Raw genomic sequence first — 57,671 nt, forward strand, 5'->3', positions numbered from 1 at the left:
CTTAGTAATTTCGTTAAAAACCACTCGTTTGTATCGCGTTTCATCGCCACCGATGATCTCACGAAGGTGCCATGCGATAGCTTCTCCTTCGCGATCCAAATCGGTTGCGAGATAAACATGGTCTGCGTTCTCAGCCAGTTTTTGCAATTCAGCAACGACTTTTTCTTTACCAGGTAGAATTTGGTAGTTCGCTTCCCACTCATTGTATGGGTTGATACCCATCTTTTTAATAAGAGCTTTGCGATCTTTTTCTTTCTTGATACGAGCTTTATCTTCTGGGCTCATACCCTTGGTTGAAACTGCAGTAGCCTTTTTACCGGTGCTTTGACCTGCCGTTGGTAAATCACGTACGTGACCTACACTCGACTTAACGACAAAGTCTTTGCCAAGATATTTATTGATGGTTTTAGCCTTGGCCGGCGACTCCACTATAACTAGCGATTTACCCATATTGACTCTAACGTCCTTAATCACGATGCTTCAGCACCAACAATTCAACTTGTGGGCTTTTACGCATGATATTCTAAATTCATTGCTTCTTTTTTTACTATTGTGCGAGATTACTAGAAGATCAACCGCTTTTTTCAAAATTGGATCTGATCGGTCGACAAATCGACGACTCAGCGGATAAAAGGGTCACAATGTAAAAAAGCGATAAAGTACTCACGAAGAATACTTGCAAGAGCCTATTCATCAGGCATTACGTATAAACGCGGTCATACTAAGCTTGTCCGCGAATCTAACGCGAGCCCCATTCAATTATTTTTGTCATAAATCACAAAATAAATGATGGAGATTCGAAAAGACTCTCTTATTCGGTTGTGAAATCATTGAATTTCTAGTGCTACACAATAAACTCAACGATATATTCAGTTATCAGAGATAAACTCATGACAAAGAAAGTAATAGCAGAATTTGATTTACTGCTTATCGCAAACCAAATTATCCAATCACATGATGACTACATTGAAGGCATGCGCACAAACAGCGTAGTAGAAAAAGACGACGTACTCGTCTTTAAAGGTGAATACTTCTTAGACAGCAACGGATTGCCAACAGAGAATACAACCGCTGTATTTAACATGTTTAAATACTTAGCGCACCATCTTTCAAAAGAATTTACGCTTCAGCAATAACGAAAAAGCTTGCCATTTAGGCAAGCTTTTTTACTTCCTGAATCTCTACTGGCTGAGCATTTTCAGCTTGTCGAAGTAATCAGGGAAAGTCTTTGAAGTACAACCTGGATCATTAATTGTCACAGGTGTATCACTCAACGCCACCAGCGAGAAACACATCGCCATACGGTGATCATCATAGGTATCGATCGCCGCATGTGTCAGTTCAGCAACAGGGTTAACGATGATGTAGTCTTCACCCTCTTCGACCTCAGCGCCAACTTTACGAAGCTCTGTCGCCATCGCCGCTAAGCGATCGGTCTCTTTCACACGCCAGTTATAAACATTACGAATGGCCGTTGTACCTTTAGCAAACAAGGCTGTCGTTGCGATAGTCATCGCTGCGTCTGGGATATGGTTGTAATCCATATCAATGCCTTTCAGCTCACCACAACGAGAGATAACGTAATCATCACCCCATTCAATTTCAGCACCCATTTTTTCAAGCGCATCAGCGAATTGGATATCACCTTGGATACTATTTTTACCGATACCCGTCACTTTAATCTCGCCGCCTTTAATCGCCGCAGCTGCAAGGAAGTAAGATGCTGATGATGCGTCGCCCTCGACCAAGAAGTCTCCCGGTGCAGAGTACGATTGACCCGTAGGAATAATGAACTCTTGGTAATCGTTATTGATCACATCCACACCAAATTGTTTCATAATGTGTAGCGTGATATCGATGTAAGGCTTCGAAACTAATTCGCCATCAATTTTAATGGTCACTTCGCCTTCGGCTAAAGGTGCAGCCATCAAAAATGCAGTCAAAAACTGACTAGAAATAGAACCATCGATTGAAACAGTACCGCTTTTAAGGCCAGTACCCGTGATCTTCAATGGTGGGTAGTTTTCGTTTTCTAGGTATTCAACGTCGGCGCCAGCTTCTTGCAGTGCAGTCACTAAGTGACCTATTGGTCGCTCTTTCATGCGAGGCTCGCCAGTCAGAACATATTCACCACGACCCAAACAAAGTGCAGCAGCCAGCGGGCGCATCGCCGTACCCGCATTGCCTAAGAAAAGCTCTAGGGCTTTGTCACTTGAGAAAGCACCACCCACACCCGTCACTTCACAGACGGTTTTATCTGCAGACAACTGATAATCAACACCTAATTGCGTCAAAGCATTCAGCATATGGCGAATATCATCACTGTCTAGTAAATTTGTTAGGCGCGTGGTTCCAGTTGAAAGTGCAGCCAAAAGAAGCGCACGGTTGGAAACACTTTTTGAGCCAGGTAAGTTAACTTCCCCGCTCACTTTTTGAATTGGTTGTAACGTAAGGCTTTCCATTAAATCTTATAGTCCTTGTACCACCCGAAGTCACTGGCGCGTATTTATTTTCGGGTGATGAATAATTCTTCGTACTTGCAGACTAACGAACTTTTCCAATGAACTCCAGAGCTAATCCCCTCGATAAAGGCGATTAATTAGCCAACCAAACATATTTACATACTAGTACGCGAGATCAACTCGAACACCATCTGAAAAATAGAGAATTCGCACATCATCACCTCGGTTAAACAACATCGAGTTATCGACGTCTTGAATGATGTTAACCAATTTGTCATCTTTAGTTTTGACCAATAGTTCGACGAGCTTATATTCCACTTTGTATTGTGTGTTACCTCGATTGCGAGCAATCCCGGCACCCGCCACAGCACCGACGGCCGTTGCGACTTCTTTGCCGGTACCACCACCAAATTGGTTACCGATCAAGCCACCAATCGCTGCACCTAATAAGGTTTCCCAACCATTAGCTTTCGATTCAACGATTTCTTGTTGCGTGATATATCTGACCGTATCAATTTCACCATAAACGACCTCGTTAACAGGACGAGCTTCGTTCCGGTTGTAAGCTGCATTTGCCAACATGGGCAAAACAAGTAAAATCCAAAGCAACTTTTTCATGGTAAAACTCCTGAAGACCTCTTGGTCATTGATTAATCTGTAATGCGGTACTTATGACTATATACCTAACCGAGCTTGATACTACTAGTATAGAGTTTCCTTCGCCTTTCGACGCGCTTGATGAACCTAACGGTCTGCTCGCCTTCGGTGGTGATTTGTCACCGATGCGAATTTTAAACGCTTATAGCCAAGGTATATTTCCATGGTATGGCCCAGGGGAGCCTATACTTTGGTGGAGTCCAGCACCACGAGCGGTATTTAATCCTAAGACATTCGAACCGTCAAAAAGTCTTAAAAAATTTCAAAGAAAGCATAATTACCGTGTCAGCATCAACCAAGCGACAGACAAAGTGATTGGCTACTGCTCATCGCTAAGACCCGAAGAAGAAACTTGGCTAAACGATGACATGCAGTCAGCGTACCTCGAACTTGCTTCATTAGGCTTCTGCCACTCCGTTGAGGTTTGGCAAGGCGACGAGCTTATCGGCGGACTTTACGGTTTACAAAGAGGCCAGGTCTTTTGTGGTGAATCGATGTTTAGCCTGAAGACCAATGCCTCTAAAATTGCACTGTGGTATTTTTGTAAACACTTTAAACAATTTGGCGGAAAGCTCATCGATTGCCAAGTCATGAACCCTCATTTGGAATCCTTGGGCGCGATCGAAGTAGAAAGAGATGAGTTCCTTAGCGCTTTGAAAATACTTAAAGAAAATCAACTTGGCGATGGATGTTTTAAATCACAATGGCTAGAGGGAATGCCTTCATGAGTTCAGATTTACAACAAATCAGAATTGGATTGACCGATAACCATGCTTGCAGCTATCTGCCACACCTCCAAGAACGTGTAGCAGTGACGCTCGATGAATTTATGCACACTGCAGAGAACTACGAAGTACTGCTTGCGAATGGGTTTCGTCGCAGTGGCAGCACTATCTACAAACCACACTGTGACAATTGTTCAGCTTGTCAGGCTATTCGCCTTTCCATCCCTGAAATAAAGTTTTCAAAAAGCCAACGACGAATCCTTAACAAAGCCAAGTCATTCCACTGGGAATTTAAAGACACAATGGATGATAACTGGTTTGATTTATACAGCCGATACATTACAGCTCGTCATCAATCAGGAACCATGTATCCTCCAAAGAAGGAAGAGTTCCTACAGTTCTCTAAAAACGAGTGGCTTACTACACAATACATGCACATCTACAATGAGAACCAGTTAGTTGGCATCGCCGTTACCGATGTTATGTCTCACTGCACCAGTGCGTTTTATACCTTCTTCGACCCTGATATCGATATATCAATGGGAACACTAGGTGTTCTTTTTCAAATCCAACACGCCCAAAAAGAACAAAAACAATGGCTCTATTTGGGGTATCAAATCGATGAATGTCCTGCAATGAACTATAAAGTACGATTTCAACGTCATCAAAGGCTAGTAAATCAGCGGTGGCAAGGGTAGAATACGCGACAACTTTACATATTTTGATTTTAACGGCACAATCAAGCCGTTGAAAACCGCCAAGTTTCGAAAGAGGATTAGATGGCTAAAGAAGACGTAATCGAGATGCAAGGCACTGTCCTTGATACTCTACCAAACACGATGTTCCGTGTTGAGCTTGAAAATGGTCACGTAGTGACAGCACACATCTCTGGTAAAATGCGTAAGAACTACATCCGTATTCTTACTGGTGATAAAGTAACTGTTGAGATGACTCCATACGACCTTTCTAAAGGCCGCATCGTCTTCCGTGCTCGTTAATTTTTAATTATCGAATACGATAAGAAACGGAGCTATATGCTCCGTTTTTTACCGCCTATACAAAAGCAAACTGATTAGCTAAACGCTTTAATAAGACGCTCTATTGCTTACTGTAGCGCTCCTAACCCACGTCATACTCAGCTAAAACCTCACCCTTCAATATTATCCCCCCACTCTATACCACCAAGTAACTACTCACGACTACGCCTTAATTGCATCTACACGCATTCCTAGTTGTCTTTTCGAGCACCAGATACAAAAAAACGCACAACCGAAGTCATGCGTTTTTATCAAAGTATTGCGTTTAAGTGCGTCTACTCATCGTTGGTTACTAATAGTAATTAGCTGCTAGTCTCTAACTCTTAGTGCATCACTTCTTCTTTGGCACCTAGGTAAACGAAGTCCAGTTCATCTTTCTTCAGTGACACTTTCACAGTACCGCCGTCGACCAAACTACCGAACAACAATTCATTCGCAAGCGGTTTCTTAAGCTTCTCTTGAATAACACGGCCCATAGGACGTGCGCCCATAGTCTTGTCATAGCCTAGATGTGCTAACCAGTGACGAGCATCTTCAGATACTTCCAAAGATACACCACGCGCGTCCAGTTGAACCTGAAGCTCTACAATAAACTTATCGACAACTTGGCTGATCACACTTGGGTCTAAACTGTTGAACCAAATGATATTATCAAGACGGTTACGGAACTCCGGAGTGAAGACTTTCTTAATCTCACCCATTGCATCTGGCGCATGATCTTGTTGGATCAGACCGATCGATTTCTTCTCGGTTTCCGCGACACCTGCATTGGTTGTCATAACTAAAATCACATTACGGAAATCCGCTTTGCGACCGTTGTTGTCCGTCAAAGTACCGTTATCCATCACTTGTAATAACAAGTTAAAGATATCTGGGTGAGCCTTCTCGATCTCATCAAGTAACACAACAGAGTGTGGATTCTTGATTACTGCATCAGTGAGTAGACCACCTTGATCGTATCCTACATAACCTGGAGGAGCACCGATCAAACGGCTCACTGAGTGACGTTCACCGTACTCAGACATATCAAAACGCAGCAGCTCAATACCCATCAGTTTAGAAAGCTGAACCGTAACCTCGGTTTTACCCACACCAGTAGGACCAGCAAATAGGAATGAACCAACAGGTTTATTGTCTGCACCCAAACCTGCACGAGTCAGCTTGATCGCTTCGCTCAATACATCGATCGCTGGGTCTTGTCCGAATACCAACATTTTCATGCGGTCATCCAGTTTCTGCAGCGTATCTTTGTCTGAAGATGAAACTGACTTCTCAGGAATACGAGCCATTTTCGCAACCATCGACTCGATATCAGCCACGCTCACTGTCTTCTTACGACGACTTGCTGGAGCCAAACGACTACGAGCACCCGCTTCATCAATAACGTCAATCGCCTTATCTGGAAGGTGACGTTCATTGATATACTTAGCAGACAGCTCCACGGCGGCACGTAACGCTTTGTTTGTGTAACGCACTTCGTGGTGAGCTTCGTATTTTGGCTTCAAGCCAATCAGTATCTTAGTCGTATCATCAAGTGATGGTTCAACAATATCGATTTTTTGGAAGCGACGAGATAACGCACGTTCCTTCTCAAAAATACTGCTGTACTCTTGGTAAGTGGTTGAACCGATGCAACGTAATTTACCACTGCTTAGTAGCGGTTTGATTAAGTTTGCAGCATCAACTTGTCCACCCGATGCGGCACCCGCACCTATGATGGTGTGAATTTCGTCGATGAACAAGATAGCGTCTTCTTCTTTTTCCAGTTGCTTAAGAATGGCTTTAAAGCGCTTCTCAAAGTCACCACGATATTTAGTACCTGCAAGCAGTGAACCAATATCTAAAGAGTAAATCACGCTGCTCTGAATGATTTCAGGCACTTGCCCTTCAACGATACGCCATGCAAGACCTTCTGCAATGGCCGTTTTACCTACACCCGCTTCACCGACTAACAGAGGATTATTTTTACGACGACGACACAATACTTGAACTGTTCGCTCAAGCTCTTTATCACGGCCGATCAGTGGGTCGATATTACCTTGCTTAGCCACTTCATTAAGATTGGTTGCAAAGTTTTCTAAACGGTCTTCAGAATTTGCTTCTTCAGCATTTTCTGCACCACCGAATGAGTCAGAGGATGAAGCGCTGTCGCCTTCATTGCTTGCTTTAGTAATACCGTGTGAGATGAAGTTAACGATGTCTAAGCGACTGATGTCGTTTTTCTTGAGTAGGTATGCCGCGTGAGATTCTTGCTCACTAAAAATAGCCACAAGCACGTTTGCACCTGTTACTTCACTGCGACCTGAAGATTGGACATGAAAAACCGCGCGCTGAAGTACTCGTTGGAAGCTCAGTGTTGGCTGGGTTTCTCGAGTTTCATCGTTTTCTGGGATAAGCGGGGTTGTTTGATCAATAAAAATATCGAGCTCATTACGAAGAGCATCGAGATCAGCCTGACAAGCTTGGAGCGCTTCCTTGGCCGCATCATTTTCTAATAATGCTAGTAGGAGGTGTTCGACAGTCATAAATTCATGTCGCTTGTCTCGCGCACGAGCAAATGCGCCATTTAAACTCGACTCTAATTCTTTATTTAGCATAAGTACCTCCTAAGGGAACAACAGTGTTGTTCGAGCAATTTATACTTGCTCCATTGTACATAGTAGCGGATGCTCATTTTCCTTTGAGTACATCCTTACCTGCGCTACCTTTGTTTCCGCTATTTCAGCACTGTATGTGCCGCAAATAGCTTTACCTTCATAATGAACCTTGAGCATCACTTCCGTTGCTTGTTCGATATCTAGTGAGAAAAACCGCTCAAGGATCTCGATTACGAAATCCATTGGCGTGTAATCATCGTTGTTCAATACAACGTTATACATAGCCGGTGGCTTTACTTTTGTTGCTTCTTTCTCCAGTAAATCTGAGCCTGGAGCTGCCCATTCGAAGTTTCTGCTCATATCAGCTTTGCTAGGGTTATTTTTCGGAATTCGTGAGTGCTTACTTAACTCAAATCTACCACATTCACGCTTTACGGTGTACTAAGAAACTGCACCAAGAAACAGTACCAAAAAATATTCCTCTATACTGAGCCTAATCCACCATTTCCATCGCTGCAAATAAAAGATGTCTATTAACAGGATTAACATATGTGATTGATTAAAAAGACACCATTACTATTAGCACTGACCATAAGATCACCACTAAGTTACTATTTAGTTAATAGTTTGTAGTTAATCTCGAATGTGATTTGTTATTAAAATTGATCATTTTTATACCAATTTACTATTGACTGGACTCAATCATTAGCTACATTGGTGCTAAAAGGTTTTTCTTAAGCAACCTTAACAATAAGCAAAAAGATGCAACAACAAGGAATTATTACGCAAGGTAGCGTTAATTTCCGTAAGCAATGTACGAGATTCAAGTTATCAGCTGAAATCCGTTAGCTGGTAAGAATGATATCAATCGCACTTACGACAATTGATATAACAACGTTAGTAACAAAATGCATGAGGGATGTATAGCATGGCTACAGGTACAGTAAAATGGTTTAACAACGCCAAAGGGTTTGGCTTTATTTGTCCAGAAGGTGAAGACGGCGATATTTTTGCGCACTATTCCACAATACAGATGGATGGTTATCGAACCTTAAAAGCGGGTCAGCAAGTCGACTATGAAGTAGAAAGTGGACCTAAAGGCTCCCATGCTAGTTCCGTTGTTCCTGTCGAAGGCAGCGCCGCTAAATAGGCGATTGCCAAATCATGTTGACCTCCACCAGCGTTAATTAACGGCTGACAGGTAAGCAGAATACTGAAACCGCTCATTTGGTCCCCTTAATACAGGATTAAATGAGCGGTTTTTCGATCTGTGAGGCGATAAAGTAGCTCACAGTACAATTCATCCAAGGATGTTCGACTTCAAGCTAGGTCTAGGAAAGCATCATGAAAAAAAGACGCTTTAACATTATCGTTAAAGCGTCTTTCGTTTTGACTTAATCTATGACTTAACTGTCAGATCTAGCGACTCGTTAGCAAGCCACTCCATGACTTGCTAACGGTGCGTCTAATCACTATGCGTCAATAAATGCGTTCAATGTAGCACTCGGGCGCATTAGCTTTGAAACTAGTGCATCATCTAGTAAGTAATAACCGCCTAAATCGCCAACGACACCTTGAGCATTGTTCAGCTCAGCAACAATCACTTCTTCGCTTTCAGCCAGTTGACTTGCAACACCTGCAAACTCAGCAGCTAGGTCAGCATCAGCTGTTTGCTCAGCAAGCGCTTTAGCCCAGTATGATGCTAGGTAGTAATGGCTACCACGGTTATCAAGCTCGCCTACTCGACGTGAAGGAGATTTGTTTTTGTCTAGGAACTCACCTGTCGCTTTATCAAGTGCATCAGCGAGAACTTGTGCTTTAGCGTTGCCTGTCACTACGCTTAAGTGCTCTAGTGATGCCGCTAATGCCAAGAATTCACCTAAAGAATCCCAACGTAGATGGTTTTCTTTCTCTACTTGTTGCACGTGCTTAGGAGCAGAACCGCCAGCACCTGTTTCGAACAGGCCGCCGCCATTCATTAGTGGAACAATCGACAGCATTTTAGCCGACGTACCAAGCTCTAGAATTGGGAACAAATCTGTTAGGTAATCACGTAATACGTTACCTGTAACAGAAATGGTATCTAGACCTTCTTTAATACGAACTAGCGAGTACTGAGTGGCTTCTAATGGCGCCAGAATCTTGATTTCAAGACCATCTGTATCGTACTCAGGAAGATAAGCTTCTACTTTCTTAATCAATTGCGCATCGTGCGCTCGATCCGCATCTAACCAGAATACGGCTGGAACACCCGCAGCACGCGCGCGAGTTACAGCAAGTTTAACCCAATCTTGAATTGGCGCATCTTTAACCTGACACATACGGAAGATATCACCTTCCTCTACGTCTTGCTCAAGAAGAACAGAACCAGAATCGTCAACCACTTGAACCTGACCAGCAGCTTCTAGGATGAAAGTCTTATCGTGAGAACCGTATTCTTCCGCTTTTTGAGCCATCAGGCCAACGTTTGGTACGCTACCCATAGTCGTAGGATCAAAAGCACCATTTTCTTTACAGAAATCAATAACAGCTTGGTAGATGCTTGCGTAGCTGCGATCTGGGATCATAGCTTTGGTATCTTTTTGCTTACCTTCTGGATCCCACATTTGACCTGAAGAACGCAGCATCGCAGGCATAGATGCATCTACAATAATATCGCTTGGTACGTGCAGGTTGGTAATACCGCGGTCTGAATCGACCATCGCTAGTGGTGGTTGAGTCTCGTATACCGCTTGTAGGTCAGCTTCGATTGCCGCTTTTTGATCTTGAGGAAGCGCAGCAATTTTCGCGTAGACATCGCCGATACCGTTGTTAACATCAACACCTAGCTCTTCAAATAGCTGACCGTGTTTAGCGAATACGTCTTTGTAGTAAACCTTGACCGCATGACCAAAAATCACTGGGTCAGATACTTTCATCATGGTAGCTTTCATGTGAAGTGAAAGCAGAACGCCTTGCTCTTTAGCTGATGCGATCTCTTTTTCAAAGAATGCAACCAATGCAGCTTTGTTCATTACAGACGCATCGATGATCTCTTGATCTTGTAGAGCAAAAGCTGGTTTCAATGTTTTCTTCGCGCCATCTTTACCTACGAATTCGATGCTGACTTTAGTAGCACCTTCAATTGTCACTGACTTTTCGCTACCGAAGAAGTCTTTATCTTCCATGCTTGAAACGTGCGACTTAGAGTCTGCAGACCAAGCACCCATCGAATGTGGGTTTTTCTTCGCGTAGTTCTTCACTGAAAGCGGAGCACGACGATCTGAGTTACCTTCACGCAGTACTGGGTTTACCGCACTGCCTTTGATTTTATCGTAAGTCGCTTTAACAGCTTTCTCTTCGTCAGTGTTTGCTTCTTCTGGGTAGTTAGGAAGTGCGTAACCTTTTGACTGAAGTTCTTTAATCGTTGCTTGAAGTTGAGGTACAGATGCCGAGATATTTGGAAGCTTGATAATGTTTGCTTCTGGTGTCTTAGCCAATTCACCTAGTTCTGCTAATGCATCACCGATACGTTGCTCTTCGTTCAAATAGTCAGGGAAGTTGGCAATAATGCGCCCTGCAAGTGAAATGTCGCGAGTATCAACGTTAATACCAGAAGAAGCTGTAAAAGATTGAATGATTGGCAGCAGAGAGTAAGTTGCTAGCGCCGGAGCTTCGTCTGTAATGGTATAGATGATCGTTGGTTTTTCAGTAGGCATGAAATTTCCCTATAGTTCTTACAAGCTCATTTAAAGTAGTGAGCATGTTATAAATTGACCAGTAAGCCACTCTAAGAGTGAAAACTGCTTACTCGATAGTCGTACTCTATCTTATTTTTCATGCAATCTTGATGACAGCATGAACCAAATCCGTGAGTGCGTTGTTATAATAAAACACGTAGGTATAATTAAACAAATCAGGCTTAAGAGTCCATCAACTTGTTCTATTTTGTGTCTTTTAGGCGCGCAAATGATAGCTCAATTCCGTTTCAGTGAAAACTTTTCGGCACACTTCGTTTACATTTTTGCAAGGTAGTTAACATGTCTACTCGCTCTCGAGGCGCATCTAGCTCAGACAAACCAGCTCGTTCTGGTACAACATTAAAACAAAACGGTAATAGACCGGGCCGCAACAGTGATAAAAATAACACTGGCAATTCACACAAGAAACCGCACTCAAGTAAACACCGATACAAGGGCAAGCCTACTAGCGCAAAACCCAAAGTATCACTTGAAGATCGTAAAGTGATTTTGTTCAATAAACCATTCGACACCCTAAGCCAATTCACTGATGGCGAAGGCAGGAAAACACTCGCTGACTTTATTCCGGTTAAAGATGTTTATGCCGCCGGACGACTTGACCGCGACAGCGAAGGTTTAATGGTATTGACCAACGATGGCATCTTTCAAGCAAAGTTAACTCAACCAAATTCAAAATCACCAAAGACTTACTGGGTGCAGGTTGAAGGAGCACCTTCTGAGGAAGATTTAGATAAATTGAGAACAGGTGTTGAGCTAAAAGACGGTATGACTCTGCCTGCAACCGTGGAAGTGATGCAAGAACCTGAAGTGTGGGAAAGAACCCCTCCAGTGCGTTTCAGAGCTGCGATACCAACAACATGGTTAGCCATTACTATCATTGAAGGGCGTAACCGGCAGGTAAGACGAATGACAGCAAATATCGGCTTCCCTACCCTACGTCTTATTCGCTATTCGATGGGGAATATGAACGTGGGTCAGCTTCAGCCTGGTGAGTGGAAAGAGATCTAGAGTAATAATTCGATAAGTAGAGAAATGGTCGCTATATAAGCGGCCATTTTTATATGCGTTGATAAATTTCAGGCACAAAAAAGCCAGTCCTAAGACTGGCTTTTACAGCTTTACTTAACTAAGAGTTAGACTATTAGAAGTAGTAGTAAGCAGCTGCGAATACGTGAGTTTCTTCATCAACGTTATCGAAACCAGAGTCTAGCTCTTGTTTGATATCGATACCCATGTCAATTTTGTCGCTAAGAGTGTACATAGCAGCAACGTTCATGTAAGACTGGTCGATATCTGAAGCAACGTTAGACTCAGTAGTGTTAGTTGCGTAACCAGCAGCTAGAGTAAGTTGCTCTGTTAGTGCGTAACCAGCAGAAGCGTAGAAGCCTGTTAGTTTTAGGTCAGTTGTGTTGTTTTCAACACCAACTTTACCATCATCAATCCAAGCGTTAAGACCTAGTTTTAGTTTGTCTAGAGTTACGTTACCAGAAACAGAAGTTACTGTGTAATCAGAGTCTTCACGAGCTTCGTAGCCAGCGTAGATGTTAAACATTTCTTGCTCTACACCGATGTAACCATTGTAGCCCATTTCGCCTTTATCGCGGTTATCATCAGTATCGAAAACAGAGATACCGTAAGCGATACCAGAAGTAGCACCTTGGAATTTAGCTACATTGAAGCCATCAGAAGCATCACCAGCAGAAGCACCGAATTCATAAGTCATGTCGCCAGCGCCATCAACTTTATCTAGTGCTGTATCATTTTCCCAACCAAGAGAGATAACACCAGCATCAGTAGTAAAACCTAACCATGCTTTATCTACGTCAGTAGAAGGGCCTGATTGGATATCAACTTTTTGCTCATCAGAGCTGTAGTTTAGCTCTAGGTCAGTTTCGAAGTAACCAACCCAACGGTTGTTTTTGTAGCTAATAGCAAGAGTTAGACCAGTAGCCCAATCATCGTAGAATGCTTTAGTACCTGTATCGTAGTAACCACCAACACCCCATGCACCAGACACAGAGAATTGGTCTTTATGCATGTCGTCGAATTCAAAAACTGGCTTAGAGTTTTGAGAGCTTGTTTCAACTGCAAACGCAGAAGTTGATACCGCTGCGATAGCTAGCGCTAATAGAGTCTTTTTCATAATAAATCCACTGCCTTTTCTAAGAATGGGAGATCCTTGCCCGGTTCCCTTTTATTTATTGCGACTGGTCATTACCACTCTTTGTTGGTTAATCACCGTCACTAAATTTCGAGGTCTAGATTGCAAAAGATTATCCTGCGTGTCAAATAAACTAAAAATAGACCTAAAAAAAACACAAATACATAAAAATCAAATGCTTACATTTTTTTTCATCATTTTACGAGCAACTTATCCTTAGTTTTATCAGGAAATATAATAATCCTAAAAATGAACAATACAGAACTTAACACCACAAAAGACATAAATAACAACCTAAATTCAGAATTTAACACCTGCAGCTAAGTCTTTTTTAATATTTATATTTCGCAAGATAAATAAAATCGTTAAGTTCCTGATGGTTCAGTTTTTTTTTGTGAACAAGATCTACCTTTGATTCAAAAGCAAGCTATTTCACGGTAAATGTACCGACTAGTGATATGTGCTACTATCCTCGCTCCGTTACGTAGGTCACAGTATGCTAACTACTAAAATTCAAAAATCCATTCGCACCAGTTATCAAAACCTCCAAGATCAGTTGGACAACTTTGTACCTAGACGTGCTCAAAATTACCTTGTAGCCGAAATTGCGAAGACACTTTGTGGTCAATACCATAAAAGTAATCGCATGATCGTGGCTGAAGCAGGGACTGGAATCGGAAAATCACTTGCTTATTTAATGGCGGCGATTCCTGTTGCGGTACTTAACAATCGAAAAATCGTCATTTCAACAGCGACGGTTGCACTTCAAGAACAGCTCGTAAATAAAGATCTCCCTCTATATAGAAGACTTACTGATAGAGAGTTCTCTTTTATACTCGCCAAAGGTAGACAGCGTTACTGTTGTTCTGAAAAATTAGCTGCTGCATGTGGGGTTGATGGTGGACAAATGGCGATGTTCGAATCTAAGCCAATGAAGAAAGACATCGAACAGCTTCAAACCATGTATCGTAGTTTGGCTCAAGGTAAATGGGACGGGGATCGTGACTCATGGCCTAAACCAATCGACAATATGATTTGGCAAATGATCGTGAGTGATAAGCACAGCTGTAACAACAGTATGCCGACTCATCGAGATTGTCCCTTCCAGAAAGCACGTTCGGAGCTGGATAAAGTCGATGTGATTATTGCCAATCACAGTTTAGTTATGGCTGATGCAGACCTTGGTGGCGGAGTTATACTCCCTGAACCAGAAAATAGCATCTATATATTCGATGAAGCTCACCACTTACCACACGTCGCAAGAGACCATTCCTCTGCAGCAGCTAGCTTAAAAGGGGCCGCATCATGGTTAGAGCGTTTGAATCAATCAATCACCAAACTTTCGGGCTTGGCTGATGAAAAGCGAGTGGGTCGATTCAGAAATGAATTGCAGGATTCTGTACAACAGCTGATTCCTACTTTGAGTCAAATGAGCAAACAATTTGACGCTAGCCACTTTGAAGACGGTCTGTATCGTTTCGAGCACGGCGACTTACCAGAATGGTTGGAAAACGAATCCAAAGATCTGAAACAGTTGACTCAAAAGACAAGCCAAGCCGTAGCCAAAATCGCCGACCTTATCGCAGAGCGTGTAAAAGATGGAGAACTTTCGGCAAAGTTAGCAGAGCCAGCTCTGGCTGAAATAGGCTTCTATATACAAAGAACAGAAAATCTTGCTCAAGTTTGGCGTTTAATGGCTGAGCCTAAACGCGAAAAAGGTGCTCCTTTGGCGCGTTGGCTTGAACTAAGCAAAGAAAACGAAGGGGACTTCGTTGTCAATGTCTCTCCGTTAGAAGTTGGTTGGCAGCTAGACCAACAGATTTGGAGCCGCTGCGTCGGTGCTGTGTTAGTTTCAGCGACAATGAGAGCACTTAACTCCTTCAGCTTTTTCTGTCATCAAGCTGGTATCAGCCAGAAAGAAGAGGATGGAGTACAGTTTTTAGCATTGGCATCACCATTCGATTACCAAAACCAAGCAGAGCTGATCGTTCCAGCGATGAAGTACGAGCCACAGGCGCCTCAGTTTACTGAATATCTTATTGAAATTTTGCCTAAGGTAATAGAAGACAACAAAGCCAATCTCGTTCTATTCTCTTCTTACTGGCAAATGAACAAAGTTGCCGAAGCTTTGGCAACAGATTTCGTTAAAAAGTCATGGGCTTTACAGGTTCAAGGTGACACCTCACGTACTGAAATCCTAAAAAAACATAAAAAGCTAATAGACCAAGGTAAAACAAGCGTTCTATTTGGAACTGGCAGCTTTTCTGAAGGTCTTGATTTACCAGGAGAGCTTCTTGAAAACCTGGTCATCACCAAGATTCCATTTGGAGTGCCTACCTCACCGGTTGAACAAGCACACTCTGAATATATCGAATCAAGAGGCGGTAATCCCTTCATGCAGATTACCGTTCCAGAAGCGAGTAAAAAGCTTATTCAATCTGTCGGACGGTTACTGCGTAAAGAAAGAGATTCTGGTAAAGTCACGATCCTTGATCGGCGCATAGTGACGAAGCGTTACGGGAAATCCTTACTCGACTCGTTACCGCCTTTTAAAAGAACAATAAAATACTAATTTAGCCATCGTATCGGTGGCTCTGGGTCTACCATCGCTTGACCTTTGCATTCACAACTGTGCATGGCTAACCCTCAAGTTACCCATGCTGCTGCCCTACCAGCACATAACGAGAACAATAGCTATTTATGGAAATGATTGAACCAACCATGTTGGTTGTACTTGCTTTGGTTGCATTTGCAGCTGGCTTTATTGATGCTGTGGCTGGCGGAGGCGGAATGCTAACCGTCCCTGCTTTGTTATCATTAGGTCTGCCGCCACACATTGCGCTTGGTACCAATAAACTTGCCGCGACCTTTGCCTCATCAACGGCCGCTGTCACTTATTATCGTAAAAAGCTATTTAAACCTGAATGTTGGATAAACGCGTTCATTGCGACATTAATTGGCGCAACCATAGGTACCCTAGCGGTCGATGCTATTAGCACAGAGTGGCTAGAGAAAGTTCTACCATTGGTCATTCTGGCTGCCGCAGTCTATACCATTTTTCATAAGACACCGAACGCTAATCACAACGTGTCACCTAAGCCTTGCCCTGTTCTTAAGAAAAAACAAAAGTACCAAGGGTTCATACTGGGGTTTTATGATGGAGTTGCAGGCCCAGGTACTGGTGCTTTTTGGACGGTTAGCTCTATGGCCCTTTATCGTCTAAATATATTGCTTGCTTCAGGCCTATCAAAAGCAATGAACTTCACCAGTAACTTCACCTCTCTAGTTACTTTTGCGATCCTTGGGCATATCGATTGGGTGCTTGGTTTAACCATGGGTGTATGCTTAATGGCAGGTGCATTCGTAGGGGCACACTCCGCCATTCGTTTTGGCGCCACTTTTATAAGACCTGTGTTTGTTACTGTTGTTAGCGTTCTTGCGATTAAACTGGCTTACGAAGCGTGGTTTGTAAACTTATAGCCACCAGCGTTCGGGAAGAGACATGAATCATTTTTCAAAGCTTAAAAGTGTCCTTGATACCTTGATTGGCCATTGCTCTCAAGTTGATAAATCGAGGGGCGCTTACCATCAAGCATTATTCGACAGAACCTTATTTAAATGTAGTGCGTCTATTTTACTTCCCTACGCAATGGAAGCTCAGACCACCTACCGCACCATATTACGAGAGCAGGCCAATAACCAACTCACTGCATCTCGAGCGACTTACCTGACCGATAAGTTAACCAATCAGATAGCAGCTGTCCAAAGAGAGTTAGCCAATCATGATTTAAGGTTAGATCGAAAAAGTAAGTTGGGGAAAAGTCTCAATGACTTGTATAACGAACTCGCTCAGCACCAAGATTGGCAAAAGCGATTGGTCGATTTAGTACGAATACGAAAATTAGCGTTTGAATCCGCACCTCGTCACAGCAAGAAAAAAGCGGAAGAGGCCTGGCAGTTAGCAAAAGAACGATTAGAACGCTGCGAAGACTCAATGAAAAATATTGAAAGATTGATCAACTTAGAGAACCCTAAGCGAAATGAGCACTGATAACACATCGTCACCACTGGATAACGCCTCAGAAGAAGTTAAGTTAGCTGTCGACCTGATCTATCTACTCGAAAGCAACGAAATCGACCCAAAAGTAGCGTTAGAGGCAATTAAAATTGTCCAACAAGATTTACAAGCCAAACTAGCATCTAGCATCTAGCATCTAGCATCTAGCATAAATATAGACAGGATTCACATGTACCAACTTAGCTTTTCTATGCCCGAGTTTCTTGAAAACTACTGGCATAAAAAACCAACCATCTTGAAAGGTGGATTCCAAAACTTCGTCGACCCTATTTCACCAGAAGAACTTGCTGGTTTATCGATGGAAGAAGAAGTGGATTCTCGCTTTGTATCTAACCTTGATAATAAATGGGAAGCAGAACACGGCCCCTTCTCTGAGGATAAGTTCGGTGAACTCACCGAAACTCATTGGCAACTAGTGGTGCAAGCAGCAAACCATTGGCACCAAGGCGCTAACCAGTTGACTGAAGCTTTTCAACAATTGCCAAATTGGTTATTCGACGATCTGATGATCTGCTACTCAGCACCTGAAGGTGGTGTAGGTCCACATATCGATCAATACGATGTGTTCATCATCCAAGGTCAAGGTAAGCGACAATGGAAGGTTGGAGCAAAAGATATAGGTCAGTACCAAGAAACCATTCAAGCTTCTGCTCTTCGTCAAATTGAAGGTTTTGATCCAATCATTGATGAAACTTTAGAGCCTGGCGATATTCTTTACATCCCACCAGGCTTCCCTCATGAAGGAACAACCTTAGAACCTTCAATGAGCTACTCTATTGGTTACCGTTCACCAAAAGAACAGGAGCTAATCAGCAACTTTGCAGATTTTGTACTGGCGCATGATATGGGTGACGTTCACCTGCATGATCCTGAATTCAAATCTCAAGATAACTATGGCAAGATTCGCGCGTCTGATTTGAATAACCTAACGGAGATGTTGATGTCAGCGCTTGAAGAGCCAGAAACTATCAATGACTTCATGGGCTGTCTGCTAAGCCAATCACGCCACCAACTTGATATCGTTGCGCCTGAGCCGCTATGGACAGCAGAAGAGATCGCTCAACACCTAGAGTCAGAAGGTGAGATCCACCGTGTATCTGGCTTAAAAGCGCTCTACCACGAGAATGAAAGCAACACGGCTTACATCAATGGTGAAGTGGTCAAGATTGAAGAAGCGGATTCATCACTACTAAACGTACTTTGTGACGACGAGGTGATTAATTCAGCAACCATGTTGTCTCCTTCCGGTGTAACTGTCGTGACTGAATTAGTGAACAAAGGCTACTGGTTCATCGAGGACTAATATCTCGATAACGAGTTACCCTATCCAATAGTAAAACAGTCCAACAGCCGCTGTTTCTGAAAGACACAACTAAAAAGGGCCAAATGAAATCTTCATTTGGCCCTTTTCTAATTCAATAGTTTACCTAGCCTTCACCAGCTAAGTCTTAAACAGCTAAACCTTGAACTGATTAACCAATTTCTGTTGCTGTTGAGACAGTTGGTCAATTTCAGTACCAACTTGCTCAGAAGCCGCGGCTTGCTCTAAGATCTTCGCACTTAAGTCACGAATGTTAACAACGCTTTGATTCACTTCACCGGAAACCGATTGTTGCTCTTCGGCTGCTCGAACGATCTGACTGTTCATGTCACTGATCGCCTCAATAGAAGTAAAGATCGAACCCAGATCTTCAACCGCTTTCTGAACGTGCAGTGCTGTATCATTCGCAAGTATGTTGCCTTCTTGTATTGCCTCAACAACGTCTTGCGTTCCAGCGTGAACCTTATCGATCACAGCTCTAATTTCACCAACCGAGGACTGTGTGCGACTCGCTAGGTTTCGAACTTCATCAGCAACCACAGCAAAGCCTCGACCTTGCTCACCAGCCCTCGCCGCTTCAATAGCAGCATTCAAGGCTAGCAAGTTGGTTTGCTCAGAGATCCCCTCAATAACACTTAAGATCTCAGTAATATTGCCGTTATTCTTCGCCAGCTCTTCAACAATCGGAACAGCACTCGACATACGATCCACCAGCTTTCTCATTTCACCCGCGGAAAGTTCGATAACCTCTTGTCCTTGCTGAGCAGAACGATTCGCTTCACAAGCTGCGTCTACCGCGATTTCTGCATTTTGTACCACTAAGCCCGAAGTCTGAGTCATCTCTTCGGCAGCGGTAGCCACTAGATCCACTTCTTTGAATTGAGATTCACTGCTTTCACGCGTACTCGACGCAGACGATTTAGCCTGACTGGTTGTATTCGCGACTTGCTCTGTGGTTTGAATGACTTCTTTGATCGTGTGTTGAAGTTTATCTAAGAATTGGTTGAAGCCTTTCGATAGTTGGCCGATCTCATCTTGCGATTTAACTTCTAATCGCTGAGTAAGGTCACCTTCACCAGAAGCAATGTCATTGAGTCTCTCAACAACTTGTCGAATAGGCCTAACGATAGACAGTGACGCAAAAGCGATGATTGCTAGTCCGAAAACAATGAAAATGATGCCAGCGATCACTTCCGTCTTAATGCCTTCGCTCAACTTAGCGCTGATAATAGAATCGAGTCGACTTGCATCTGCAACCACACTCTCTCTTGGGATCTCAAACAGCACGCCCCAAGTTTGGTTAGCGGCCACAACAGGAGCAAATGCGAGTAACCACTCACCGTTCTCACTCCACTGAGTCGTCACTTCACCACCAAAGATAAAGTCAGTCATCAAATCACTGTTTGTGTTGTCACTTTGAAAACTTGAACCAACCGCAATACTCGAGTCATCAGAAGCGATCACCGATCCATCTAGGCTAACTACATAGACCGCACCTGCACCATCAAACAAGCTTTGATCGGATTGAGTGACCACATTGGTTAAACCATCTAATCTTAGGTCAATCCCTAAGAAACCGATCGCCATATCATCGACTAAAATGGGCACAGAGATTGAAGAGGTAAGTAATGCTTTACCACCACTATTGACGACTCTAGGCGTACTGATACAAGTTTGCCCAGAAGACAGAGGACAGTAAAAACGTTCGCTATTACTGCCATCGCTTAAGCTCGATTCTGAAAGCACATTCGACAGAACATTCTCACCGTTATCGGCAACCTTCCAGTAAGGCGCAAAGCGGCCTTTTTCGTTAGACCCAACATAATCGGCATCGACATAGTTCGTGTCTTCGCCGTCAAGTAAATCTGGTTTAAAGACTAAATACGCACCTTGGATAGAATCAAAGTTCAAAACAGAGCGACGAACCATTTCATCTAACGCAGTACGAAGTTCTTCACTTGGCGTAAAGTTCTCATCCGCATTGTTCTTCAAAAACTGAGCACTGGCTGCAAGCATTTCGGCTCGGTAGATGGCTTCATCGACATAGCGTTGAGTTTCTTGAGCATTGAGCTGGGAAACAGACGCGAGCAATTGCTGAGTTTTATTGATAACTGATTCTGAACTTTGAGATTTTATGACTTGTTGATTACTCGTCGCGTTGTAGATCGAGAAACCAATAAGAGACAGTGAAGTAATGATTAGGCAACAACCTGCTAAGAGGGTGATTTTCCACTGTACCGATAGAGAGCGCATTTAATATCCTTATTTAAGCCAAAAGACTTCCATGACCGTCACTATCACATTGATGCTCAATTGCAGTGCACAATGTAAATAAATGAGATGAATAGCTTAGCCGATGATTACATCACAAATTTCACACATATAAAACGAAAGTTTATAGAAATGTTAATAAGTCGTGTCATTTATCTTTTGTTTCTATGATTTCAAGAGCTTTCGCCTTGTCACTCTAAGTAAATTATTGAAGCAAGAACGCCCAACTAGCTATGCTCACGACCTAGAGAGACGTTTTAAACTATCACCATTAAAGGGAATGTTGTTTTCGAAAGGCAACCTTTATTCGCGACATTTCAAGTAAGACTAATCACCCTTTATCTCTTTAAATCCATCAATTTCGGATTATTTTTTCTAATCCAAACTATAGATTTTTATCTTGATCAACTTCACACTTTTTGATTGCTAAGTCGCCATTCAAGCTCTAATATCTCGCGCCTAGATTCCCTGAATACTTTATTCATTTGGCTCTCCTCAATGGAGCGCTAAGGCTTTTTACGTCTTTAATTTTTGGAGAGATACGCAAATGTCTGCCTCGTTTCCATTAGCGAAACTTACCTTTTTAATCGCAATTCTGACTGCCGTAGGTCAAATGACTCAAACGATGTACGTGCCTTCTATCGGTCATATGTCGGGTGAGTTCTTGGTTTCTGCGTCTTCACTTCAAGCGGTGATGGCGTGTTACCTGATCCCTTACGGTCTGTCACAATTTGTCTACGGCCCGCTTTCTGATCGCCTAGGTCGTAAACCCATCATCGTTGCTGGTTTGATCATCTATATCATCGGTACGTTGGTTGCATTATTCGCTCATGAATATGAATGGTTCTTAGCTGGTAGCTTTATCCAAGGTTTGGGCATCGGTTGTGGTGGTGCGATGTCTCGTACATTGACTCGCGACTGTTTTGAAGGTGCAGAACTTCACCGCGCAAATAGCTTAATCAGCATGTGTGTAATTTTCTCACCATTGATGGCTCCTGTACTGGGTGGCTATCTAACAGAAGCTTTCGGCTGGCGTTCTAGCTACTTGTTCCTTGCGCTGTTTGGTATCGCTGTAGTGATCACCATGATGACGAGTATGATGGAAACTCTGCCAAAAGAACGACGCAAACAAGAATCGGTTGTAAACAGCTACAAATTCGTTCTGTCTGATAAACGTTTTCAAGGCTTCTTACTAATACTGGTCGCAACCTTTGCTGGCGTAGCTGTATTTGAAGCAGCGGCAGGTGTGCTACTTGGCGGCGTACTTGGTTTACCTGCAACCACAGTAAGCTTATTGTTTGTTTTGCCCATTCCGGGTTACTTAGTCGGTGCAGGCCTATCTAGCTACATCGCACAACGTCGCTCTGAGCGCCGCGCACTGAATGTTGGCCTAGTGTCGATCTTAGTCGGCTCTGCCGTGGTGCTGATACCGGGTCTGTTTGGTCAAACAACAGCATTAACTTTGATTGGCGGTGCAACCATTTACTTCTTGGGTGCTGGTATCCTATTTCCAGCAGCAACAACAGGGGCACTGTCGCCATTCCCATACCATGCAGGTACAGGAGGAGCGATCTTAGGTGGCATGCAGAACCTAGGTGCTGGCATCGCAACACTATTGGCATCGTTCTTCCCTGCTCAAGACCAGTTGCCACTCGGTTGCTTGATGATCGTAATGTCATTTATCGTTATGCTTGGTTTACGTTGGGTCAATCGTAAACATGACCACTCAAACGAAATGCCATTGGCAATCTAAAATAAGAATCTATTTCTGCCCAAACAGAGAATAGGGACATACTGAAAAGTGTGTCCCTTTTTTGTTGCACGTTTTTCCCTTCACCTATCACTCGCCAACCATTTCATTTAACATTAATTTGATTTTTTAAGAACAATAACAGACACTTACAAAAAAGTGCATACCCAGAATCCAATTATAAATAATATCACTGGAAGAACATCAACGTACCTAAGCTCCGATTACAAAGGATGCTGGCATTAAAACGAGTAAGGTACACAATAGGATATAAAGATGCGTTTCGCTTTAACCACATTAGCCGTATCGGTCGCGCTTGTCGCCGGATGCAGCAATCAAGGAATACCAACCATGAACCACTACTCTCAATCGCAACTCGTCGCTCAGCAAACCAAAGCTCCCGTTGCTAAGAAAGTCCCTCATGCAATGACGATTCATGGTGACACTAGAATCGATGATTACTACTGGATGCGCGATGACGAACGCCAAGACCCAGAGATCTTACAACACCTTGAGCAAGAGAATCAGTACGCAGAGACCGTGTTGAAACACACTGATGCATTACAAGAACAGTTATTTGAAGAGATCAAAGGCCGAATCGCGAAAGATGACAATTCAGTACCAGTTCGCAAAGGCAGCTACTTCTACTCGAATGAAGTCACGGGTGACAACGAATACGAAGTTCACTTACGTGCAAAAGACTTTGCAGGCACAGACAAGCAAGTCATCTTAGACGTTAACGCACTGGCAAAAGAACACGAATTCTTCAGTATTGGCGGCTTAACAATCAGCCCAAACGAAAACCTGTTAGCCTATGGCGAAGATACCCTGAGCCGCCGTGTTTACACCATCAAAATTAAAGACCTCGCGACCGGTGAATATCTAAATGATGAAATTGAAGGTGCCTCGAGTTCAATTGCATGGCAAAACGACAACCAAGCCTTCTATTACATCAAGAAAGATCCGAAAACGCTGCTGGGTTACCAAGTTTTCCGCCATGCCTTAGGCACACCTCAGACAAGCGATGAGTTGATTTACGAAGAAACCGACACTGCTTACTACACTGGCTTAAGTAAGAGTAAGGATGGCCAGCAGGTGTACATTTGGCACTCGAGCACAGAAACCAGCGGTGTTTCAGTCATAGATGCCAACGACCCAAACGCGAAAGCAGAACCTTTTTACCCAAAGGAAACGGGCATTGAGTACAGCATCGCTAAATTGGGTGACTGGTACTACATCTACACCAACTACCAAGCCGTCAACTTCCGTTTAATGAAAGTCACAACCGAAGACATTCACGACCGTTCAAAATGGGTCGATGTCATCCCAGCCGATGATAATACTCAACTTGTTGATTTCGAGTTGTTTGATGACCATCTTGTTTACGAGCAACGTGCAAATGGCTTGTCTACAGTGAAAGTACGCCAACTCTCAACAGGCAAAGAGTTCCCACTTGAGTTCAATGACACCGCTTTTGCCGCTTACCTGACAGGTAACAATGAATTAGATAACTCAAAAGTTCGAGTCTACTACAGCAGCTTAACCACGCCAGGTACTTACTATGATTTCGACCTGAATACAGGTGAACCCGAGCTCATGAAGCAAACTCCAGTGTTGGGGGATTTCGAAGCAGATAACTATCAATCAGAGCGAATCATGGTAACGGCTCGCGATGGTAAGCAAGTACCTGTCTCTTTGGTTTATCGTAAAGACTTATTCAAGAAAGACGGCACTAACCCAATCTACCAATACGGCTATGGCTCTTATGGCTCGACCATTGAACCGACCTTCCGCTCAGCTCGTCTAAGCTTACTTGATCGAGGCTTCGTTTATGCGATCGCACATATTCGAGGTTCAGAAATGCTTGGTCGCCCTTGGTATGAGGACGGCAAAAAGCTAACCAAACAAAACACATTTAATGACTTTATCGATGTAACCAAAGGCCTAGTTGAAGAAGGTTATGGCGCTAAAGATAAAGTATTTGCGGTGGGTGGCTCTGCTGGCGGTCTCTTAATGGGCGCAATCATCAACCAAGCACCAGAACTGTACCGTGGTATTGGTGCACACGTTCCGTTTGTAGACGTTGTAACAACCATGCTTGATGAATCGATCCCTCTAACCACAAACGAATATGACGAATGGGGCAACCCGAACGATAAAACCTACTACGATTACATGCTGAGTTACTCGCCATACGACAACATTAAGGTACAGAACTATCCGAATATGTTGGTAACAACAGGCCTGCATGATTCACAGGTACAGTACTTTGAGCCAATGAAGTGGGTGGCGAAACTGCGTGAAATGAAGACAGACAACAATGTGCTGCTGTTCAAAACCGATATGGAAGCCGGTCATGGTGGTGCTTCTGGTCGATTTAAACGATTGAAAGAAGACGCACTTGAATACGCCTTCTTTTTAGACTTGGTAAAGACTCAATAGATTCTGAGTAAATATAAGTATTCACACAATTTAATGCCGCCATTTAGTCTCGACAAAATGGCGACAGAAATTATTAAGCATGGTTAAATACGATTAACCATGAAATCCACCAAATCAAAAGCCTTTACAAACAAGCAGTGACAAAGGTTTACGAGAGGTATAAAAATAAATGAAAGTAATTAGCTTTAATATCAACGGCCTTAGAGCCCGCCTTCATCAACTACAAGCGATTATCGACAAACACCAACCCGACGTGATTGGTCTTCAAGAGATAAAAGTGCACGATGAAGCCTTCCCGCTCGCTGATGTTGAAGCGATGGGTTACAAGGTTTACTTCCATGGCCAAAAAGCGCACTACGGTGTAGCTATGTTGTGTAAGCAAGAACCGGTCTCTGTGCAGAAGGGTTTTCCTACAGACAATGAAGACCATCAAAAGCGCATGATCATGGCGACGTTTGAAGACGAAAACGGTGAAAAAGTTACCGTGCTTAATGGCTACTTCCCTCAAGGGGACAACATCAAACACGAGACTAAATACCCATACAAACGCCAGTTCTACAAAGACTTGATGACTTACCTAAATGACTACCACAACAAAGATGAACAAGTGATCGTAATGGGCGACATTAACATCAGCCCTATCGATGCAGACATCGGCATCGGTGAACCTAATGCGAAACGTTGGTTGAAAACAGGCAAGTGTTCTTTCCAACCAGAAGAGCGCGAATGGTTGAAAACATTGATGGACTGGGGTTTTGTGGACAGTTTCCGTTTGCTGCACCCTGAAGTGAACGACCAATACTCGTGGTTTGATTACCGCTCGAAAGGTTTCGTTGACAACCGCGGCTTACGCATTGACGTGGTACTGGCGACTCAGAAACTTGCTGATAAGTGTACTGAAGCAGGCATCGACTACGAACTGCGTGGCATCGAAAAGCCGTCTGATCACGCCCCAATTTGGTCGACGTTCAAATAATATTGCTTGTTTAACTAGTTTTTCTTGTTTAACTAATTAAAAAAGAAAGGAGAGTTGGGATTGCCCACCTCTCCTTTTTTATATCCGCCTTTATCGCTTAATCAAATTTGTTACTACCGATTAATCAAAGTGGCCAAACGGCGCTTCCATCAACATCCAACGGATACTTCGCAAAATCGTCCAAACAGTAACCCGTGTTCTCGGAAGCAAAATACTTAAGAGGCATAGCGGTTAAGCTCAAGCTTCCGACTTGCTGTTTCGCCTTATTCTCAAAGCTAAAGCCCCACATGTCCAAGTACGCTCGCATATCTCGTTGAGTAACATAGCTAATCGCGATCAATTGCCAACCATCACTAGAGATAGCTTTTGCTTGTTCAAGTGTGTAATCAGAAAAGCCTATCGAGCCTTTACTCGCGTTCCATAGTTCTTCCGATTTTGCCAATCGATTAAACTCTCGCTCAATCGTGTGCAAACGTCCCAGTAAGTGCCAGCCCGTTGTCAAAATCCCCTGCTCTTGCGCCAACATCATCATCTGGATATAGATTCGTGCGCCCCAGCTCCAACTCGCTTGGTTCTGAGCTGCCATATAGGCATTTGGATCGGTTTCTAAACGACTCTGTTTAAGCACTTCGAATTGGCCTTTGAAGTCTAAACCTTGGCAAGCGGATATTTTTCCTGTCTCTTGGTAATAACGAGACTTACTGTAATAGGAGTAATAGTTCGTCGTTGAGTGGCCTTCCCAACCAGAGAAACGAAAGCGACTCTTTTCAAGCCCATGCCCTAATTCATGCAAATCACCATGCCCTAGAGGATCAAAAGACCAATAAGCATCGTAAGGGTTTCCTGAGCAACCATAACCACAGTTCGCTTGGTCGGCGTTCATGTGCTTCACAATATCAATGGTTTCAACCTGCCAACCCTGATTTTTTGCATATTGCTGAATTTCATCAATCACATCGACTCCTGGACCTTCAAAACCAGCAAGTGCATGAGGTAAGTTATGAACGTAACGCTCTGTCGCTAATGCCATATCCTGTGGCTTATCCCAACGTGCTGGGCTCACCGACTCCTGCATCTTTTCCAGCTTTGAATGAACCTCAAACCCCGGAGTAATGAGTTCAGCCCAATCAAAGTTTCCTTCCTCAAGCTGTGTAACAAAGTTGTCGTTGTCTGCTTCACTTCTCCAGACAGGGTGCTGTGCGACATTTTCAAAACGCAGCTCCACATCAATATCATTGGTATCAAAGTGAACCTGTAATGTTCCACCATAAGCAGAAGTGAGATAAATCGTCTCTCCCGGTTTCACTGGATAGGTTACCGAGGTTAAAAATTTTGGCCGAGCGTAACCGTCATTACCCGAAAACTCGTGTGTCGCGCCGCTACGTAATGTATTAAATGCTATAGACGTAGCCACTTCGTTACTGTCTAAGCGAGTCACCTTAATCGTCTTACCCGGTAGAGCATACACTCCGGCCGCGCGGAAGTGTCTCTTGGACTCCAAGGTAATTGTTTTCGTGACGAGCGATACGTTCTCAAAACTCTTGGTACTGAAATTACCTAGACTTGGTTGCGCCGCGTTATACAGTCGACTGTTGTATGCCGCGTAATCACTGTAATAAGAGCGAAGAAAATCAATTCTCTCAGTTACACCTTTACCCATTGGGTACTGAACATCTTGACGGTAACGATCAGCAAGTAGCAGTAACAGCTTTTCATATTCGTAATCATCTGATGCAAACAGATCAACTTTCTTACTATCAAGCGATGTTAGGTGTGAACGAATACTATTCGCCGCAATATAGAATTCTTCATCCATATTGGAATCATCAGGGCAAGATTTGTCATCACACGTATTCAAGTCAACGGTAAAGCTGTCGTCTTTCAACCGCTGTAAGAGCGCTTGCTGCTGGACAATATTATCCGGAACCTGATTAACGAGCTGTGTTGAATCCCAATTGGACAGTCCAAGCTTGCGCCAATAGTTGTCGCCAACGTAGGTCATGTGCATTTCGGCAAACAATGCCTTACCTAAGTCCGTCACACCGCCATCAAGATGGAGGTACAACACGGGGATGCTCTTACTGAACGCTAAACGTAAGCCTGTAATAACATCGTCAATGTCATCGCCATCATTTAGCTTTTGAGACAAAATCAATAAATCAGGGTTATTGCTTTCAAGACACTGGCTTAATTTACTGCCATCACAAGCGTCGTCAGCATTGATTGCTAAAGAAGAGTTCACATTGTCGGTTAGCCAGTTTCGCGTCGCTTGGTCATCAGGAAAATAATGAGACTGATCAAGCTGAGCTAAAACAACATTCTTAGGTAAATTTGTACCTGAAGCCCACCCAACTAAGTTCTTCAACCAAGTATCCATATCTTCATTAACCGAGTCAGGAAAATGCTGCTTAGTTCGAAAAGGGTTACTTGCTAATGCTGCGTAGCGACTATTGTCAGATGTATAGCCAGCAATACCTATCACTAACTCTTGATCATCATACCCATCTATCATCGCTTTATTGGTCTTTAAGATGACATCGTTAAAGCCATAGGTTGGTAAGATGATGGCTGCATCATGTGTTGGATCCCAGTGTAGGTTACTTAGAGACTCACCTTCCGAGTTTTTAGATAAAGATTGCTTGATATGATTGTAATCTGAGTTGTATTGAGCCACTAACACTTGGCTAGCATCAATAAACTCTTGAGAGTCCGTTACATGAGAAGCGTCACCTGTGGACAATGCCTTTTGCACCGCGGTTTGTGGAGTTGGAGTAATGCCAGGATCACCATTTCCGTCACCTTCCCCACCAGAACCACCAGAACCACCAGAACCACCAGAACCGCCAGAACCGCCAGAACCGCCAGAACCGCCAGAACCAGTTTGGGCACTTTCACCGCCGCTGCCACCTCCGCATCCTAAAAGTGATAAGGCAATCGCACAAAGCACCAAATTGGATAGTAACTTACTCTTTTTCATCATTATTCCATACAACAACAAAATTTCGCTGAGTCTATCTATCGCTAAATCTAAAGCAATTAATCTCATGAATATGTGAATACAATTTGAAGCAAGTTAACTATTTTTAAAAATCCTCAGTTAACACGCTCTTTCTTCCGCCGAAAAATTAAAGAAGAGCAGTTTTGACGATATAAAAAACGGCGCTATAAAGCGCCGTTTGTTTAACTGAAATTGTTGCTGTGTACTTATTAGCTAAGCGGTCTTAGGTAAGCTAAGAAACGTTTCTCTGCAAATTTGAAAATCGCGATGATGATGAACGTTAGCGCCATGTAAAACAGACCAGCGGTTAGGAAAGACTCGAATGGAGCGTAGTAACGTGAGTTAACCAAACGTGCTGCACCGGTTAGATCCATAATCGTTACGATGCCCGCTACCGCTGAACCGTGAAGCATGAAGATAACTTCATTACTGTAAGCCGGTAACGCTCGACGGAGAGCACTTGGCAGAATAATGCGGCGATATGTCTTTGGTGTACTCATACCATAGGCTTTTGCTGCTTCAACTTCACCTTTCGGTAAACCATTAATTGCACCACGGATGATTTCAGCGGTATAAGCCGACGTGTTTAGAATAAATGCGACTAAAGCACAGAACCATGCATTTTCCCATAGGGTATCTTTCACTGGGAAAAATTGATCCATACCGTAGTAAATCAGATACAACTGAACCAGCAACGGGGTACCACGGAAGAAATAGATAAACGACCACGCTGGTGCGTTAATCAACATATTTGGGCTGTTGCGAGAAATAGCTAATGGTATGGCAACGAATAAGCCAATAATCAAAGCAACACAAACCATCCAAGCCGTTGTCCATAAACCACTAAGGTAAATCGGCAGGCTTTCAATAATCAATGAAAAGTCCATAACTACCTCGCGTGGATACTAAATTTGCGTTCAACAAGCTTGAGTAAACCTGTCGATACACTAGTGAAGAATAAGAAAATAAGTGCCACTGACATGTAGAAGGTAAATGGCATTTTGGTTGAGCCTGCAGCCAATGCGCTTACACGTACCATATCTTCTAAACCGATAATGGATACCAGAGCGGTCGTTTTAAGCAATACCAACCAGTTGTTGCCGAAACCCGGTAAGGCATGACGAATCATTTGCGGAAGCAGGATACGACGGAACGCTAATACAGGGCCCATACCATAGGCCTTTGCCGCTTCCATTTCGCCGCTATCAACAGCCATGATGGCGCCACGGAATGTTTCAGCCATGTAAGCACCGAAGATAAAGCCAATCGTTAATACACCTGCAATAAATGGGCTAACATCAATGTAATCAGGTAAGTAAGCGGTCCACTCATGGTTAGGGTCACTCGATGTGAACCATTCATTGAGCCACTCATTGATGGAATACAAACTGTTGTTTAAAAGGATTTGTCCACCAAAGAAAATCAACATCATCAATACGAGATCAGGAATGCCTCGAATAACGGTTGTGTAGAGGGTTGCGATAGCACGAGCCCAGCGATAAGGCGCCAGTTTTGCTAAGGCACCTAGCATACCAAGAACCATAGCTAAAATTAGCGACAGTAAGGCAACTTCGATTGTAAGCACCGCCCCTTTCAGGATCGAAGCTTCATATCCTTGTAAATCAAACATAATGAATTCCAACAGAACTGCGAAAAAGTTGGTAAGACAGGGAGAGGAGAACCTCTCCCTTAAGAAGTGACGCTAGAGATTACTTGCCATATACGTCGTAGTTGAAGTATTTAGCCGCGATATCTTGGTAGATGCCTTTTTCACGTAGTGAAAGGATTGCAGCATCTAGCTGTTTAGTCAGATCTTTGTCTTGCTTGCGTAATGCAATACCAAAACCTTCACCGAACCATTTAGGATCCGTTAGTGATGGGCCAACAAACTCATAAGCTTCTCCACCCGCTTTGTTTAATACGCCTTCTTCAAGAGCTGACGCATCACCAAGTACAGCAACAACACGGCCGTTTGCTAGATCAAGGTAAGCTTCGTCGAATGAACCGTAACGAACGATCTCTACTGAGTCACCGTAGTTGTCTGTTAGGTACTTATCGTGAGTTGTTGCACGTTGAACTGCGATTTTTTGACCACTTAGATCATCAAAGTTAAGTCCAGCGTCTTTTTTAGCGATGAATTTGTTCGGGATAAGTGCGTACTTACCAGTAAAGTCGATTTTTTTCTTACGTTCTTCTGTAATCGACATTGCCGCGATGATCGCATCATATTTACGAGCAAGTAGAGAAGGAATAATGCCATCCCAATCTTGCGCTACGATCTTACACTTAACCTGCATTTCAGTACAAAGTGCGTTCGCCATATCGACATCAAAGCCTTTTAGTGAACCATCAGCTTCAGTCCAGCTAAATGGAGGGTAAGCACCTTCAATACCGAAGCGTACAGTTTTCCATTCTTTTGCTTGAGCTACGCCCGTTGCAGCAGTTGCAGCAAGTGCCGCTACTAATAACCACTTTTTCATATCCCTACTCCTGTGATTTAGGTTTTTATGTTGTGCTAGTTTTTAATATTGTGTTTGTTGTTACTTATTAAACTACTTGTTGTGTTTTATTGCTTATACCGCTGCCATTGACCTTAGCTACAGTATTTCAATTTGGATTCACTTCAACCGAGCCGCATGTAAAGCTGCTTATTAATAGATTGAAGAGATAAATTGTTGCAGACGCTCTGATTCAGGTGCCGTAAACAGTTTAGCTGGATCGCCTTGTTCTTCCACCAGACCTTGGTGTAAGAACATCACGTGGTTCGATACGTCACGAGCAAAAGCCATTTCATGTGTTACCACAAGCATGGTTCTTCCTTCTTCAGCTAGATCGCGCATTACCCCAAGAACTTCTCCAACTAATTCAGGATCAAGTGCAGATGTTGGTTCATCGAATAACATCACTTCAGGATCAACCGCTAACGCTCTTGCAATCGCAGCACGCTGTTGTTGTCCACCAGACAAGTGGCCTGGGTAGTAATCTTTACGTTCATACAGCCCTACTTTCTTCAGTAGCAGCTCAGCATTTTCAATCGCTTGTGCTTTAGGTACGCCTAAGACATGAACGGGTGCTTCGATAACATTTTCGAGAACGGTCAGGTGAGACCATAGATTGAAGCCTTGAAAAACCATAGCCAAACGAGAACGGATTCGTTGAACTTGTTTTTCATTTGCAGGAACAGAAACGCCTTGGCGGTTATTTTTCATCTGAATTAATTCGCCATTAACCCAGATCTCGCCAGCGGTTGGTGTTTCTAAGAGGTTGATACATCTAAGGAAAGTACTTTTACCCGATCCTGAAGACCCGATAATCGATACTACATCGCCTTTATGCGCAGAAAGTGAAATTCCCTTTAAAACTTCATTTTGACCAAACGTTTTGTGTAGATCCTTTATGTCCAGCGCCGGTACATCTTTCATGCGCTTTCTCTCCCAAGTTTGTGAAAATGCAAGGTACTCCGACCTTTTCATGCGATACAAACTAGCACCACACGCAGGAACATGCAACAAATTATTAACCTGATAAAACGGAATAAATAGCGATTCACTCTGACTTATTATGCAAAAGGTAGCGTTTTCCCCTCAATTTCATGAATGACATCTATAATTCACCCATAAATACAACACTTGATTTGTTTAAATAAAGTTAATCAAAATGAGAGTTCTGTACGCCTATTTCTTATACCTAAAACGAGTTCTGTCATTTAGGTAAAATCGCCCAATATGCATCAATACACATTGATATTTTAGCTATCGATTGAGCGGAAAATAAAAGCAAATAGTGACTCCAAGCCACTCACTTATAGCTTTCATATTGGTTGGTTACTATAAATAGACGCTGACTAAAGAGGGAGCAGAGAGAAAGTTTGGCCACGCAGGCAGCGCTTTAAGCAGTGCCTATATAGCTATAGGTGGAATCACTTGAAGAAATAGAGAAACGTCAGTTTGTGAAAACAAATTACATGATTCATCAATGGAAAGTTAACGAAACGCTTCGTTTTGTAGCTTTCTTTCACATACACTCATAAAGTGATCAAGATCAATCACCCTAAAGGGTAAGCTTGTTAGACTCCTCAGCACACAAATAAGGCATTAAAAATGCCAAACATTTCTTTTAACTTAGCTGCATAAAGCACATCAAAAACGTGCAACATAATGTTAATAAGTTATAACTAAGAAATAACGCAATTACGCGAACTTAATAGAATTCAATTTTAGAATTACTAACATAAAAATATGAGGAATCTATGTCAGACGTTGTCAATAATGCGAACTCTGAAGTAGAAGAGAAAAGCTATAAAGAGCTTCACCGCCCTGCTTCTGAATTTGAAAGTCGTTCAGACTATCTAGACCACGAACTTCAAATCATGAAGCCTCGTCGCTTCGGCCTAAACCTACCTGGTCGTGACTTCCGCTTTGAACTTGAAGACCTCGTTCCTGCACTTGCAGGTACCATTGGTATCATCGCGATGTACTCTGCAGTAATGATGTCTTGGGCTGATGGCCTAACTCAAGCTTGGGATCACGTAAACCTTGGTAAAGACTTCGCAATTGAAGTCGCTCGTGTAGAAATGCTTATTCCTGCACTGCTGTTCTGTATTCTTGCCTCTGGTTTCTTTAACCCTAAGGCAAACCTTGCCGGCAACCACGGCCCAATGATCCCTCTTATCGGTACCATCGCTCTCGCTGGTGCTCACCCTCTTGCATTGGCAATCCTTATCGGTGTCTTTGGTCTAATCCTAAGTTTCCTAAAAGGCGGCTCAAAACTTGTTAACCTGACTTCGGAAGGTACGGCAGGTGGCTTGCTTATCTTCTTAGGCCTAACCGGCACCATGAGCCAAATAAACTCAATTCAAGCATGGGCGGTTGGTCTTCAATCTTCTACTGTTGAAGCGGGTAGCATGGGTTACGTTGGTTTAATCGTTCTGGCTGTGACCATTGCTATTTACGCTTTCCTTGCAAAAGTGAACAAGCGTTGGTTAGCAATTCCAGTTTGTGCATTTACAGGCCTGATTATCGCACTTGTTTTGGGGGCTGGTTTCGACATTGTTTTCGAAACAGAAATGGGTATTCCAAACCTAAACCCTGTTTACTGGTGGGGTTCAACTTCTGAAGGTTGGATGCTTGGCCTGCCAAACGTAGAGCACTTCATTGCTTCTCTGCCTTTCGCAATCCTTGCAGTAGCGATGTGGTCACCTGATTTCCTAGGTCACCGTATCTTCCAGGAACTGAACTACCCTAAAAAATCTGAAAAAGTACTGATGGACGTAGATGACACAATGACTATGTGTTCTGTTCGTCAAATGGTCGGTACTGCGGTTGGTGGTGGTAACATCACATCTTCTTGGGGTACTTACATGATCCCAGCAGCAATCGCGAAACGTCCTATCCCTGGCGGCGCAATCTTACTTGGTTCTCTATGTATTATTGTTGCAATCCTTGGCTTCCCTATGGATGTAGCAGTATGGCCACCAGTAATGCGTGTTGCGCTACTTGTAGGTGTATCTCTACCTCTTCTTGAAGCAGGTATGCAGATGGTTAAGGATTCAAAAGATTCACAAGCGGCTGGTATCTGTATCTTTGGTTCAGCAGTTGTTAACCCTGTATTAGCTTGGGCTTTAACAATGCTGCTTGATAACAACGGTCTGATTGGCGATAAAGAGCGTGCGAAGCGTCTATCATTTGTCGACAAGATTGTTATTCCAGTCGGTGTTCTAGTTATCTGTCTAGTAGCAATGCTTGCAGTTGGTATGCTAGAAAGCCAATATGGTCTAAAAGCTTGGCTATAATGGTCTTTACTACACAAAAGTAGTATTGAGACTAAAAAAAAGTTTGGGTGGCAACCCCTGCCACTCAAATTTTTTCAACTTTTTTTGGCATTTATTGATTTAGTTTAAGGTTTGCAGGAATTTTTTAGCGTAGTCTTGAATTCATAGAGTAAAGACAACATATAAAAAGTAGTGACAATTTATATAACCATATGACGCTTATATGCTCATATATATTGTTATTAATAAGAGTGTACTACCCTTACGGGGGACGCTGGCTCAACAGTGTTAAGTACGAATTTTTTCTACTAAAAAGGTAGGTATGTCATGGCAGAGCAATTTGCTAAAGCTTGGGAAGATTTTGCTGCAGGTGAGTGGCAAAGCGAAGTAAACGTTCGTGATTTCATTCAAAAGAACTACACGCCGTATGAAGGCGACGAGTCTTTCCTAGTTTCTGAAGGTACTGAGGCGACTAATACGCTTTGGGCTTCGGTAATGGAAGGTATCAAACAGGAAAACGCAACTAAAGCACCTGTAGATTTCGATACTTCTGTTATCTCTACCATCACTTCTCATGATGCGGGCTACATCCAGAAAGACCTTGAAACAATTGTTGGTCTACAAACTGAAAAACCACTAAAACGTGCAATCATCCCTAACGGTGGCGTACGTATGGTTGAAGGTTCTTGTAAAGCATACGGTGAAACTCTTGACCCGATGGTTTCAAAAATCTACTCAGAATACCGTAAAACACACAACGCTGGTGTTTTCGATATCTACACGCCTGATATCCTGAAATGTCGTAAGTCTGGTGTTCTGACTGGTCTTCCAGATGCATACGGCCGTGGTCGTATCATTGGTGATTACCGTCGCGTAGCACTTTACGGTATTGATTTCCTAATGAAAGACAAAGCAGCTCAATTCGCTTCTCTACAAGAGCGTTTCGAGAATGGCGAAGATCTTTCAGCAACAATGCAATTGCGTGAAGAGATTTCAGAGCAACACCGTGCTCTAGGTCAAATCAAGCAAATGGCAGCGACTTACGGCTTCGATATCTCTGAGCCTGCTCAATCTGCTCAAGAAGCTATCCAGTGGACTTACTTCGGCTACCTAGCTGCTGTTAAATCTCAAAATGGCGCTGCAATGTCTCTAGGTCGTACTTCCACTTTCCTAGACATCTACCTAGAGCGTGATATCGCTGCGGGTAAAATCACAGAAGACCAAGCTCAAGAAATGATCGACCACTTCGTAATGAAGCTGCGTATGGTTCGTTTCCTACGTACTCCTGAGTACGATGAGCTATTCTCTGGCGACCCAATCTGGGCAACAGAGTCTATGGGTGGTATGGGTATCGACGGTCGTACGCTAGTAACGCGTTCGAACTTCCGTTTCCTTAACTCTCTATACACAATGGGTCCTTCTCCAGAGCCAAACATCACTGTTCTTTGGTCTGAGCAACTGCCTGACGGCTTCAAACGTTTCTGTGCGAAGGTATCTATCGATACTTCTTCTATCCAGTACGAAAATGATGACCTAATGCGTCCTGACCTTGATTCTGATGATTACGCAATCGCTTGTTGTGTATCACCAATGATCGTTGGTAAGCAAATGCAGTTCTTCGGCGCTCGTGCTAACCTTGCAAAAACTATGCTTTACGCAATCAACGGCGGCGTTGATGAGAAGCTTAAAATGCAAGTTGGCCCAGTTGGCGACAAGATCACTGACGAAGTACTTAACTACGATGACGTAATGGGTCGCCTAGACACATTCATGGACTGGTTAGCTAAGCAATACGTGACAGCTCTAAACAGCATTCACTACATGCACGACAAGTACAGCTACGAAGCCTCTCTAATGGCTCTTCATGACCGTGACGTTCGTCGTACTATGGCTTGTGGTATTGCTGGTCTGTCTGTTGCTGCTGACTCACTGTCTGCAATTAAGTTTGCTAAAGTGAAGCCAATCCGTGATGAAGACGGTATCGCAACTGACTTCGAAATCGAAGGCGATTACCCTAAATACGGTAACAACGACTCTCGTGTAGATGATATTGCTTGTGAACTAGTTTCTACGTTCATGAACAAGATCCGTAAGCTTAAGACTTACCGTAACTCTATCCCTACACAGTCAGTTCTTACTATCACGTCTAACGTAGTATACGGTAAGAAGACAGGTAACACTCCAGACGGTCGTCGTGCTGGTGCTCCTTTCGCTCCTGGTGCTAACCCAATGCACGGTCGTGATGAGAAAGGCGCTGTAGCTTCACTAACGTCTGTAGGTAAACTACCGTTTGCTGATGCTCAAGATGGTATCTCTTACACATTCTCTATCGTGCCAAATGCACTAGGTAAAGAAGAAGATAGCCAACGTTCTAACCTTGCAGGCCTAATGGATGGTTACTTCCACCACGAAGCTGGCATTGAAGGTGGTCAACACCTTAACGTGAACGTTCTTAACCGTGAAACTCTAGAAGACGCAGTTAAGCACCCTGAAAAATACCCTCAGCTAACAATCCGTGTTTCTGGTTACGCTGTACGCTTCAACTCTCTGACTACAGAGCAGCAAGCTGACGTAATCGCACGTACATTTACTGAGTCTCTATAAGCTCACGCTAAATAGACAAGTGAAATGATATTAGCCCCGCCAATGTGCGGGGCTTTTTTATATCACCCAGAAATTTATTATTTCGTCTTCACTATACGAAATGTCAGATTGAGCAAAAAACCCGTCATCTATTCACTTTTTTTTCACACCTAAACTCTAATTACGGTACTATCTTGGTTCATAATTTAAGAGTAACTGCTCCATGAAATACCTGCGTTGTTTACCCCTGATCCTTCTCTCTTTTTCATCTTTGGCATCTGAGCGTTCTACGCTAACTTTTGCTTTAGATAATGATGGTATTTTTGGTGTCGACCAAGACTATACCAATGGCTTATTTCTGGGTTACACATCGTCAAGTATTACGCCATACAATTGGGTGAAGCCATTGAGTCTTTCCTACTGGGGCGCAAGCTCTTTAGATAAATGGGAAATCACCATTGGCCACAAGATGTATACGCCTTCTGATATTGAAGCGGAAAAACCTCTGCCCAATGATCGCCCATACGCAGGTTACTTACACACTGAATTCAACTACATCAGCTTGAACCCACAGCAAGCCCAACGTTTTAACATCACGTTTGGTACCACGGGAGAGAGCGCACTTTCAGAAGACGCTCAAAAGCTGGTTCACTCGATCACTAAATCGGATGAGCCTATGGGTTGGGAATACCAAATTGATGATGAGTACGCTGGTAGCGTTGGTTATTTAAGCCATTTCAACCTGATGCGTAATCAAGCATTGGCGAATACTGACTACGAAATCTCTAACGTTTCTGAAATCAACGTGGGTAACTTTAGAAGTGATATCTCGACTGGCTTTATGTTTCGTTGGGGTACAGATTTGGGCGGTAACTTTGGTGCTGCTAACATCACCACGGAAAACCCATTCAAACCCGGCATGATCGGTGCTTCAAACGCTGGTTGGTTTACCTATGCAGGACTTGAAGGTCGATACCGTTTCAACGATCTAACAATCGAAGGCGATCGCTCAGGTGTTGATGAATACGCACATAAAGTAGGTGATGATCCAGCGATCTACGATGTTACATTAGAGAACATTCAAGCGACAGCTGTGCTTGGTGTGGCTTGGTATAACCGATACGTTGGTGCCTCTTTCGCGCTAACAGCAAAAACACCGGATTACGAAGAAGCAAAAGAGTCGGTATACACCACTGGCGGTATCACCATGTTTGCATTCTTCTAGCCATCAGCAAGGGCTTTCGTCCTTTACTTTTCCAGTTTAAGAAAGGCAATCATCTTCACAGGTGATTGCCTTTCTTTTTAAAGGTCTCGTTACTATTTGACCCTATTTTATGTACCGTTTTTGTAATAAAATAAAAGGTATAAATTCCTCTACGAGAATAGCTCATGTCTACAACTGGTCGCATTCACTCATTCGAATCTTGTGGTACTGTCGATGGCCCTGGAATCCGCTTTATTGTGTTTCTTCAAGGCTGCTTAATGCGTTGTATGTACTGCCATAATCGCGATACATGGGATCTTCATGACGGAAAGGAAGTAACGGTCGAAGAGATCATCAACGAAGCAAAATCATACCGTCATTTCATGAAAGCATCGGGCGGTGGTATCACCTGTTCTGGTGGCGAAGCGATGCTACAACCTGAGTTTGTACGTGACTTTTTCCGCGCAGCTCAAGCTGAAGGCATTCACACTTGTCTTGATACTAATGGCTACATTCGTAAGCACACAGAAGTGGTTGATGAAGTACTAGAAGCCTCTGATCTAGTGATGCTTGATCTTAAGCACATGCGAGATGAGATTCACCACGATTTCATTGGTGTATCGAATAGACGTACTCTGGATTTTGCACGCTATCTGCATAAAATCGGTAAGAAGACTTGGATTCGTTATGTCATTGTTCCTGGCTACACGGATACGCCTGAAGATGCTCACCTTCTTGGTGAATTCATCAAAGACATGGATAACATCGAGAAAGTAGAGCTGCTTCCATACCACAAGCTTGGTGCTCATAAATGGGAAGCTCTGGGTTACGACTACCCGCTTGAAGGCACAAATCCGCCAAGCAAAGAGAAAATGGACGAGATTGTTGCTGTCCTTAGTCAGTACCATTCAAATGTAAAATACTAATACTGCTAAAGTTCGAATAAAGACGGTGCTCAACCTCTATTTTAAACGCCTCAATTTCGATTGGGGCGTTTTCGTTTATGGCTAAAATTATCCTTTCACTTTTCTTTACAACTTTTGTTTATCAATTCAAAAAATCATATTAAATCCGTGTTGAGATCATGTTTCCACTCGTAGGAATGCTGTTACTCTTACTGCAACAAAAGAATATAACATTTAGTTTTTAGTGAGGCTCCTCCCATGGAAATGACCAATGCTCAGCGTCTAATTCTATCAAATCAATATTACCTTATGTCTCAAATGGACCCTGAGAACTCAGCTAAATACCAACGTTTACAAACGGTTGTAGAGCGTGGTTACGAACTTCAAATGCGTGAACTGAACAAAGAATTTGGTTGTTTGACTGAAGCAGAATGTCGCGAAGTTATCGATATCATGGAGATGTACCATGCCATGCAAGAGTCGAACAAAATGCTAGCAGAACAAGAGCGTGCTGAAGTTGATCAACGTCGCTTACAATTCCTAGGTTTTGATATCGCTTCTGAAGCGCAAATCGTACACTACGTGCGTTTCCTTGTAGATTCAGAAGGTCTTTACCCACAATTCGACAAAGCTGATCACCACTTCAATAGCCAAATGCCAATGCTTGAGAAGTACCGTCGCATGCTAACAACATGGCGAAACTGTCCTCGTCAGTACCACCTATGTGCGACAGAGCTATCTCAAATTTTTAGCGCTTAATACGTTAAGACATAAGCTTTAAGTTGGCTTATAACAGTTTCAAAAAAAGGGTTACTCATCATGAGTAACCCTTTTTAAATTCGTATATAAACAGACAAACCAAAGTAATTAGAAGACGTAAGCAACACCAACATTCGCTGCCATGTTGATACCACTTTCAAGTATCGGACTGTTTTCAATATCACCTTCAAGGTTGGTATAACGCACACCGCCCGTCACACGGATATTTGGAGTAACGTGCATATAGCCACCAAGACCAATAAAATACTGACCATCCCAGTCTGCATCGAATTCATCCAAATTGGTTCTCGCCGCTTCTGATGAACTCACCCCGTACAGGTGATTATTCAAACGTTCACTGTTATAGGCATAGCCAATAGACGGTGTAATCGCCCAACCATTACGACGGATCGGTAAACGCCATGCAGCTTCAGCATAGATACCATTGTGTCTAAATCCTAAGTCAGAGCCAGCTGTTGCTTCAAACATCCCCACTAAGGTGATCACTTGGTAGCTAATACCACCTAACACTGATGCTTTACGTTCATCCAATTTTTGGATATCGACATTGTCGGAATCACTCGGCTTCAATGTTCTCGAATCATAAACGGCTCGGAATACGATGTTTTGTGGTGAGCCAGCCGGAAGTAATCGATAACCCGCGCTGAATCCACGCATGAAAAAGTGCTCGCCTTCATAGCCAACCATAGGGATCACCGCTCGATTTGAGGGGGTGTCTTTATAGACCGCTGGAGAATAAGAAGCTGCAACGCCAAGTGACCACTGTGAGATTCTCGCGTGTACGTTTGTCGTTACTAATATTGCGGCACCGATGACGACCGTTTTTAACCAATTATTCTTCACTTTTTCTACCTATTTTTTGAGCAATTCTTGATAACATCGCGCATTATATGGCATTCCATTCCAAAAAATCAATAAGACTCAGTGATACATCTAATGCACACAAATCCACGGCAAGAATTGTAAAGCGTCCTAAAATCACAAAACAAACGGCTAGCTAACCTCGAATACAAAATAATTTGATTCTACTTGCCTCAAGTTGCCTATTGCTTTCGTAAGCCTATTCACACGCAAAATTGTAAATAAATACATAATTGTTAAGCAAAATTGTGGAAGCGGGTCTAATCTTAAAATGTAGGGAGAGCCTATTTTTCAATCGCTCATCAGTTTTGACTGGTTAACAAGGGGAATGTGACTATGAGTATTTTTGACCACTATCAATCACGTTATGAAGCAGCCAAGGAAGAAGAGCTCACATTGCAAGAGTTCTTAGGGCTGTGTAAAGACGATAAAAGTGCTTACGCCAACGCTGCTGAGCGCTTACTACTGGCCATCGGCGAACCGGAGGTTATAGACACAGCTCAAGACCCCCATCTAAGTCGTATTTTCTCGAACCGTGTCATATCACGCTACAGCGAATTTAAAGATTTCTATGGCATGGAAGACGCGATTGAACAGATTGTTTCTTACCTAAAACACGCAGCACAAGGCTTAGAAGAACGTAAACAGATCCTTTATCTACTTGGCCCTGTGGGCGGGGGTAAATCTTCTCTTGCTGAAAAGCTAAAAGCACTGATGCAAAAACTGCCAATCTATGTGCTGTCTGCTGATGGTGAGCGAAGCCCAGTAAATGATCACCCTTTCTGTCTGTTCGACGTAAACGAAGATGGCGATCTTTTGAAACAAGAGTACGGAATAGAGAAGCGCTACATACGCTCTATCATGTCACCTTGGGCTGCTAAACGCCTCCATGATTTCGGTGGTGATATTTCTAAATTCAAAGTCATCAAACTACGTCCTTCGATTCTCGACCAAGTTGCGATCGCGAAGACAGAGCCGGGTGATGAAAACAACCAAGATATCTCTTCCCTTGTAGGTAAAGTCGATATTCGTAAACTTGAGCACTTCTCTCAAGACGATCCGGATGCCTACAGCTACTCTGGTGCGCTTTGTAAAGCCAACCAAGGTGTGATGGAATTTGTGGAAATGTTCAAGGCGCCAATCAAAGTCTTGCATCCACTACTCACCGCCACGCAAGAAGGTAACTTCAACGGTACCGAAGGGCTTTCCGCGCTGCCGTTTGACGGCATGATTTTGGCTCACTCGAATGAGTCAGAATGGCAAACTTTCCGTAACAACAAGAACAACGAAGCCTTCCTTGACCGTGTCTACATTGTAAAAGTCCCATACTGTCTACGCGTTTCTGAAGAAGTGAAGATCTACCAGAAATTGCTTGAGCACAGTGAACTCTCCAATGCACCATGTTCGCCAAGTACACTCGCTCTGCTATCGCAATTCAGTATCCTTTCGAGACTGAAAGAGCCTGAAAACTCTTCTCTGTTCTCAAAAATGCGTGTTTACGATGGTGAAACCCTTAAAGACACCGATCCAAAAGCGAAGAGCTACCAAGAATACCGAGATTATGCTGGCGTTGACGAAGGTATGTCTGGGCTATCAACGCGTTTCGCCTTTAAGATTCTGTCTCGCGTATTCAACTTCGACCAAGCCGAAGTGGCAGCAAACCCGGTTCACTTGTTCTACGTTATTGAACAACAAATCGAACGTGAGCAGTTCCCTCAAGAAACCGCTGAGAAGTACCTTGAGTTCTTGAAAGGATACTTAGTACCACGTTACGTAGAATTCATTGGTAAAGAGATTCAAACCGCTTACCTAGAGTCTTACTCTGAGTACGGTCAGAATATCTTCGACCGCTATGTCACCTACGCCGACTTCTGGATTCAAGATCAGGAGTACCGAGATCCAGAAACAGGCCAGTTGTTCGACCGCTCTTCTCTGAATGCTGAACTAGAGAAAATCGAGAAAACAGCCGGGATCAGCAACCCTAAAGACTTCCGAAATGAGATTGTAAACTTTGTGCTTCGTGCCAAGGCGAACAATAACGGTCAAAACCCAGTTTGGACGAGCTACGAGAAACTGCGCACTGTGATTGAGAAGAAAATGTTCTCCAATACAGAAGAGCTACTTCCTGTTATTTCGTTCAATGCTAAGACCTCAACGGATGATCAGAAAAAACATGACGACTTCGTTGCTCGTATGATGGAAAAAGGCTACACCGAGAAACAAGTTAGACTGCTATCCGAGTGGTACCTAAGAGTTCGTAAATCCTCATAACCAAACTGTACTGAGCTGTTCAAGTGAGCAGCTCGTACAAACCAATAACTTTATACACTATTAAACCAATAACTCTTATACCCGAATAAAAAGTAGGATCGCGACATCAGCTGAGAGGGAGTTCTTATGGCACAATTTATCGATCGGAGGCTCAATGGCAAGAATAAGAGTGCTGTAAATAGACAGCGCTTCTTAAGACGCCATAAAGAGCAAATCAAAGAATCTGTGGCCGATGCAGTCAACCGACGCTCAATCACCAATACAGAAACGGGTGAAGACGTTACTATTCCTCACAAAGACATCAAAGAGCCTAGCTTTCATCAAGGTCAAGGTGGCATAAGAGAGCGCGTTCACCCAGGTAATGACCAGTTCATCACTGGCGACAAGATCGAACGCCCTAAAGGTGGCGGTCAAGGTGGCGGTTCAGGTCAAGGTGATGCAAGCCCTGATGGTGAAGGCCAAGACGAATTTACCTTCCAAATATCTAAAGATGAGTACCTAGACATTCTCTTTGAGGATTTGGCTCTACCTAACCTAGAAAAAAATCAGGTCAACAAAATTACGGAATGGAAGATACACCGCTCTGGTTACCAAAGTGCGGGGATTCCATCCAACATCGCGATTGTCCGCTCTCTACAACAATCTCTCGCTCGAAGAACAGCAATGACAGCGGGTAGAAAGCGTGAATTGAACGTACTGATGGAGCAGCTCGACCAAGTTAAAATGACTGAGCCTGCACAACCCTTTGAAGAAACACGTCTAAAAGAAGAGATCGCCGAACTGCGTAAACGCATTGAGAGCGTGCCATTTATTGATACCTTCGATTTACGCTACAAAAACTATGAGAAGCGCCCTATCCCATCTAGCCAAGCGGTAATGTTCTGTCTAATGGATGTGTCGGGCTCAATGGACCAAGCAACCAAAGACATCGCTAAGCGCTTTTATGTGTTGCTCTACCTGTTCTTGAACCGTACTTATGAAAACGTCGATGTAGTATTTATTCGTCACCATACTCAGGCTAAAGAAGTCGACGAACATGAGTTCTTCTACTCGCAAGAGACTGGCGGCACCATAGTTTCCAGTGCACTGAAATTAATGAAAGAGATTGTCGCAGACCGTTATCCTGCTAATGAGTGGAATATCTACGCTGCACAAGCTTCTGATGGAGATAACTGGGCTGATGACTCCCCTCGCTGTAAAGAGCTGCTGGTCAATACGCTATTGCCGATTTGCCAATATTACTCCTACATCGAGATTACGCGCCGTTCACACCAAACACTTTGGCACGAGTACGAGAAGCTAGAAGCGAGCTTCGATAACTTCGCCATGAAGAACATTAAAACGGTGGATGATATTTTTCCTGTGTTTAGAGAACTGTTCCAGAAAGAGACAGCGTAAGGGGGCTAGCCATGACAGCGAAATCAAACGTTGCAGAGAAAGACAAAGCGACACAGAAGAGAAACGACAAGATGCTGCCTGATGGTCCAGATTGGACGTTCAACCTCTTAGAGCAATATCACGTAGAAATTAAGCGTGTGGCGCAGCATTACCGTTTAGACACTTACCCGAATCAGATTGAAGTGATTACCTCTGAGCAGATGATGGATGCTTACTCCAGTATTGGTATGCCCATCAATTACAACCACTGGTCTTTTGGTAAGAAATTCATCCAGACAGAACAAAACTACAAACACGGACAAATGGGCTTAGCGTACGAAATCGTGATCAATTCAGATCCGTGTATCGCTTACTTAATGGAAGAGAACACGGTCACCATGCAAGCGTTAGTAATGGCGCACGCCTGTTACGGTCATAACTCGTTCTTTAAGGGTAATTACCTGTTCCAAACTTGGACTGATGCAAGCTCGATTATCGACTACCTCTTGTTCGCAAAAAAATACATTACCGATTGCGAAGAAAAATACGGTGTGGCTGAAGTCGAGAAACTTCTCGATTCTTGTCATGCTCTCATGAACTACGGCGTAGACAGATACAAACGTCCAGAGAAGATTTCCATTGCGGAAGAGACGGCAAGACAAGAAGAACGTGAAGCTTATCTGCAATCTCAAGTGAATGAGCTTTGGAGAACGGTTCCTCAAAACAAAAGCAAGGAAGAAGAAACCAAGATACGTTTCCCTAGTGAGCCTCAAGAAAACATTCTCTACTTTATTGAGAAGAACGCACCACTGCTTGAACCTTGGCAACGTGAGTGTGTTCGTATTGTTCGCAAGGTGAGCCAATACTTCTATCCTCAGAAACAAACCCAAGTAATGAATGAGGGCTGGGCAACCTTCTGGCATTACACCATTCTTAACCATCTTTACGACGAAGGCTTGGTGAGTGATAAGTTCATCTTAGAGTTCCTACACAGTCACACCAGTGTGGTTGCTCAACCCGCCTACAACAGCCCTTATTTCAGTGGGATAAATCCTTATGCACTTGGCTTTGCGATGTTTAGAGACATCCGACGCATCTGTGAAGAACCAACCGATGAAGATAAAGAGTGGTTCCCTGAATTAGCCGGAAGTGATTGGTTGGAAGCCGTGCACTTTGCGATGCACAACTTCAAAGATGAAAGCTTCATCAGCCAATACCTTTCTCCAAAAATCATTCGTGACTTTAAACTGTTCTCAGTACTCGACGACGACCGTAAAAATACCATTGAAGTCAGTGCGATTCACGATGACCCAGGCTATCGCCTGATTAGAGAAAAGCTCGCGGCACAATACAACCTAAGCAACCTTGAGCCGAATATTCAGGTGTTTAACGTCGATATTCGTGGTGATCGCTCAATGACACTGCAATATGTGCCTCATGACCGTATCCCGCTAGATAAAGGCTACGATGAAGTATTAAAACACCTTTATCGCTTATGGGGCTTTGATGTGATTTTGGAAGAGCTCAAAGACACAGGTCATAGAGAAATCTTGACCACCTGCCCGAAACGAAATGATTATGGAGCCAAGATTTAATACCAATCACAGTAAGTAAGTGATTGGTATAAAACTCCGCTCCCCCTACAACATAGTGGTCACCCGCTCGGAAGTGGAGCAACAAAAAAGCGCATAAGTCGTCGACTTATGCGCTTTCCTTTTTGAGCTTTAGCGTATTAAACAAACACTATTAAACAATCGGCTTTTGGCCGCGTTCAATCAGCTTCATCAGCACACTGTCTGCAGATTTACCTGCAACACCTGCTAGCTTGTCTGACAGCTTTTTCTTTTGTACGTAGTGAATCGCTAGAACCGTCTTGTCCTTACATGCCGCTACGACTAAATCATCAGAAGTGCTGATCTCATCCACCAGCCCAAGTTCATGCGCTTGTGTACCAAACCAGTGCTCACCCGTTGCTACTTTTTCAAGATCTAGCGCAGGTCGATGGTCACGAATGAAGTCTTTAAACAAACCATGAGTTTCCTCTAGCTCTTCTTTAAACTTCTCGCGTGCTTTGTCACTGTTCTCACCAAACATAGTAAGCGTGCGTTTGTACTCACCCGCCGTTAGCTGTTCGAACTCAATGTCATGCTTTTTAAGCAGTTTGTTGAAGTTTGGTAGTTGAGCGATAACACCAATAGAACCAACAATAGCAAAAGGTGCAGATACGATTTTGTCTGCTATACATGCCATCATGTAACCGCCACTTGCTGCTACTTTGTCTACCGAGATAGTCAGAGGTAGGCCTGCCGCTTTAATACGATCAAGTTGAGAAGACGCCAAACCATAGCCGTGAACCATGCCACCGCCAGACTCAAGCTTAAGCAATACTTCATCACCTTTACGAGCCACAGCCAAAACCGCCGTTACCTCTTCACGTAGCGAAGCCACTTCTTTAGCATCAATGCTGCCATTAAAATCGAGTACGAATAAATGCGGTTCACGCTTGCTATCAAGCTCACCCTCTTTCGCTGCTTTCTTCACTTCTTTGCCACGTGATTTTACTTTTTCTTTTTCCGCTTTCTTTTCTGCTTTATCACGGGCTTTGATGAAAGCATCATCATGCAAATGGTGCTCTAGTTGTTCAATCGTCTGTTTGTGGTGCTCAGATAGGTTCGTGATTTCCAGCTCACCTTTAATTGCGCTTGATTTCCCACCCACAGATTTAGCTATCACTAAAATTGCAATGATGGCGATTACAACGGTCGCAATCTTGGCTAAAAACAAGCCGTAGTCCAACAAAAATTCCAATGTCATATCCCCTATTGTATGAATTAGTGTATTGTAACCATCTTGTCACGATTACCAAGAATTTCTCATCATTCCTGCGGTTATCTGTGTAATTAAACATCAATGGAATGACGAACATAATAAAAGAAAGAAGGATAAGCACAGTGGATTACCCAATCTCTACAGATGCCCTCAAAGATAAAGTAATTTTGGTTACAGGTGCCGGTGCTGGCATTGGTCGCCAAGCCGCACTAAGCTTCGCTCAACATGGTGCAACTGTCATTCTGTTAGGCCGTAATGTCAAAAACCTTGAATTGATTTACGATGAAATCGAAAGCGCTGGTTACCCACAACCTGCGATTATCCCATTGGATTTAAAAGGCGCGACAAAGCAGAACTACATCGACATGGCTGAAACTATCGAATCACAATTCGGTCGTTTAGATGGTCTACTGCATAACGCAGGTGTGCTTGGCACGTTAAGTCCATTTGATCAAATCGATGAAGAAACGTTTGATGGCGTCATGCAAATCAACGTTAAAGCTGAGTTTCTAATGACTCAAGCGTTACTGCCTGTCATTAAAAAAGCGGAAGCGGGTCGTATTGTCTTTACCTCTTCAACGGTTGGTCACTCTGGCCGCGCGTTCTGGGGGACTTACGCAATTTCAAAGTTTGCAACAGAAGGCATGATGCAGATCTTAGCCGATGAACTTGAAGGTACCGATATCCGTGTTAATGCGATTAACCCAGGCGGTACTCAAACACGCATGCGTGCAAAAGCGTACCCAGGTGAAGATGCAAACAAGCTAAAAACGCCACTCGACATCATCCCGCTGTATCTACACTTAATGAACCCAAGTGTGACAAATATTAATGGCCAATGTATCGACGCCCAACCTAAGTAGTTGATATAATAACCAATAACAAGAAGTCGCTTTAATAGCGGCTTTTTTTGTATCTAAATCAACCATCTAACAGTTAGTTCACCTGATTTTCATCATTTTGCTTTGCATCTTTTTCATTGTTAAATATACTGTATAAACATACAGGTATTTAATTATGCATGAACTAATAAAAAACTTACAAGACCGCCAGTTAATCTGGAAAGGATTACAATCAACAACGCAAGGAAGTACCACTTCGACAGGCTATCCTCAATTGAATAAACAGCTTGATGGGGGCTTCCCGACGCACGGCGTTATTGAGGTTGAATCACAACAAGGGATCGGCGAACTTCGTCTACTCACGCCTTATTTAGCTCAACAAAACTCACAGAAACTGGCCATTTTCATCAACCCACCAGGGAAGATCTGTGCCGAGTTTTTCAACGGCCAAAACATCCCACTAGAGAACATACTAGTCATCCAACCTCAGCGTGATCTCGATGCATTATGGGCCGCAGAGCAGTGCCTCAAAAGTGGTGCCTGTCATTCTGTTTTGCTATGGGGCGCTGATTTAGAAATACACCAGACCAAGCGCCTGCAAGCGGCAAGCGAAACGGGCAAGTGTCTGCAATTTCATTTTAAAGCCACCAGCCATAATCAGTTATCCCTACCCGTTTCTTTAAGCATGAAGCTATCTTCTCACACCCAAGGGTTAAAGGTTGAGGTCACAAAAAGAAAAGGCAGCTGGTCGTATGGTAGCTTTGTTCTCGACATGAGCCAGAACTGGCCGTTACTCACAGAAAAAGTCATCCATGAAAACAGTTCGACTCACACTTTATCTGGTAACACGGTGCTGGCTTTCCCTATTGCGAAACAAGGCTAGCGTATGTTGTGGCTTTATCTGCACTTCTCATCGCTGCAATTAGATACCTTGTTTAACTCTAATGAATTGAGTTCGAATGAAGAATCACACGATCAACCTCTTATCATCGTCGATGAGAAAGATCATCGTGTGCTGCAAGCTAACCAAGCTGCGTTGCAATTGGGTATCACACTCGGCATGGGGCTAGGGTCTGCGGCTGCGCTTTGCCATAACTTACACGTCCACCCTTACTGCATTGAGCTAGAAAAAAGTAAACTGAAAGAGATTGCTCAATGGGCCTATCTGGTCACATCCGACATGGCGTTACTGCCACCAAATGGATTATTGATTAAGGCCTCTAACATGTTGTCGCTTTACGATGGACTAGATAATTACTGGCATGAACTCAAAAGCCATTTAGAAACGCTCAATATCCAGTTCAGCTTTGCCACAGGTTATTCGCCGCTTTCTGCAATCCTTTTGGGCAAGCAATCCATCAACCAAGCAACGAACAATGTTGAGCAAATGAAAGCTTGGGTAAGTCAACAAGCACTGAGTTCAAGCGAACTGCCTGCTAAACAAGTTGAGCGCCTGAATCGTGTTGGTATCAATGTCGTAGAAGACTTATTAAAGCTACCTTTGCAAGATGTCGCGCGCCGCTTTGATATCGACTTGGTGAACTATGTTGGTCGTCTTAATGGGCAGTTCAAGCACCCAATTGATTTCTATCACCCACCAGAGAGCTTCCAACAATATTTGGAGCTGCTGTTTGATATTGAGAACATCCTGTTCATCGAAAAGCCTTTGCTGAAATTGTTGAATCAGCTCGAATGTTTTTTAAGGTTACGTGACCGAGTAGCTTTCGAGTTAACGTTGACTTTACATCTAAGAGATAAAGACGATCATCATGTTTCTTTCTATTCAGCGCAGGGCGATTACCTTGCCGTCAAATGGGCAAACCTCACGCGTCTAACCTTAGAATCACTGAAGATCACAGCGCCTGTTCAGGGGCTGACTCTCTCCTTGATTCGTCATGGAGAACCGCAAGTCGCCTACCATGATCTTTTCGATGGCAATACAGGGACGCTTGCCGCGTTAGATTTGCTCTCGCTGCTGCAAGCCAAATTAGGGCAAGCCTGTATTCAAACACCGAAAATACAGCATGACCCTAGGCCAGAGAAAGCCAACCAATATTCACTGCCGACACTGGGGAATCCGGAAAAAAAGAGACAAGTTTCCCAAGATGTCGCGCAACAAACCACGACAGCTCCCAACATCAGTCAACAGCGACTCCGACCAAGTATCCTACTGCCCGAGCCCGAAGCCTTAACCGAGAGTGTCACCTTATCTCAAGGCCCTGAGCGCATTGTTTCTGGTTGGTGGGATGGTGAGAAAATCATTCGTGACTACTTTATTGCTCACAGTGAAAACGGCCGATGGTTATGGGTATTCAGAACGCCCGATAAACAATGGTTTTTGCACGGCCTATTTAGCTAGTTTGTAAGTCAGTCAGACAATTTAGTCACTCGCTCAGTACGACTTACTGGCAATTTCAACGTCCCTTTTCAATCATGTTCATCCGCAATGGTTAAGTGAGATTACGTTATGTCTCAGCAATACTCAGAGCTCTTCTGCCAAAGTAATTACTCCTTTCTAGAGGGAGCATCGCATGCGGAAGAGCTTGTTTTACAGGCCGACTTTTTACGCTACAAAGCACTCGCGGTCACCGACGAGTGCTCGGTGGCGGGCATCGTTAAAGTTCACTCTGCGATCAAGCAACATAAACTGTCGCTCAAGCAGATTGTCGGGAGCATGTTTTGGTTAAATGAAGAGTGCCAAGTTGTCTTGTTATGTCCGAATAGAAAGGCCTACGCCGAGCTGTGTCGTATTATTACCAATGCGAGACGTCGTAGCAGCAAAGGACACTATCAACTCTCTGAGTGGGATATCATGTCGGCTAAGCACTGCTTCATTCTTTGGCTCCCTCAACAGAAAAATGAAGACGCACATTGGGGGCAGTGGCTTTCCCAACATCACTCAGGTCGATTGTGGATTGGCTTACAACGACATCTAAAACAAACCGACCAACAGTACACGGATTACTGTGTTGAGCTGTCACAACATCACCAACTACCGATTACAGCTTGTGGTGGCGTATTGATGCACAACGCTAATCGCTTGCCCTTACAGCACTCACTTACCGCTATTAAATACCAACGTCCCATAACTGAAGTGGGCAGCCACTTACTCGCCAATGCCGAGCGCTGTTTACGCAGCATCAATAAAATCTCTCATATATTCAAAGCTGAATGGCTAGAAGAGAGCAATCGAATCTCTGAGCTATGCGAATTTGATTTAGACAGCTTGCGCTACGAATACCCAAGCGAACTGATTCCTCAAGGTGAGACACCCATGAGTTATCTACGCATGTTAGTCGAGAAAGGAAAACGATCTCGCTTCCCACAAGGGGTGCCTAACGATATTCAACAAATCATCGAGAAAGAGCTCGGGCTGATTGACGAGCTTGACTACCCTTTCTTTTTTCTCACGATCCACGACATCGTCATGTTTGCCAAAAGCCAAGGGATTCTTTACCAAGGTCGAGGTTCAGCGGCCAATTCCGTGGTCTGTTACTGCTTAGAAATCACCTCTGTCGACCCAAGACAGATCTCGGTACTATTCGAACGCTTCATCAGTAAAGAGCGCGATGAGCCGCCCGATATTGATGTCGATTTTGAGCATGAGCGCCGTGAAGAAGTCATCCAATACATCTACAAAAAATACGGTAGAGAACGCGCAGCACTTGCCGCAACTGTCATTTCATATCGCTTTAAAAGCGCGGTCAGAGATGTCGGCAAAGCATTAGGACTACAAGAAGCTCAGCTTGATTACTTCATAAAGAACACCAACCGCAGAGACAAAAGCTTAGGTTGGCAGGCTCAGTTAACTCAATTAGGTCTACAACCTGACTCTTTAAAAGGTCAGCAATTTATCCATTTGGTTAATGAAATCATCGGCTTTCCACGTCACTTATCTCAGCATGTTGGCGGTTTCGTGATCTCTTCTGGCCCTTTATATGAATTGGTTCCCGTCGAGAATGCAGCAATGCACGATCGAACCATCATTCAATGGGATAAAGATGATCTGGAAACTTTGGGATTGCTTAAAGTCGATGTACTCGCGCTTGGTATGCTTTCTGCGATTCGTAAGTGCTTCGACCTGATCAAACGCACTCACGGGCAATCACTCACCATCGCAGAGATCACTCGTCTCAAGGACGATCCTCATGTTTATGGCATGATTCAGCGAGGGGACACTGTCGGGATCTTCCAAATTGAATCACGAGCGCAAATGAGTATGCTGCCAAGGCTCAAACCAAAAACTTATTACGACTTGGTGATCCAAATCGCTATCGTACGTCCTGGGCCGATTCAAGGCGATATGGTTCACCCGTTCTTAAAGCGTCGAGATGGTATTGAGCCAATCAGCTACCCATCTAAGGATGTTGAATCAGTACTGTCACGCACTTTGGGTGTGCCGATATTCCAAGAACAAGTGATTAAGCTCGCGATGGTTGCCGCAGGATTCACAGGTGGAGAGGCGGATCAGCTCAGACGCGCCATGGCTGCTTGGAAAAAGAATGGCAACGTCTTTAAGTTTAAAAACAAGCTCATCGAAGGCATGCAAAAACGCGGCTATGAGACAGAGTTTGCCGAACAGATCTTTAAACAGATATGTGGTTTTGGTGAATACGGGTTTCCGGAAAGCCATTCTGCTTCATTTGCGGTGCTAGCCTATTGCTCAGCTTGGTTGAAATGTTACTACCCAGAGTGTTTCTACGCGTCTTTGTTGAATAGCCAACCTATGGGGTTCTATAGCCCATCACAGTTGGTACAAGATGCGCAGCGACACAATGTGAAAGTACTTCCTGTATGTGTGAATGCCTCACAAGATGATCACACCGTGATCTCTCATCAGAATGGTTTGGCGCTCCGATTAGGGATGAGGCAAATCAAAGGCCTAAGTGAACATGGGATTCAAAGCATTCTCGCCAATCGTCCACGCTCCGGTTATCGCCATCCCAGTCAGGTTAAGCAACTATCGATCAATAAAAAAGACATCGAACTGCTCGCCTCGGCTAATGCGCTGCACAATGTTTCCGGTGATCGTTTCCAAACTCGTTGGGCATTGATGGACTCCGCTTCTGACCTACCTCTATTTCGTCAGGCTTACGACAAGGTAGAACACGCTTTGCATAAACCCAATGAGATGCAGGATCTACTAGAGGATTTTACCAGCGTTGGCGTATCGTTAAACAAGCACCCTATCACCTTGCTAGAAGAAGCTAACCGACTTGGTCGATTCACCCATATGAAAGACTTAAAACAACAAAGACACAAATCCATGGTCACGGTTGTTGGATTGGTCACTGGTAAACAATCACCCGGCACCGCAGCCGGTGTCACCTTTGTCACATTAGAAGATAACACAGGCAATATTAACGTTGTGGTATGGGGATCCACCGCACGCGCACAGCAGCAAGCTTACCTGACAGCTAAGGCTTTAAAGGTGCAAGGGATCTTAGAGAAGGAAGGCGAAGTCGTGCATGTGATTGCGGGGAAACTTATCGATATTACCGATGAAATTGTTGGCTTAAACACCAAATCTCGAGATTTTCATTAACGCTTCAAATAGCCCTTCCATAAACGCCAGAAAAGGAAAAGGGAGGCATCAGCCTCCCTTCAATTCAAATCGTTGAGTTATGACTCAACTTCAGCTTCCGTACGTCTTTTCTTAAATTCCCTATATAGTAATAAGCTCAAAGTCATTACGACTTTTGAAGTCAACCATATCATTAAGAGGAACTACCTTAGATTGTGAGTGAAAAGTTACGCTAGTAGTTGAGCATATTTTGTTAAGAAAAATATGCTCCGTCAATATTAGCAAACGTTTTCTATAAGGTCACTCAAAACAAACCGTACAGCTGCATTAATTATAAAATCTGGCGCATTCGCTCTTGAGTGACTTCAACCAAGAGATCCGGTTGGAATTTAGAAATAAAGCGGTTACACCCTACTTTCTCAACCATGGCTTCATTGAAACTTCCACTTAATGAAGTATTTAGCGTGATAAACAAGTCATGCATTCGTGGGTCAGTACGCACTTCATGGGTCAGTTTATAGCCGTCCATTTCAGGCATTTCGGCATCTGTGATCATCAGCAGTATTTCTTGATTGATGTCTTTGCCTTCGTCACACCAGCCCTTCAGCAGGTTAAGCGCTTGTAGGCCATCGCAACATTCAATAATGTTCAAACCCAATTGCGATAAGGTACCTTTGATCTGATTACGCGCGGTTGAAGAGTCATCAACGATAAGTACGTTACGTCCAACCATTTCATTGGCCAGCTGCTCATCTAAGACACCGTCAGAAATCGAAACGTCATAATCAATGATCTCAGCGAGTACCTTTTCAACATCAATGATCTCAACGATCTTGTGTTGCTCTTCTTCTTGAATATGCGTGATAGCCGTAAGATAGTTGGCACGACCCGTTGTCTTTGGCGGCGGCTGAATTTCAGTCCATGTCGTATTCACGATGTTACGCACTTGTCCAACTAAGAAGCCTTGTACGGTTCGGTTGTATTCCGTGATGATCAAGTTATTTTCTTGAGTCTCATCACGAGATGGCGGGAAGCCAATCGCGCTACGCAAATCGATAACAGGCACCGATTCGCCACGTAAAGAAGCGACACCCGTAATATGATGGTGAGAGCCTGGTAAGCGAGTTAACACTGGCACTTTTAGGACTTCTTTCACTTTAAATACGTTAATCGCAAATAGTTGACGACTATTTAAGCTGAATAACAAGAGTTCCAGACGGTTTTCACCGACTAGTTTGGTTCTCTGATCAACCGAATTTAAAACGCCAGACATACAACACCTTAGTGACAAATAATAACTGAGGCTACAATAGCCTACTTCAATAGGTTAAAGCAAAGCGCCATTGCACAGAATGCTTAAACTAAGTACAACAAGTGACGTTATACATAGTTTAAGGAGATGATAAGAGTTCGGTAAGGCTGTAAGAAGAGTAAAAGAGGCTTAACCTTCAATGACTTTCATCAATAATTGACCATCGTACAAAGCTTGTTTAACAAGCGCAGCGCCTGGCATGGTTGCTTGTTTATAGAATCGAGATTCCACCAGCTCTAAATCTTGATGGTAAACCGATAAACTCTGCTCTTCGATACACTTTTGAATTGCAGGATACAACACGCTTTTGGCCTGATTGATAACACCACCCACCAAGATTTTCTCAGGGTTGAATAGGTTAATCACAATGGCAATCGCAGAGCCTAGGTAACGGCCTAATTGCTCAATCACTTCTACAGCTAGTGGATCCCCCGCCGCCGCGGCAGCGCAGATTTGTTCAATCGTGACATCCTCAAACACAGTAAGTGTTGATTCTTCACCATTGGCTAATCGCTCTTTGACTTGCTCACGGATCGCCTGCGAGCTCGCAACCGTTTCTAAACAGCCTCGGTTACCACAATGACAAAGCTTGCCCTCTCTATCGATCTGAATATGACCCAATTCACCGATGTTACCGTGACGACCTTGTAGAACTCGGCCATCTAGGATTATCCCAGCACCGACACCATGGTGAATCGAGATAAGAACTGAATTATCGTTATCTTGTGAGTGACCAAACAGCTTCTCTGCCAATGCCCAAGCTCGAGTGTCATTGGCAATAAAGACTGGTAGACCCGTTTCTTTGTAGATCTCAGGGCCCAACGCTAAGTTTTTAACGTTATAGTGCGGCATCTGCAGCACAATACCTTGCTCAGAATTCACGAGACCCGGCAGAGTAACGGCAATACTAGTGACCCTGTCAAGCTGTTCCGCATAGGTTTGAAAAAACTCATCAATTTCATGCAGAAGACGAGCAAGCACATCCTCTTGGTCACGTTCGTGAATATCAATTTTAGTATCGATAAGCACATCGCCACCCAGTTCATGAAGCGCGATCGTGAGATACCCACGACCAAGACGCATCGACAGAAACTGCCAACCTTCATTATTGGTTTGCAAACCCACAGCAGGACGTCCACGAGTCGTGGCTTCTTGAACCGTCGTCTCATGAATAAGGTGGGCTTCAATAAGTTCGCGGGTAATTTTAGTAATACTCGCCGGAGCCAACTCACTTTGCTTGGACAGTTCGATACGAGAAATAGGACCTTTAAGGTCAATTAGTTTATATACACGACCAGCATTGACCTGTTTGATATGATCAATATGGCCCGGTTGAGCCATGTACATTTTACGCTCCAGAAATCATCAACGGGTTAATTTTTTTACTTTGCGAAGTAATTGTGAAGTGACTTGGTATATCGCCGTGACCAGTATCACGTATATACATGAATCTTTGTGTATCTAGTCAAATAGTTTAAGAAAAATTAACACCCACATCGATAATTTGAGACTTAATTTTCATAAAAAAACATCGCGTTTGAGTCCTAAATTCAATAAATAACAGTAAATACAGAAATATCTTCCTAGCTCCCAATAAATTATCAATTAATGCATATACTTAATTCTGTCTTGTACAAGATTTTCTAGGTCTCACCTTCGGAGCATTCATGACATCAGAATTAAGAAAAACAAAAATCGTCACCACTTTAGGACCATCAACAGATAAAGGTAACGTCCTTGAAGAGATCATCAAAGCCGGCGCCAATATCGTCCGTATGAACTTCTCTCACGGCAGCAGCGATGACCATATTCAACGCGCTGAAAAAGTCCGAGCAATAGCGAAAAAGTTCGGCACTCAAATCGCAATCCTCGGCGACTTACAAGGTCCCAAGATTAGAGTGTCCACTTTTAAAGACGGTAAAATCCAACTCGCAGTGGGTGACAAGTTCACGCTCGACAGTAGCCTAGGTTTAGGTGAAGGCAATCAAGAAGCCGTAGGCCTCGATTACAAAGAGTTACCAAACGATGTATCAGCTGGCGATGTTCTGTTGCTTGATGATGGTCGTGTTCAATTAAAAATCACCGAAGTCGAAGGCTGTCGTGTTCATACTGAGGTCACTATTGGTGGCCCGCTGTCGAATAACAAAGGCATCAACAAAAAAGGCGGTGGACTTTCTGCTGAAGCGCTCACCGACAAA

Annotated in this window: 44 protein-coding genes (2 of these 44 cut by a window edge); 27 read left to right on the forward strand and 17 right to left on the reverse strand. The window is 43.5% G+C overall.

All coding sequences use genetic code 11. From position 1 onward, the window contains the following. A protein-coding gene (topA, locus tag IHV80_RS10640) for a type I DNA topoisomerase (RefSeq protein WP_192889030.1) crosses the window boundary here: on the reverse strand, positions 1-450 show its start. 2,181 nt of this gene lie to the left of the window's left edge; the window shows 450 of its 2,631 coding nt (coding positions 1-450); the start codon lies at positions 448-450; its stop codon lies off the left edge, out of view. Between the two features lie 440 nt (positions 451-890). Here topA and IHV80_RS10645 point away from each other — a divergent pair, with 440 nt between their 5' ends. Beyond that, positions 891-1,136 carry a YciN family protein gene (locus IHV80_RS10645; protein WP_017105775.1) on the forward strand — a complete coding sequence of 82 codons (246 nt, stop codon included), beginning with the start codon at positions 891-893 and terminating at the stop codon, positions 1,134-1,136. Between the two features lie 45 nt (positions 1,137-1,181). Here IHV80_RS10645 and aroA read toward each other — a convergent pair whose 3' ends face one another. Both aroA and IHV80_RS10655 read right to left on the reverse strand, forming a co-directional pair. After that, complete coding sequence (gene aroA, locus IHV80_RS10650; RefSeq protein ID WP_192889031.1) at positions 1,182-2,462, reverse strand: 3-phosphoshikimate 1-carboxyvinyltransferase; 1,281 nt, start codon at positions 2,460-2,462, stop codon at positions 1,182-1,184. Positions 2,463-2,624: 162 nt separating this feature from the next. After that, positions 2,625-3,080: an outer membrane lipoprotein gene (locus tag IHV80_RS10655; RefSeq protein ID WP_048664677.1), complete on the reverse strand. Its 456-nt coding sequence runs from the start codon at positions 3,078-3,080 to the stop codon at positions 2,625-2,627. 53 nt (positions 3,081-3,133) lie between these two features. Between IHV80_RS10655 and aat the strand changes: the two genes are divergently transcribed. From aat to infA, 3 genes are all read left to right on the forward strand, one after another. Beyond that, positions 3,134-3,847: a leucyl/phenylalanyl-tRNA--protein transferase gene (gene aat, locus IHV80_RS10660; protein WP_192889032.1), complete on the forward strand. Its 714-nt coding sequence runs from the start codon at positions 3,134-3,136 to the stop codon at positions 3,845-3,847. Beyond that, on the forward strand, positions 3,844-4,542 hold the full coding sequence (locus IHV80_RS10665) for an arginyltransferase (RefSeq protein WP_192889033.1): 699 nt from the start codon (positions 3,844-3,846) through the stop codon (positions 4,540-4,542). Before aat ends, IHV80_RS10665 begins: the two co-directional genes overlap by 4 nt. A gap of 81 nt (positions 4,543-4,623) precedes the next feature. Then, positions 4,624-4,842, forward strand: coding sequence for a translation initiation factor IF-1 (infA, locus tag IHV80_RS10670; protein ID WP_001040192.1), 219 nt, complete (start codon positions 4,624-4,626; stop codon positions 4,840-4,842). Between the two features lie 362 nt (positions 4,843-5,204). Here infA and clpA read toward each other — a convergent pair whose 3' ends face one another. Both clpA and clpS read right to left on the reverse strand, forming a co-directional pair. After that, positions 5,205-7,478: an ATP-dependent Clp protease ATP-binding subunit ClpA gene (clpA, locus tag IHV80_RS10675; protein ID WP_192889034.1), complete on the reverse strand. Its 2,274-nt coding sequence runs from the start codon at positions 7,476-7,478 to the stop codon at positions 5,205-5,207. A 39-nt stretch (positions 7,479-7,517) separates the two neighbouring features. After that, the gene (gene clpS / locus IHV80_RS10680) at positions 7,518-7,838 is read right to left on the reverse strand and encodes an ATP-dependent Clp protease adapter ClpS (RefSeq protein WP_017105781.1); all 321 of its coding nucleotides are present in this window, start codon (positions 7,836-7,838) and stop codon (positions 7,518-7,520) included. Positions 7,839-8,406: 568 nt separating this feature from the next. Between clpS and cspD the strand changes: the two genes are divergently transcribed. Then, complete coding sequence (gene cspD, locus IHV80_RS10685) at positions 8,407-8,628, forward strand: cold shock domain-containing protein CspD (RefSeq protein WP_017105782.1); 222 nt, start codon at positions 8,407-8,409, stop codon at positions 8,626-8,628. A 322-nt stretch (positions 8,629-8,950) separates the two neighbouring features. Here the strand turns inward: cspD and IHV80_RS10690 are convergent, their stop codons facing one another. After that, positions 8,951-11,176 (reverse strand): NADP-dependent isocitrate dehydrogenase, encoded by a 2,226-nt coding sequence (locus IHV80_RS10690; RefSeq protein ID WP_192889035.1) that lies wholly within the window; start codon positions 11,174-11,176, stop codon positions 8,951-8,953. Positions 11,177-11,497: 321 nt separating this feature from the next. On the opposite strand from IHV80_RS10690, the gene IHV80_RS10695 reads away from it, so the two are divergent. After that, positions 11,498-12,226: a pseudouridine synthase gene (locus tag IHV80_RS10695; protein ID WP_192889036.1), complete on the forward strand. Its 729-nt coding sequence runs from the start codon at positions 11,498-11,500 to the stop codon at positions 12,224-12,226. A 133-nt stretch (positions 12,227-12,359) separates the two neighbouring features. On the opposite strand, the gene IHV80_RS10700 is transcribed toward IHV80_RS10695, so the two are convergent. Then, a complete protein-coding gene (locus IHV80_RS10700) occupies positions 12,360-13,361 on the reverse strand; it encodes a porin family protein (RefSeq protein WP_108020658.1) in 1,002 nt (333 codons plus the stop codon). Positions 13,362-13,875: 514 nt separating this feature from the next. On the opposite strand from IHV80_RS10700, the gene dinG reads away from it, so the two are divergent. From dinG to IHV80_RS10725, 5 genes are all read left to right on the forward strand, one after another. Beyond that, on the forward strand, positions 13,876-15,951 hold the full coding sequence (dinG, locus tag IHV80_RS10705; RefSeq protein WP_192889037.1) for an ATP-dependent DNA helicase DinG: 2,076 nt from the start codon (positions 13,876-13,878) through the stop codon (positions 15,949-15,951). A gap of 128 nt (positions 15,952-16,079) precedes the next feature. Further along, positions 16,080-16,859: a sulfite exporter TauE/SafE family protein gene (locus IHV80_RS10710; RefSeq protein WP_192889038.1), complete on the forward strand. Its 780-nt coding sequence runs from the start codon at positions 16,080-16,082 to the stop codon at positions 16,857-16,859. A gap of 22 nt (positions 16,860-16,881) precedes the next feature. Further along, positions 16,882-17,430 carry a primosomal replication protein gene (locus tag IHV80_RS10715; RefSeq protein ID WP_192889039.1) on the forward strand — a complete coding sequence of 183 codons (549 nt, stop codon included), beginning with the start codon at positions 16,882-16,884 and terminating at the stop codon, positions 17,428-17,430. Then, entirely contained in the window at positions 17,420-17,590 is a 171-nt protein-coding gene (gene rsmS, locus IHV80_RS10720; RefSeq protein WP_192889040.1) for a pleiotropic regulatory protein RsmS, read from the forward strand. Before IHV80_RS10715 ends, rsmS begins: the two co-directional genes overlap by 11 nt. Before the next feature lie 36 nt (positions 17,591-17,626). Further along, the gene (locus IHV80_RS10725; protein ID WP_192889041.1) at positions 17,627-18,760 is read left to right on the forward strand and encodes a ribosomal protein uL16 3-hydroxylase; all 1,134 of its coding nucleotides are present in this window, start codon (positions 17,627-17,629) and stop codon (positions 18,758-18,760) included. A gap of 153 nt (positions 18,761-18,913) precedes the next feature. On the opposite strand, the gene IHV80_RS10730 is transcribed toward IHV80_RS10725, so the two are convergent. Beyond that, positions 18,914-21,031, reverse strand: coding sequence for a methyl-accepting chemotaxis protein (locus tag IHV80_RS10730; protein WP_192889042.1), 2,118 nt, complete (start codon positions 21,029-21,031; stop codon positions 18,914-18,916). Between the two features lie 565 nt (positions 21,032-21,596). Between IHV80_RS10730 and emrD the strand changes: the two genes are divergently transcribed. The 3 genes from emrD to xthA all read left to right on the forward strand — a co-directional run bounded on the left by emrD (position 21,597) and on the right by xthA (position 26,217). Continuing rightward, positions 21,597-22,802, forward strand: a complete 1,206-nt coding sequence (gene emrD, locus IHV80_RS10735; RefSeq protein ID WP_264158379.1) for a multidrug efflux MFS transporter EmrD — start codon at positions 21,597-21,599, stop codon at positions 22,800-22,802. A 273-nt stretch (positions 22,803-23,075) separates the two neighbouring features. Further along, positions 23,076-25,241: a S9 family peptidase gene (locus IHV80_RS10740; RefSeq protein ID WP_192889043.1), complete on the forward strand. Its 2,166-nt coding sequence runs from the start codon at positions 23,076-23,078 to the stop codon at positions 25,239-25,241. Positions 25,242-25,410: 169 nt separating this feature from the next. After that, positions 25,411-26,217 carry an exodeoxyribonuclease III gene (xthA, locus tag IHV80_RS10745; protein ID WP_192889044.1) on the forward strand — a complete coding sequence of 269 codons (807 nt, stop codon included), beginning with the start codon at positions 25,411-25,413 and terminating at the stop codon, positions 26,215-26,217. Positions 26,218-26,341: 124 nt separating this feature from the next. Here xthA and IHV80_RS10750 read toward each other — a convergent pair whose 3' ends face one another. The 5 genes from IHV80_RS10750 to IHV80_RS10770 all read right to left on the reverse strand — a co-directional run bounded on the left by IHV80_RS10750 (position 26,342) and on the right by IHV80_RS10770 (position 32,637). Continuing rightward, positions 26,342-29,194: an ImpA family metalloprotease gene (locus IHV80_RS10750; protein WP_192889045.1), complete on the reverse strand. Its 2,853-nt coding sequence runs from the start codon at positions 29,192-29,194 to the stop codon at positions 26,342-26,344. A 230-nt stretch (positions 29,195-29,424) separates the two neighbouring features. Next, positions 29,425-30,102, reverse strand: coding sequence for an ABC transporter permease (locus IHV80_RS10755; protein WP_192889046.1), 678 nt, complete (start codon positions 30,100-30,102; stop codon positions 29,425-29,427). Between the two features lie 2 nt (positions 30,103-30,104). Further along, positions 30,105-30,845 carry an ABC transporter permease gene (locus tag IHV80_RS10760; protein WP_102437061.1) on the reverse strand — a complete coding sequence of 247 codons (741 nt, stop codon included), beginning with the start codon at positions 30,843-30,845 and terminating at the stop codon, positions 30,105-30,107. A 79-nt stretch (positions 30,846-30,924) separates the two neighbouring features. Next, positions 30,925-31,695: an ABC transporter substrate-binding protein gene (locus tag IHV80_RS10765; protein ID WP_102437059.1), complete on the reverse strand. Its 771-nt coding sequence runs from the start codon at positions 31,693-31,695 to the stop codon at positions 30,925-30,927. Positions 31,696-31,866: 171 nt separating this feature from the next. After that, positions 31,867-32,637 (reverse strand): ABC transporter ATP-binding protein, encoded by a 771-nt coding sequence (locus IHV80_RS10770; RefSeq protein WP_017107256.1) that lies wholly within the window; start codon positions 32,635-32,637, stop codon positions 31,867-31,869. A gap of 827 nt (positions 32,638-33,464) precedes the next feature. On the opposite strand from IHV80_RS10770, the gene IHV80_RS10775 reads away from it, so the two are divergent. The 5 genes from IHV80_RS10775 (at position 33,465) to IHV80_RS10795 (ending at position 40,436) form a co-directional block, all read left to right on the forward strand. After that, the gene (locus IHV80_RS10775; RefSeq protein ID WP_192889047.1) at positions 33,465-35,006 is read left to right on the forward strand and encodes a DUF3360 family protein; all 1,542 of its coding nucleotides are present in this window, start codon (positions 33,465-33,467) and stop codon (positions 35,004-35,006) included. Positions 35,007-35,312: 306 nt separating this feature from the next. Further along, entirely contained in the window at positions 35,313-37,589 is a 2,277-nt protein-coding gene (gene pflB, locus IHV80_RS10780) for a formate C-acetyltransferase (protein ID WP_192889048.1), read from the forward strand. A 202-nt stretch (positions 37,590-37,791) separates the two neighbouring features. Beyond that, complete coding sequence (locus IHV80_RS10785) at positions 37,792-38,793, forward strand: lipid A deacylase LpxR family protein (RefSeq protein WP_192889049.1); 1,002 nt, start codon at positions 37,792-37,794, stop codon at positions 38,791-38,793. A gap of 164 nt (positions 38,794-38,957) precedes the next feature. Next, positions 38,958-39,698: a pyruvate formate lyase 1-activating protein gene (gene pflA, locus IHV80_RS10790; protein WP_017111071.1), complete on the forward strand. Its 741-nt coding sequence runs from the start codon at positions 38,958-38,960 to the stop codon at positions 39,696-39,698. Between the two features lie 237 nt (positions 39,699-39,935). Next, complete coding sequence (locus tag IHV80_RS10795) at positions 39,936-40,436, forward strand: YfbU family protein (RefSeq protein WP_017111072.1); 501 nt, start codon at positions 39,936-39,938, stop codon at positions 40,434-40,436. 108 nt (positions 40,437-40,544) lie between these two features. Here the strand turns inward: IHV80_RS10795 and IHV80_RS10800 are convergent, their stop codons facing one another. Then, complete coding sequence (locus tag IHV80_RS10800) at positions 40,545-41,300, reverse strand: MipA/OmpV family protein (RefSeq protein ID WP_192889050.1); 756 nt, start codon at positions 41,298-41,300, stop codon at positions 40,545-40,547. A 354-nt stretch (positions 41,301-41,654) separates the two neighbouring features. Here IHV80_RS10800 and IHV80_RS10805 point away from each other — a divergent pair, with 354 nt between their 5' ends. The 3 genes from IHV80_RS10805 (at position 41,655) to IHV80_RS10815 (ending at position 46,561) form a co-directional block, all read left to right on the forward strand. Further along, positions 41,655-43,589, forward strand: a complete 1,935-nt coding sequence (locus IHV80_RS10805) for a PrkA family serine protein kinase (RefSeq protein WP_192889051.1) — start codon at positions 41,655-41,657, stop codon at positions 43,587-43,589. Between the two features lie 126 nt (positions 43,590-43,715). Beyond that, complete coding sequence (locus IHV80_RS10810) at positions 43,716-44,987, forward strand: YeaH/YhbH family protein (protein ID WP_192889052.1); 1,272 nt, start codon at positions 43,716-43,718, stop codon at positions 44,985-44,987. Positions 44,988-44,998: 11 nt separating this feature from the next. Continuing rightward, the gene (locus IHV80_RS10815) at positions 44,999-46,561 is read left to right on the forward strand and encodes a SpoVR family protein (protein ID WP_192889053.1); all 1,563 of its coding nucleotides are present in this window, start codon (positions 44,999-45,001) and stop codon (positions 46,559-46,561) included. A 151-nt stretch (positions 46,562-46,712) separates the two neighbouring features. Here IHV80_RS10815 and sohB read toward each other — a convergent pair whose 3' ends face one another. Next, positions 46,713-47,780, reverse strand: coding sequence for a protease SohB (gene sohB / locus IHV80_RS10820; RefSeq protein ID WP_192889054.1), 1,068 nt, complete (start codon positions 47,778-47,780; stop codon positions 46,713-46,715). 137 nt (positions 47,781-47,917) lie between these two features. Between sohB and IHV80_RS10825 the strand changes: the two genes are divergently transcribed. The 4 genes from IHV80_RS10825 (at position 47,918) to IHV80_RS10840 (ending at position 54,182) form a co-directional block, all read left to right on the forward strand. Then, the gene (locus IHV80_RS10825; RefSeq protein WP_192889055.1) at positions 47,918-48,658 is read left to right on the forward strand and encodes a YciK family oxidoreductase; all 741 of its coding nucleotides are present in this window, start codon (positions 47,918-47,920) and stop codon (positions 48,656-48,658) included. 154 nt (positions 48,659-48,812) lie between these two features. Further along, the gene (gene imuA / locus IHV80_RS10830) at positions 48,813-49,520 is read left to right on the forward strand and encodes a translesion DNA synthesis-associated protein ImuA (RefSeq protein ID WP_192889056.1); all 708 of its coding nucleotides are present in this window, start codon (positions 48,813-48,815) and stop codon (positions 49,518-49,520) included. 3 nt (positions 49,521-49,523) lie between these two features. After that, positions 49,524-50,996, forward strand: a complete 1,473-nt coding sequence (locus tag IHV80_RS10835; protein WP_192889057.1) for a Y-family DNA polymerase — start codon at positions 49,524-49,526, stop codon at positions 50,994-50,996. Between the two features lie 108 nt (positions 50,997-51,104). Next, positions 51,105-54,182: an error-prone DNA polymerase gene (locus IHV80_RS10840; protein WP_192889058.1), complete on the forward strand. Its 3,078-nt coding sequence runs from the start codon at positions 51,105-51,107 to the stop codon at positions 54,180-54,182. 310 nt (positions 54,183-54,492) lie between these two features. Here the strand turns inward: IHV80_RS10840 and IHV80_RS10845 are convergent, their stop codons facing one another. Continuing rightward, positions 54,493-55,434 (reverse strand): chemotaxis protein CheV, encoded by a 942-nt coding sequence (locus tag IHV80_RS10845; RefSeq protein WP_102437037.1) that lies wholly within the window; start codon positions 55,432-55,434, stop codon positions 54,493-54,495. Between the two features lie 168 nt (positions 55,435-55,602). Next, positions 55,603-56,820, reverse strand: a complete 1,218-nt coding sequence (gene mlc, locus IHV80_RS10850; protein ID WP_192889059.1) for a sugar metabolism global transcriptional regulator Mlc — start codon at positions 56,818-56,820, stop codon at positions 55,603-55,605. A gap of 320 nt (positions 56,821-57,140) precedes the next feature. On the opposite strand from mlc, the gene pyk reads away from it, so the two are divergent. Further along, positions 57,141-57,671: the 5' end (the start) of a pyruvate kinase gene (gene pyk, locus IHV80_RS10855; protein WP_192889060.1), read on the forward strand. The gene runs 918 nt beyond the window's last position; only the first 531 of its 1,449 coding nucleotides appear in the window; the start codon lies at positions 57,141-57,143; its stop codon lies beyond the right edge, outside the window.

Origin of the sequence: Vibrio bathopelagicus, from assembly GCF_014879975.1 — a bacterium.
GTDB lineage: Bacteria > Pseudomonadota > Gammaproteobacteria > Enterobacterales > Vibrionaceae > Vibrio > Vibrio bathopelagicus.

What these genes read in the sequence shown, in the direction of transcription:
- IHV80_RS10690 (WP_192889035.1), bottom strand. Translation starts at nt 11,176, where the DNA reads ATGCCTACTGAAAAACCAACGATCATCTATACCATTACAGACGAAGCT.
- dinG (WP_192889037.1), top strand. Translation starts at nt 13,876, where the DNA reads ATGCTAACTACTAAAATTCAAAAATCCATTCGCACCAGTTATCAAAAC.
- pflB (WP_192889048.1), top strand. Translation starts at nt 35,313, where the DNA reads ATGGCAGAGCAATTTGCTAAAGCTTGGGAAGATTTTGCTGCAGGTGAG.
- sohB (WP_192889054.1), bottom strand. Translation starts at nt 47,780, where the DNA reads ATGACATTGGAATTTTTGTTGGACTACGGCTTGTTTTTAGCCAAGATT.
- clpA (WP_192889034.1), bottom strand. Translation starts at nt 7,478, where the DNA reads ATGCTAAATAAAGAATTAGAGTCGAGTTTAAATGGCGCATTTGCTCGT.
- IHV80_RS10795 (WP_017111072.1), top strand. Translation starts at nt 39,936, where the DNA reads ATGGAAATGACCAATGCTCAGCGTCTAATTCTATCAAATCAATATTAC.
- IHV80_RS10695 (WP_192889036.1), top strand. Translation starts at nt 11,498, where the DNA reads ATGTCTACTCGCTCTCGAGGCGCATCTAGCTCAGACAAACCAGCTCGT.
- IHV80_RS10810 (WP_192889052.1), top strand. Translation starts at nt 43,716, where the DNA reads ATGGCACAATTTATCGATCGGAGGCTCAATGGCAAGAATAAGAGTGCT.
- pflA (WP_017111071.1), top strand. Translation starts at nt 38,958, where the DNA reads ATGTCTACAACTGGTCGCATTCACTCATTCGAATCTTGTGGTACTGTC.
- IHV80_RS10770 (WP_017107256.1), bottom strand. Translation starts at nt 32,637, where the DNA reads ATGAAAGATGTACCGGCGCTGGACATAAAGGATCTACACAAAACGTTT.
- IHV80_RS10840 (WP_192889058.1), top strand. Translation starts at nt 51,105, where the DNA reads ATGTCTCAGCAATACTCAGAGCTCTTCTGCCAAAGTAATTACTCCTTT.
- IHV80_RS10760 (WP_102437061.1), bottom strand. Translation starts at nt 30,845, where the DNA reads ATGTTTGATTTACAAGGATATGAAGCTTCGATCCTGAAAGGGGCGGTG.
- rsmS (WP_192889040.1), top strand. Translation starts at nt 17,420, where the DNA reads ATGAGCACTGATAACACATCGTCACCACTGGATAACGCCTCAGAAGAA.
- imuA (WP_192889056.1), top strand. Translation starts at nt 48,813, where the DNA reads ATGCATGAACTAATAAAAAACTTACAAGACCGCCAGTTAATCTGGAAA.
- IHV80_RS10740 (WP_192889043.1), top strand. Translation starts at nt 23,076, where the DNA reads ATGCGTTTCGCTTTAACCACATTAGCCGTATCGGTCGCGCTTGTCGCC.
- IHV80_RS10730 (WP_192889042.1), bottom strand. Translation starts at nt 21,031, where the DNA reads ATGCGCTCTCTATCGGTACAGTGGAAAATCACCCTCTTAGCAGGTTGT.
- IHV80_RS10845 (WP_102437037.1), bottom strand. Translation starts at nt 55,434, where the DNA reads ATGTCTGGCGTTTTAAATTCGGTTGATCAGAGAACCAAACTAGTCGGT.
- IHV80_RS10665 (WP_192889033.1), top strand. Translation starts at nt 3,844, where the DNA reads ATGAGTTCAGATTTACAACAAATCAGAATTGGATTGACCGATAACCAT.
- IHV80_RS10715 (WP_192889039.1), top strand. Translation starts at nt 16,882, where the DNA reads ATGAATCATTTTTCAAAGCTTAAAAGTGTCCTTGATACCTTGATTGGC.
- IHV80_RS10815 (WP_192889053.1), top strand. Translation starts at nt 44,999, where the DNA reads ATGACAGCGAAATCAAACGTTGCAGAGAAAGACAAAGCGACACAGAAG.
- aat (WP_192889032.1), top strand. Translation starts at nt 3,134, where the DNA reads ATGACTATATACCTAACCGAGCTTGATACTACTAGTATAGAGTTTCCT.
- xthA (WP_192889044.1), top strand. Translation starts at nt 25,411, where the DNA reads ATGAAAGTAATTAGCTTTAATATCAACGGCCTTAGAGCCCGCCTTCAT.
- IHV80_RS10645 (WP_017105775.1), top strand. Translation starts at nt 891, where the DNA reads ATGACAAAGAAAGTAATAGCAGAATTTGATTTACTGCTTATCGCAAAC.
- aroA (WP_192889031.1), bottom strand. Translation starts at nt 2,462, where the DNA reads ATGGAAAGCCTTACGTTACAACCAATTCAAAAAGTGAGCGGGGAAGTT.
- cspD (WP_017105782.1), top strand. Translation starts at nt 8,407, where the DNA reads ATGGCTACAGGTACAGTAAAATGGTTTAACAACGCCAAAGGGTTTGGC.
- infA (WP_001040192.1), top strand. Translation starts at nt 4,624, where the DNA reads ATGGCTAAAGAAGACGTAATCGAGATGCAAGGCACTGTCCTTGATACT.
- IHV80_RS10765 (WP_102437059.1), bottom strand. Translation starts at nt 31,695, where the DNA reads ATGAAAAAGTGGTTATTAGTAGCGGCACTTGCTGCAACTGCTGCAACG.
- IHV80_RS10835 (WP_192889057.1), top strand. Translation starts at nt 49,524, where the DNA reads ATGTTGTGGCTTTATCTGCACTTCTCATCGCTGCAATTAGATACCTTG.
- emrD (WP_264158379.1), top strand. Translation starts at nt 21,597, where the DNA reads ATGTCTGCCTCGTTTCCATTAGCGAAACTTACCTTTTTAATCGCAATT.
- IHV80_RS10655 (WP_048664677.1), bottom strand. Translation starts at nt 3,080, where the DNA reads ATGAAAAAGTTGCTTTGGATTTTACTTGTTTTGCCCATGTTGGCAAAT.
- IHV80_RS10755 (WP_192889046.1), bottom strand. Translation starts at nt 30,102, where the DNA reads ATGGACTTTTCATTGATTATTGAAAGCCTGCCGATTTACCTTAGTGGT.
- IHV80_RS10725 (WP_192889041.1), top strand. Translation starts at nt 17,627, where the DNA reads ATGTACCAACTTAGCTTTTCTATGCCCGAGTTTCTTGAAAACTACTGG.
- IHV80_RS10805 (WP_192889051.1), top strand. Translation starts at nt 41,655, where the DNA reads ATGAGTATTTTTGACCACTATCAATCACGTTATGAAGCAGCCAAGGAA.
- IHV80_RS10785 (WP_192889049.1), top strand. Translation starts at nt 37,792, where the DNA reads ATGAAATACCTGCGTTGTTTACCCCTGATCCTTCTCTCTTTTTCATCT.
- IHV80_RS10700 (WP_108020658.1), bottom strand. Translation starts at nt 13,361, where the DNA reads ATGAAAAAGACTCTATTAGCGCTAGCTATCGCAGCGGTATCAACTTCT.
- IHV80_RS10775 (WP_192889047.1), top strand. Translation starts at nt 33,465, where the DNA reads ATGTCAGACGTTGTCAATAATGCGAACTCTGAAGTAGAAGAGAAAAGC.
- IHV80_RS10710 (WP_192889038.1), top strand. Translation starts at nt 16,080, where the DNA reads ATGGAAATGATTGAACCAACCATGTTGGTTGTACTTGCTTTGGTTGCA.
- IHV80_RS10750 (WP_192889045.1), bottom strand. Translation starts at nt 29,194, where the DNA reads ATGAAAAAGAGTAAGTTACTATCCAATTTGGTGCTTTGTGCGATTGCC.
- clpS (WP_017105781.1), bottom strand. Translation starts at nt 7,838, where the DNA reads ATGAGCAGAAACTTCGAATGGGCAGCTCCAGGCTCAGATTTACTGGAG.
- mlc (WP_192889059.1), bottom strand. Translation starts at nt 56,820, where the DNA reads ATGTACATGGCTCAACCGGGCCATATTGATCATATCAAACAGGTCAAT.